General features: G+C 70.0%; 44 protein-coding genes, 1 pseudogene and 1 riboswitch. Of the genes and pseudogenes, 30 read left to right on the forward strand and 15 right to left on the reverse strand.

From position 1 onward, the window contains the following. Positions 1-144: 144 nt before the first annotated feature. The 10 genes from clsA to IEY79_RS35410 all read left to right on the forward strand — a co-directional run bounded on the left by clsA (position 145) and on the right by IEY79_RS35410 (position 10,039). The gene (clsA, locus tag IEY79_RS35365) at positions 145-753 is read left to right on the forward strand and encodes a cardiolipin synthase ClsA (protein ID WP_189111764.1); all 609 of its coding nucleotides are present in this window, start codon (positions 145-147) and stop codon (positions 751-753) included. Positions 754-864: 111 nt separating this feature from the next. Next, positions 865-3,360, forward strand: a complete 2,496-nt coding sequence (locus tag IEY79_RS35370; RefSeq protein ID WP_189111765.1) for a mannose-1-phosphate guanyltransferase — start codon at positions 865-867, stop codon at positions 3,358-3,360. A 97-nt stretch (positions 3,361-3,457) separates the two neighbouring features. Next, entirely contained in the window at positions 3,458-4,387 is a 930-nt protein-coding gene (locus tag IEY79_RS35375; RefSeq protein WP_189111766.1) for a DUF881 domain-containing protein, read from the forward strand. Further along, a complete protein-coding gene (locus tag IEY79_RS35380) occupies positions 4,384-4,716 on the forward strand; it encodes a small basic family protein (protein WP_023543062.1) in 333 nt (110 codons plus the stop codon). The genes IEY79_RS35375 and IEY79_RS35380 overlap by 4 nt, the downstream gene beginning before the upstream one ends. Before the next feature lie 5 nt (positions 4,717-4,721). Next, positions 4,722-5,528 (forward strand): DUF881 domain-containing protein, encoded by an 807-nt coding sequence (locus tag IEY79_RS35385; protein WP_189111767.1) that lies wholly within the window; start codon positions 4,722-4,724, stop codon positions 5,526-5,528. A gap of 85 nt (positions 5,529-5,613) precedes the next feature. After that, positions 5,614-6,528, forward strand: coding sequence for an FHA domain-containing protein (locus IEY79_RS35390; protein WP_189111799.1), 915 nt, complete (start codon positions 5,614-5,616; stop codon positions 6,526-6,528). A gap of 17 nt (positions 6,529-6,545) precedes the next feature. Beyond that, positions 6,546-7,298, forward strand: coding sequence for a transcriptional regulator FtsR (ftsR, locus tag IEY79_RS35395; protein ID WP_189111768.1), 753 nt, complete (start codon positions 6,546-6,548; stop codon positions 7,296-7,298). A gap of 53 nt (positions 7,299-7,351) precedes the next feature. Further along, complete coding sequence (locus tag IEY79_RS35400; protein WP_031232239.1) at positions 7,352-7,825, forward strand: bifunctional nuclease family protein; 474 nt, start codon at positions 7,352-7,354, stop codon at positions 7,823-7,825. A 185-nt stretch (positions 7,826-8,010) separates the two neighbouring features. Further along, positions 8,011-8,577: a MerR family transcriptional regulator gene (locus tag IEY79_RS35405; protein ID WP_189111769.1), complete on the forward strand. Its 567-nt coding sequence runs from the start codon at positions 8,011-8,013 to the stop codon at positions 8,575-8,577. A 58-nt stretch (positions 8,578-8,635) separates the two neighbouring features. Beyond that, a complete protein-coding gene (locus tag IEY79_RS35410) occupies positions 8,636-10,039 on the forward strand; it encodes a DNA polymerase IV (protein WP_189111770.1) in 1,404 nt (467 codons plus the stop codon). A gap of 103 nt (positions 10,040-10,142) precedes the next feature. Here the strand turns inward: IEY79_RS35410 and IEY79_RS35415 are convergent, their stop codons facing one another. Continuing rightward, complete coding sequence (locus IEY79_RS35415) at positions 10,143-10,574, reverse strand: PRC-barrel domain-containing protein (protein ID WP_189111771.1); 432 nt, start codon at positions 10,572-10,574, stop codon at positions 10,143-10,145. A 91-nt stretch (positions 10,575-10,665) separates the two neighbouring features. Beyond that, positions 10,666-10,763: riboswitch (glycine riboswitch) on the forward strand. 178 nt (positions 10,764-10,941) lie between these two features. On the opposite strand from IEY79_RS35415, the gene gcvP reads away from it, so the two are divergent. Continuing rightward, positions 10,942-13,827, forward strand: coding sequence for an aminomethyl-transferring glycine dehydrogenase (gene gcvP / locus IEY79_RS35420; RefSeq protein WP_189111772.1), 2,886 nt, complete (start codon positions 10,942-10,944; stop codon positions 13,825-13,827). A 139-nt stretch (positions 13,828-13,966) separates the two neighbouring features. Here gcvP and IEY79_RS35425 read toward each other — a convergent pair whose 3' ends face one another. Beyond that, positions 13,967-14,173 carry a DUF5999 family protein gene (locus IEY79_RS35425; RefSeq protein WP_189111773.1) on the reverse strand — a complete coding sequence of 69 codons (207 nt, stop codon included), beginning with the start codon at positions 14,171-14,173 and terminating at the stop codon, positions 13,967-13,969. A gap of 366 nt (positions 14,174-14,539) precedes the next feature. Continuing rightward, positions 14,540-15,166: a hypothetical protein gene (locus IEY79_RS35430; protein WP_189111774.1), complete on the reverse strand. Its 627-nt coding sequence runs from the start codon at positions 15,164-15,166 to the stop codon at positions 14,540-14,542. A 503-nt stretch (positions 15,167-15,669) separates the two neighbouring features. On the opposite strand from IEY79_RS35430, the gene IEY79_RS35435 reads away from it, so the two are divergent. Beyond that, positions 15,670-17,202 carry a glutamate-cysteine ligase family protein gene (locus IEY79_RS35435; RefSeq protein WP_189111775.1) on the forward strand — a complete coding sequence of 511 codons (1,533 nt, stop codon included), beginning with the start codon at positions 15,670-15,672 and terminating at the stop codon, positions 17,200-17,202. A gap of 38 nt (positions 17,203-17,240) precedes the next feature. On the opposite strand, the gene IEY79_RS35440 is transcribed toward IEY79_RS35435, so the two are convergent. Continuing rightward, the gene (locus tag IEY79_RS35440; RefSeq protein WP_189111776.1) at positions 17,241-19,001 is read right to left on the reverse strand and encodes a substrate-binding domain-containing protein; all 1,761 of its coding nucleotides are present in this window, start codon (positions 18,999-19,001) and stop codon (positions 17,241-17,243) included. Positions 19,002-19,163: 162 nt separating this feature from the next. Between IEY79_RS35440 and IEY79_RS35445 the strand changes: the two genes are divergently transcribed. After that, positions 19,164-19,964, forward strand: coding sequence for a CPBP family intramembrane glutamic endopeptidase (locus tag IEY79_RS35445; protein WP_444544908.1), 801 nt, complete (start codon positions 19,164-19,166; stop codon positions 19,962-19,964). A 25-nt stretch (positions 19,965-19,989) separates the two neighbouring features. Here IEY79_RS35445 and IEY79_RS35450 read toward each other — a convergent pair whose 3' ends face one another. Beyond that, on the reverse strand, positions 19,990-20,811 hold the full coding sequence (locus IEY79_RS35450; RefSeq protein WP_189111777.1) for a PhzF family phenazine biosynthesis protein: 822 nt from the start codon (positions 20,809-20,811) through the stop codon (positions 19,990-19,992). 236 nt (positions 20,812-21,047) lie between these two features. Between IEY79_RS35450 and IEY79_RS35455 the strand changes: the two genes are divergently transcribed. From IEY79_RS35455 to IEY79_RS35465, 3 genes are read left to right on the forward strand one after another with little or no spacing between them, the layout of a single operon-like run. Further along, complete coding sequence (locus IEY79_RS35455; RefSeq protein WP_373292694.1) at positions 21,048-21,746, forward strand: TnsA-like heteromeric transposase endonuclease subunit; 699 nt, start codon at positions 21,048-21,050, stop codon at positions 21,744-21,746. Further along, positions 21,665-23,818, forward strand: a complete 2,154-nt coding sequence (locus tag IEY79_RS35460; RefSeq protein WP_506360961.1) for a transposase — start codon at positions 21,665-21,667, stop codon at positions 23,816-23,818. Before IEY79_RS35455 ends, IEY79_RS35460 begins: the two co-directional genes overlap by 82 nt. Further along, positions 23,815-24,834 carry an ATP-binding protein gene (locus IEY79_RS35465; RefSeq protein WP_189111778.1) on the forward strand — a complete coding sequence of 340 codons (1,020 nt, stop codon included), beginning with the start codon at positions 23,815-23,817 and terminating at the stop codon, positions 24,832-24,834. Before IEY79_RS35460 ends, IEY79_RS35465 begins: the two co-directional genes overlap by 4 nt. A gap of 1,364 nt (positions 24,835-26,198) precedes the next feature. On the opposite strand, the gene IEY79_RS35470 is transcribed toward IEY79_RS35465, so the two are convergent. After that, the gene (locus tag IEY79_RS35470; protein WP_229701405.1) at positions 26,199-26,582 is read right to left on the reverse strand and encodes a hypothetical protein; all 384 of its coding nucleotides are present in this window, start codon (positions 26,580-26,582) and stop codon (positions 26,199-26,201) included. A 278-nt stretch (positions 26,583-26,860) separates the two neighbouring features. Here IEY79_RS35470 and IEY79_RS35475 point away from each other — a divergent pair, with 278 nt between their 5' ends. The 4 genes from IEY79_RS35475 to IEY79_RS35490 all read left to right on the forward strand — a co-directional run bounded on the left by IEY79_RS35475 (position 26,861) and on the right by IEY79_RS35490 (position 30,679). Beyond that, entirely contained in the window at positions 26,861-27,481 is a 621-nt protein-coding gene (locus tag IEY79_RS35475) for a PadR family transcriptional regulator (protein ID WP_189111779.1), read from the forward strand. A 346-nt stretch (positions 27,482-27,827) separates the two neighbouring features. Next, positions 27,828-28,379, forward strand: coding sequence for a Clp protease N-terminal domain-containing protein (locus IEY79_RS35480; protein ID WP_373292693.1), 552 nt, complete (start codon positions 27,828-27,830; stop codon positions 28,377-28,379). An 84-nt stretch (positions 28,380-28,463) separates the two neighbouring features. After that, entirely contained in the window at positions 28,464-29,492 is a 1,029-nt protein-coding gene (locus IEY79_RS35485; protein WP_189111780.1) for an EamA family transporter, read from the forward strand. Positions 29,493-29,659: 167 nt separating this feature from the next. After that, positions 29,660-30,679, forward strand: coding sequence for a DMT family transporter (locus tag IEY79_RS35490; protein WP_189111805.1), 1,020 nt, complete (start codon positions 29,660-29,662; stop codon positions 30,677-30,679). Between the two features lie 49 nt (positions 30,680-30,728). Here IEY79_RS35490 and IEY79_RS35495 read toward each other — a convergent pair whose 3' ends face one another. Further along, positions 30,729-31,409: a pyridoxamine 5'-phosphate oxidase family protein gene (locus IEY79_RS35495; protein ID WP_189111781.1), complete on the reverse strand. Its 681-nt coding sequence runs from the start codon at positions 31,407-31,409 to the stop codon at positions 30,729-30,731. 35 nt (positions 31,410-31,444) lie between these two features. On the opposite strand from IEY79_RS35495, the gene IEY79_RS35500 reads away from it, so the two are divergent. Further along, a complete protein-coding gene (locus tag IEY79_RS35500; RefSeq protein WP_189111782.1) occupies positions 31,445-32,776 on the forward strand; it encodes an aminotransferase class I/II-fold pyridoxal phosphate-dependent enzyme in 1,332 nt (443 codons plus the stop codon). Here the strand turns inward: IEY79_RS35500 and IEY79_RS35505 are convergent. After that, the gene (locus IEY79_RS35505; protein WP_189111783.1) at positions 32,767-33,855 is read right to left on the reverse strand and encodes a DMT family transporter; all 1,089 of its coding nucleotides are present in this window, start codon (positions 33,853-33,855) and stop codon (positions 32,767-32,769) included. The two genes, IEY79_RS35500 and IEY79_RS35505, sit on opposite strands and share 10 nt — an antisense overlap. Positions 33,856-33,928: 73 nt before the next feature. Here IEY79_RS35505 and IEY79_RS35510 point away from each other — a divergent pair, with 73 nt between their 5' ends. Further along, the gene (locus IEY79_RS35510) at positions 33,929-34,858 is read left to right on the forward strand and encodes a LysR family transcriptional regulator (RefSeq protein WP_189111784.1); all 930 of its coding nucleotides are present in this window, start codon (positions 33,929-33,931) and stop codon (positions 34,856-34,858) included. Between the two features lie 16 nt (positions 34,859-34,874). Here IEY79_RS35510 and IEY79_RS35515 read toward each other — a convergent pair whose 3' ends face one another. After that, on the reverse strand, positions 34,875-35,372 hold the full coding sequence (locus IEY79_RS35515; RefSeq protein WP_189111785.1) for a Rieske (2Fe-2S) protein: 498 nt from the start codon (positions 35,370-35,372) through the stop codon (positions 34,875-34,877). 239 nt (positions 35,373-35,611) lie between these two features. On the opposite strand from IEY79_RS35515, the gene IEY79_RS35520 reads away from it, so the two are divergent. Together IEY79_RS35520 and IEY79_RS35525 are read left to right on the forward strand one after the other, a co-directional pair. Beyond that, positions 35,612-36,217, forward strand: coding sequence for an RNA polymerase sigma factor (locus IEY79_RS35520; RefSeq protein ID WP_189111806.1), 606 nt, complete (start codon positions 35,612-35,614; stop codon positions 36,215-36,217). Continuing rightward, positions 36,214-37,302, forward strand: coding sequence for a CU044_5270 family protein (locus tag IEY79_RS35525; RefSeq protein ID WP_189111786.1), 1,089 nt, complete (start codon positions 36,214-36,216; stop codon positions 37,300-37,302). Before IEY79_RS35520 ends, IEY79_RS35525 begins: the two co-directional genes overlap by 4 nt. 57 nt (positions 37,303-37,359) lie before the next feature. On the opposite strand, the gene IEY79_RS35530 is transcribed toward IEY79_RS35525, so the two are convergent. The 4 genes from IEY79_RS35530 to IEY79_RS35545 all read right to left on the reverse strand — a co-directional run bounded on the left by IEY79_RS35530 (position 37,360) and on the right by IEY79_RS35545 (position 41,143). After that, positions 37,360-38,418: an endonuclease/exonuclease/phosphatase family protein gene (locus tag IEY79_RS35530; RefSeq protein ID WP_189111787.1), complete on the reverse strand. Its 1,059-nt coding sequence runs from the start codon at positions 38,416-38,418 to the stop codon at positions 37,360-37,362. A 57-nt stretch (positions 38,419-38,475) separates the two neighbouring features. Further along, positions 38,476-39,672: an oxygenase MpaB family protein gene (locus IEY79_RS35535; RefSeq protein ID WP_189111788.1), complete on the reverse strand. Its 1,197-nt coding sequence runs from the start codon at positions 39,670-39,672 to the stop codon at positions 38,476-38,478. Between the two features lie 81 nt (positions 39,673-39,753). Further along, complete coding sequence (locus IEY79_RS35540; RefSeq protein ID WP_189111789.1) at positions 39,754-40,806, reverse strand: polyprenyl synthetase family protein; 1,053 nt, start codon at positions 40,804-40,806, stop codon at positions 39,754-39,756. Further along, positions 40,799-41,143, reverse strand: coding sequence for a hypothetical protein (locus IEY79_RS35545; RefSeq protein ID WP_189111790.1), 345 nt, complete (start codon positions 41,141-41,143; stop codon positions 40,799-40,801). The genes IEY79_RS35540 and IEY79_RS35545 overlap by 8 nt, the downstream gene beginning before the upstream one ends. Before the next feature lie 270 nt (positions 41,144-41,413). Here IEY79_RS35545 and IEY79_RS35550 point away from each other — a divergent pair, with 270 nt between their 5' ends. Beyond that, positions 41,414-42,082, forward strand: a complete 669-nt coding sequence (locus IEY79_RS35550) for an O-methyltransferase (protein WP_189111791.1) — start codon at positions 41,414-41,416, stop codon at positions 42,080-42,082. Positions 42,083-42,250: 168 nt separating this feature from the next. On the opposite strand, the gene IEY79_RS35555 is transcribed toward IEY79_RS35550, so the two are convergent. Then, on the reverse strand, positions 42,251-44,620 hold the full coding sequence (locus IEY79_RS35555; protein ID WP_189111792.1) for a glycosyl hydrolase family 95 catalytic domain-containing protein: 2,370 nt from the start codon (positions 44,618-44,620) through the stop codon (positions 42,251-42,253). A gap of 366 nt (positions 44,621-44,986) precedes the next feature. Between IEY79_RS35555 and IEY79_RS35560 the strand changes: the two genes are divergently transcribed. The 3 genes from IEY79_RS35560 to IEY79_RS35570 all read left to right on the forward strand — a co-directional run bounded on the left by IEY79_RS35560 (position 44,987) and on the right by IEY79_RS35570 (position 49,291). Next, positions 44,987-45,433, forward strand: a complete 447-nt coding sequence (locus tag IEY79_RS35560; RefSeq protein ID WP_189111793.1) for a VOC family protein — start codon at positions 44,987-44,989, stop codon at positions 45,431-45,433. Positions 45,434-45,480: 47 nt separating this feature from the next. Then, positions 45,481-46,920 carry a dihydrolipoyl dehydrogenase family protein gene (locus IEY79_RS35565; protein WP_189111794.1) on the forward strand — a complete coding sequence of 480 codons (1,440 nt, stop codon included), beginning with the start codon at positions 45,481-45,483 and terminating at the stop codon, positions 46,918-46,920. Between the two features lie 160 nt (positions 46,921-47,080). Then, positions 47,081-49,291: a SpoIIE family protein phosphatase gene (locus IEY79_RS35570; protein ID WP_229701406.1), complete on the forward strand. Its 2,211-nt coding sequence runs from the start codon at positions 47,081-47,083 to the stop codon at positions 49,289-49,291. A gap of 51 nt (positions 49,292-49,342) precedes the next feature. Here the strand turns inward: IEY79_RS35570 and IEY79_RS35575 are convergent, their stop codons facing one another. Then, positions 49,343-50,857 carry an FAD-binding oxidoreductase gene (locus IEY79_RS35575; protein WP_189111796.1) on the reverse strand — a complete coding sequence of 505 codons (1,515 nt, stop codon included), beginning with the start codon at positions 50,855-50,857 and terminating at the stop codon, positions 49,343-49,345. Between the two features lie 268 nt (positions 50,858-51,125). On the opposite strand from IEY79_RS35575, the gene IEY79_RS35580 reads away from it, so the two are divergent. Both IEY79_RS35580 and IEY79_RS37790 read left to right on the forward strand, forming a co-directional pair. Beyond that, complete coding sequence (locus tag IEY79_RS35580; protein WP_189111797.1) at positions 51,126-51,308, forward strand: hypothetical protein; 183 nt, start codon at positions 51,126-51,128, stop codon at positions 51,306-51,308. Positions 51,309-51,931: 623 nt separating this feature from the next. Next, a pseudogene (locus tag IEY79_RS37790) lies at positions 51,932-52,134 on the forward strand (hypothetical protein); the annotation flags it as partial.

Consider the following 52,134-nt stretch of genomic DNA (forward strand, 5'->3'; position numbering starts at 1 on the left):
CGCCGAACAATCTTTGTGGGAGTGCCCCGCACCGTTTATGGTGCGGGGCATTTCTGCGTTCAAGACCCCGTGGCGCCCGCCGGCCGACCGTCCGGGTAGGGTCAGGGGGCATCATCGGTACATCCCCGCACAGGAGGCCCCCGGGTGGAGGTTCAGGAGACCCGCGTCCAGACGGACCGGGTGTTCACCATCCCCAACATCCTGAGCATGGCTCGCCTACTCGGTGTGCCGCTCTTCCTGTGGCTCATCCTCCGTCCGGAGTTCGGCGGGCCGAACAGCGACGGCTGGGCATTGCTCGTCCTGGCGCTCAGCGGGGTCACCGACTATCTCGACGGCATGCTCGCCCGTCGCTGGAACCAGATCAGCAACCTGGGGCGCCTTCTGGACCCCGCGGCAGACCGTCTGTACATCCTTTCCACCCTTGTCGGCCTGACCTGGCGCGAGATCCTGCCCCTCTGGCTCACCGTGGCGCTGCTGGCCCGCGAGCTGATGCTGCTGGTGATGGTGGGAATCCTCCGCAGGCACGGCTACCCGCCTCCCCAGGTGAACTTCTTGGGAAAGGCAGCTACCTTCAACTTGATGTATGCCTTCCCGTTGCTGCTGCTCAGTGACGGGAGCGGATGGCTCGCATCACTTGCCGAAGTTTTCGGATGGGCGTTCGCTGGATGGGGTACAACTCTCTATTGGTGGGCAGGGATCCTCTACGTGGTCCAGGTCCGCCGGCTCGTCAGAGCGGACAGAGTGGCCGATTAGAGCTCGTCGATGTGGCGCCGTGCAGAGTCGCCGGCCCGCACCTGATGCCTTACGGCCTGTCCAGATGGGTGACGTCGGCGAGACCGTCTCTTCAAGGAGGACGCTTCCGACATGAAGGCCGTCGTGATGGCTGGCGGCGAAGGCACACGCCTTCGTCCCATGACCTCAAGCATGCCCAAGCCGTTGTTGCCGGTGGCAAATCGGCCAATCATGGAGCATGTGCTGCGTTTGCTCAAGCGGCACGGACTCAGTGAAACCGTGGTCACCGTTCAGTTCCTCGCCTCGCTCGTGAAGAACTATTTCGGTGACGGCGAAGAGCTTGGAATGGAGCTCACCTATGCCAATGAGGAGAAGCCGCTCGGCACTGCGGGGAGTGTGAAGAACGCCGAAGAGGCGCTCAAGGACGATGCTTTTCTCGTCATTTCCGGTGACGCTCTCACCGACTTCGACCTGACGGACCTCATTCGCTTCCACAAGGAGAAGGGCGCGCTGGTCACGGTGTGTCTGACCCGGGTGCCGAACCCGCTGGAGTTCGGTATCACGATCGTGGACGACGAGGGAAAGGTGGAGCGCTTCCTGGAGAAGCCCACCTGGGGCCAGGTGTTCTCGGACACGGTCAACACGGGCATCTACGTGATGGAGCCCGAGGTGTTCGACTACGTCGAGGCCGACACCTCGGTCGACTGGTCGGGCGAGGTCTTCCCGCAGCTCATGAAAGAGGGCAAGCGCGTCTACGGCTATATCGCCGAGGGCTACTGGGAGGACGTCGGGACGCACGAGAGTTATGTGAAAGCCCAGGCGGATGTCCTGGAGGGCAAGGTCGACGTCGATCTCGACGGGTTCGAGATCTCGCCCGGCGTGTGGGTCGCCGAAGGCGCCGAGGTTCATCCCGACGCCGTTCTGCGCGGTCCGCTCTACATCGGTGACTACGCCAAGGTCGAAGCCGGCGCCGAGATCCGCGAGCACACCGTCATCGGGTCCAACGTCGTCGTCAAGACCGGGGCCTTTCTCCATCGGGCCGTGGTGCACGACAACGTGTACATCGGTCAGCACAGCAATCTGCGCGGCTGTGTGATCGGCAAGAACACCGACATCATGCGTGCCGCCCGGATCGAGGACGGCGCGGTCATCGGTGACGAGTGTCTTGTCGGTGAAGAATCGATCATTCAGGGCAATGTCCGGGTGTATCCGTTCAAGACCATCGAGGCCGGCGCGTTCGTCAACACCTCGGTGATCTGGGAGTCCAGAGGACAGGCGCATCTCTTCGGAGCGCGTGGCGTCTCCGGGATCCTCAACGTCGAGATCACGCCCGAGCTGGCCGTCCGGCTGGCGGGGGCGTACGCGACGACGCTCAAGAAGGGTTCCACGGTCACTACGGCGCGTGACCACTCGCGTGGTGCGCGCGCGCTCAAGCGGGCGGTGATCTCCGCGCTGCAGGCCAGCGCCATCGACGTACGGGACCTGGAGAACGTCCCACTGCCTGTCGCCCGGCAGCAGACCGGCCGCGGGAGCGCCGGCGGCATCATGATCCGTACGACGCCGGGTGTGCCCGACTCCGTCGACATCATGTTCTTCGACGAACGGGGCGCGGACCTCTCGCAGGCCGGGCAGCGCAAGCTGGACCGGGTCTACGCGAGGCAGGAGTACCGCAGGGCGTTCCCGGGCGAGATCGGGGACCTGCACTTCCCCGCGAGCGTCTTCGACTCGTACACCGGCTCACTGCTCCGCAATGTCGACACGTCGGGGATCGCCGAGGCCGAGCTCAAGGTCGTCGTCGACGCGTCCAACGGTAGTGCCGGGCTCGTTCTGCCCAGTCTCCTCGGGCGGCTCGGGGTCGACGCGCTGACCATCAATCCCGGCCTCGACGAGGCACGGCCGACCGAGACCGTCGAGTCGCGCAGGTCCGGCCTTGTCAGACTGGGCGAGATCGTGGCGTCGGCGCGGGCGTCGTTCGGGGTGCGCTTCGACCCCGTGGGTGAGCGGCTGTCGCTCGTCGACGAGCGCGGACGGATCATCGAGGACGACCGTGCCCTGCTGGTGCTGCTCGACCTGGTCGCGGCCGAGCGGCGCAGCGGGCGGGTGGCGCTGCCCGTCACGACCACCAGGATCGCCGAGCAGGTCGCCGCGTACCACGGGACTCAGGTGGAGTGGACGACCACGTCGCCAGACGACCTCACCAGGGTCGGCCGGGAGGATTCCACGATCTTCGGCGGCGACGGGCGCGGTGCGTTCATCGTTCCGGAGTTCAGCAGCCTCCTGGACGGCACGGCGGCCTTCGTACGGCTGCTGGGACTGGTCGCCCGTACGCAGCTCACGCTCAGCCAGATCGACGCCCGTATCCCCCGGGCGCACGTGCTGCGCAGGGATCTGGCGACCCCCTGGGCCGTCAAGGGTCTTGTCATGCGGCGGGTGGTGGAGGCGGCCGGTGAGCGGGACGTCGACACGACCGACGGCATCCGGGTCGTGGAGGCCGACGGGAGGTGGGTGATGGTGCTTCCGGCGCCCGCCGAGGCCGTCACCCATCTGTGGGCCGAGGGACCGGACGACGCCTCCGCCCAGGCACTGCTTGACGAGTGGTCGGCCGTCGTGGACAGCGCAGGTCAGTGACCTGATCGTGGTGTGCCGGAGGGCGGCGGCCCGCCGCCTCCGGCACACCGGTGGGGCCATTCGGCGGTAGCGACCGCGCCGTGCGACGATGTGCGGCATGCCGCAGCACCCCCCCGTTCGGACTACACCTTCGCCACCCCCGCGCCCTGACGCGTCCATGTCGCTGCTGAACAATGTGATGGACCACAGCCTGGACGACGGTTACGCCGAGGCAGCCGCTCGCAGGGACGCCGAGGACGGGGGAATGCCCCGTACGCTCCGGGCGAAGCTCGGTCTGGCGGCGGGGCTCGTACTGGCCGCGCTGGTCGTCACCGTCGGCGCGGCCGAGGCGCGGATCGACGCTCCTGTCGTCGCCAAGGAGCGCGAGGAGCTCATCGAGCGGATCGACGCCGAGACGTCCTCCGCGGACAGCCTCGAACGCACGGTGGACAAGCTCCGTGACGAGGTGGGTGTCCAGCAGCGCGAGGCGCTGCGTGACCACGGCGGCGAACAGGGCGAACTCGTTGCCCTGTTGTCGGGCTCCACCGAGGTCGAGGGACCGGGTGTGAAGCTTGTCGTCGACGACGCCAAGGCCGCCGGCGAGACCGCCGACGGGCCCCGGGAGAGCAGCAACTTCTCGGACACGGGGCGGGTCAGGGACCGGGACATGCAGCAGATCGTCAACGGCCTCTGGGAGTCCGGGGCGGAGGCCGTGTCCATCAACGGCCAGCGTCTGACGGCCCTTTCGGCGATCAGGGCCGCCGGTGAGGCCATACTGGTCGACAACAAGCCGCTGGTGCCGCCGTACACGGTGCTGGCCGTGGGGGACGGGAAGAACCTGAGTACAGCGTTCCAGGACAGTGCCGACGGCCAGTACCTGCACTCGTTGCAGGAGAACTTCGGTGTCCGCACCAGCATTTCCGCTCAGGAGACGGTACGTCTTCCTGCCGCGCCGAGCCTGATCGTACGCACAGCAGAGCCGAAGGCCGCCGACCCGGGGAAGGGCGACGGAGGGGCCACGGCAGAAACAGGGAAGGGCACATCGTGATCGCGGTACTTGGCCTCGTCGTGGGAGTCGTGGTCGGACTGTTGGTTCGACCCGAAGTGCCGGCGGTGGTCGAGCCCTATCTGCCGATCGCCGTCGTCGCCGCTCTCGACGCGGTCTTCGGGGGGCTGCGGGCCATGCTCGACGGGATCTTCGTCGACAAGGTGTTCGTGGTGTCGTTCCTGTCGAACGTGGTGGTGGCCGCGCTCATCGTGTTCCTCGGTGACAAGCTCGGTGTGGGCGCGCAGTTGTCGACCGGTGTGGTCGTCGTGTTCGGTATCCGGATCTTCTCCAACGCTGCCGCGATCCGCCGGCACGTGTTCCGGGCGTGAGGCCGATGAACAGCGAAGAGCCCCCGCCGAACCCAGGTGCCCCGCAGACTCCGCCGGGCTCGCAGCCCCCCGGGCCGCCCGATCCGCGCCGGCAGATGACGGGCCGTCAGCGGCTCGCCGCCGGGCTCTGGCCGCCGCGGGTCACCCGGGCCCAACTCGTCGTCGCCCTACTGCTGTTCGTGCTGGGGCTGGGACTGGCCATCCAGGTCCGGTCGACCAACGACGACAGTGCCCTGCGCGGCGCCCGCCAGGAGGACCTCGTACGGATCCTGGACGAGCTCGACGGCCGCACCGAGCGGCTGGAGGACGAGAAGCAGCGGCTGGACGATCAGCAGACGGAGCTGGAGACCAGCTCGGACCAGGCGGAGGAGGCGCGCAAGCAGACGCGGGAGAAGGAGCAGCAGCTCGGCATCCTCGCCGGTACGGTCGCCGCCCGGGGCCCCGGGATCACGCTGACGGTCCAGGACGCCGGCGGCACCGTCGATTCCGACATGCTGCTCGACGCGATCCAGGAGCTGCGGGCGGCCGGCGCCGAGGCCATCCAGGTGAACGGGGTCCGGGTCGTCGCCGCGACCTATTTCTCCGGTAGTGACGGTGACATCGAGGTGGACGGGAAGCGGATCCGTGCGCCGTACCGTTTCAAGGTGATCGGCAAACCGCAGGATCTGGAGCCCGCGCTCAACATCCCCGGAGGTGTGGTGCAGACATTGGAAAGAGAGCAGGCCACGGCCACAGTGGCGGCGTCGGAGGAGATCGTCGTGGACGCCTTGCGACCGGCGCAGCGGCCTGACTACGCTCGGTCGTCGTCGTAGTGGGGCGGGGGCGCATGCGTACCCGGGGACCAGGGCAGAAGGTTCCGGGGGGTCGGCGCACATTCCGCATGGTGCGTGGTGGAAACTGTCTGATGGTTACGGACGTTGTGAAGATGTCCGAGTCGGCAGGTGTGTTCATTCAGGGTTCGTCCTGCCCCACGGGCGGGTCTGTTCAGGTCAAGGGGAATCGCCCGTGAAGTTGTTTGGGAAGTTGTTCGGCAGGAGTGCACGCGAGGACGGCGGTAACGCCCGCCATCGCGCACCGCGCCATGGCCAGGAAGAGGAGCAGGGCGGCGAGCGCCCGCTCTTCCGCGACGAGGTCGGCGGCCCCGGAGGGGACAATCGGGGCGGTCACGGCGCGTCGTCTGTTGACCCCGCGAGTTCTGGCGGCATAGGTTTCGGTGGACCATCAACCTCAAGTACGGGTGGAGGGTTTCCCCCCGCTCAGGAGGGTCCGTCCATGTCGGCCTTGCCGGTTTGTACGAGGTGCGGGCACCGCAACACCCAGGACAGTCGGTTCTGCTCCAACTGCGGTGCGCCGTTGAGGGCGGGGGCTCCCGCGGAGCGCCCCTCGGAGACGACCTCCACGATCTCCATCTCGGGTCTTGAGGCGTACGAGGCGGAGGCGACCGGTCAGACGGCCGTTCCCTCGCTCTCGCCGGAGGCGCAGGCCGCGGTGGACGCGCTGCCTCTCGGGTCGGCGCTGCTGGTCGTACGCCGTGGTCCGAACTCGGGCAGCCGCTTCCTGCTGGACGGCGACCTGACGACGGCCGGAAGGCACCCGCAGAGCGACATCTTCCTCGACGACGTCACCGTGTCCCGGCGGCACGTCGAGTTCCGCAGGAGCCCGGAAGGCCACTTCACGGTCTCCGACGTCGGCAGTCTCAACGGCACGTACGTCAACCGGGAGCGCATCGACTCCGTCGCGGTGTCGAACGGGGACGAGGTCCAGATCGGCAAGTACCGGCTGGTCTTCTACGCGAGCCAGCGGGGCGTGTGACCCCTCAGGGAAGGTCCATGCTGCGACCACCGACGGGCGGTGCCGGCCACGGCACCGCCCCCACGGGTGAACCACTGGTCAGCATCGGCATGGTGCTGAACCAGCTCAGGGACGAGTTCCCCGAGGTGACCATCTCCAAGATCCGCTTCCTGGAGTCCGAGGGTCTCGTCGAGCCCCGGCGGACCCCCTCCGGGTATCGGAAGTTCAGTCCTGAGGACGTCGAGCGCCTCGCCCAGGTCCTGCGTATGCAGCGGGACCACTATCTGCCCCTCAAGGTCATCAGGGAGCATCTCGACGCCGTCGCGCGAGGTGAACGGCTCCCGCTGCCCGCACAGGCGTCCCAGGGGCCTCAGCGGGAGCTCGTCGGCTCCGCGTGGGACGCGGAGCCCGCGCCGCCCACCGCCCCGAAGATCGGCCGTGCCGAGCTGCTGGCGGCCACCGAGGCGGCCGAGAGCGAGCTGGACGAGTGGGAGGCGTACGGCCTCGTCGCCCCGATGGCGGACGGCGGCTACGACTCCGAGGCGGTGACCGTGGCGAAACTTGTCGCGGAACTCGGAAGATTCGGTCTGGAACCACGGCATCTTCGAGCCGTGAAGGCCGCCGCCGACCGGGAGGCCGGGCTGGTCGAGCAGGTCGTCTCGCCCCTGCGCCGGCACCGCAATCCGCAGACCAGGGCCCATGCCGAGGCCGCTACGAGGGAGCTGGCGGCGCTCTCCGTACGGCTGCACGCGGCACTGGTACAGACGGCTCTCGGAGTCCGGCTTACCTGATCTTGGGGGAGTCCGACTACCCAAACCGACCGGGCACGTCCTAGGGTTGCTGTGTGAACGAGCTCGACGTCGTGGGTGTCCGGGTGGAAATGCCCTCCAACCAACCGATCGTGCTCCTGCGTGAAGTGGGAGGCGACCGGTACCTTCCCATCTGGATCGGGCCTGGGGAAGCTACCGCTATTGCCTTCGCCCAACAGGGCATGGCACCGGCCCGACCACTGACCCATGACCTCTTCAAGGATGTCCTGGAGGCAGTGGGCCAGGAACTCACGCAGGTGCGCATCACCGACCTGCGCGAAGGGGTCTTCTACGCGGAGCTGGTCTTCGCGAGCGGTGTCGAGGTGAGTGCCAGGCCGTCGGACGCCATAGCTCTCGCCCTGCGCACCGGCACGCCCATCTACGGCAGTGACGGGGTGCTGGACGACGCGGGCATCGCGATCCCCGACGAGCAGGAGGACGAGGTCGAGAAGTTCCGCGAATTCCTCGACCAGATCTCTCCGGAGGATTTCGGGACCAACAGCCAGTGAGCGGTGAACGGTCGACGACCGTCATACCGGACTCCGTCCGAGCATTCGGCCAGCCTTTCCCGGTGACGGGACACGGCAAACCACTCTCAGGGTGATTATCACTCGGCGTGCCCAGCGTGGCGATCGTTGACGCACCCGGGGGCACTGCCTACCGTCGACGGGGCAGGTCAAGGACGGAGGTCGGTGTGAGCAGCAGCGGCGACGGTACGGCGAACGGCCCGTACCCGCTTCACGGCAGTGCGTCCGACCCCACGACCGACACGGTCGGCTACCGGGGACCGACCGCGTGCGCGGCGGCGGGCATCACCTACCGCCAGTTGGACTACTGGGCGCGCACCGGGCTGGTCGAGCCGAGTGTGCGCCCCGCCAGGGGATCGGGCACCCAGCGGCTCTACAGCCTGCGCGACGTCGTCTTCCTGAAGATCGTCAAGCGCTTCCTGGACACCGGTGTCGCCCTCCAGAACATCCGGACGGCCGTCCAGCATCTGCGCGGGCGGCCGGCGGGGGACCTGGAGCGCATGACGCTCATGAGCGACGGCGCGACGGTCTACGAGTGCTCGTCGCCGGACGAGGTCGTGGACCTTCTCCAGGGCGGCCAGGGCATCTTCGGGATCGCCGTCGGAGTGGTCTGGCGGGACGTCGAGGCGGCGCTGTCGCAGCTGCACGGGGAGCGCGTCGACACCGGCGAGACCCTGATCGGCCACAACCCCGCCGACGAACTCGCCCGCCGGCGCCGCGACCGGGCCGTCTGAGCCCCGGAGCCCCGTGGGTCCCGGGCGATTGTCAGTGGCGTAGGGGAGCATCGGTCGGGTGAGACCCGCACCGACCATCCTGCATCTGGACATGGATGCCTTCTTCGCCGCCGCCGAGCAGGCGGCGAAGCCGAGCCTGCGCGGAAAGCCGGTGGTCGTCGGAGGTCTCGGTCCGCGCGGGGTCGTCTCCACGGCGTCGTACGAGGCGAGGCGGTTCGGGATCCACTCGGCCATGCCGATGGCCCAGGCGAGACGGCTCGCGCCGAACGCCGCGTATCTGGTGCCGCGCTTCGCCCTCTACCGCACCGTCAGCGAGCAGGTCATGGAGCTGCTCGGCCGGCTGTCACCGCTCGTGGAGCCGCTGAGCCTGGACGAGGCGTTCGTCGACCTGGAGGCGGGTGGCTCGGCGTCCGACTCGGTGTCGGCGCGTGCGACGGGCGAGCGGCTGCGGCGGGACATCAGGGACGTGACCGGGCTGACGGGCTCGGTCGGGCTCGCCGGGTCCAAGATGCTGGCGAAGATCGCCTCCGAGCAGGCCAAACCCGACGGTCTGGTGCTCATCGAGCCGGGCACGGAGCGCGACCTGCTGGGGCCGATGACCGTACGGACGCTGCCCGGGGTCGGGCCGGCCACCGGTGAGCATCTGCGCAGGGCCGGGATGATGACCATCGCCGATCTGGCGGAGGCCGGGGAGGACGAGCTCGTACGGCTGGTGGGGAAGGCGCACGGCGCGTCGCTGTACCGGATGGCGTCGGGGCACGATGACCGGCCGGTGGTGGCCGAGCGTGAGACCAAGTCCGTCTCCGTCGAGGACACCTTCGATGTCGATCTGCACGACCGGGTGCGGGTCAGGACCGAGGTGGACCGGCTGGCGGAGCGATGTGTGCGGCGGCTGCGGGAGTCCGGGCACTCGGGCCGGACGATCGTCCTCAAGGTGCGGCGGTACGACTTCTCGACGCTCACCCGCTCCGAGACGCTCCGCGGGCCCACCGACGACCCTGTGGTGGTACGAGAGGCCGCGGGGAGACTGCTGGAGTCCCTGGACACCACCGGAGGCGTGCGGCTGCTGGGGGTGGGGGTGACCGGGCTGACCGACTACACGCAGGAGGACCTGTTCGCCCAGGCGGCGGCGGAGGCGGCGAGTGCCGCCGGACCCGCGCACGAGCCGGACACCGGGGCGACGCCGGACGAGCCCGAGCCGCCGTCGCCGGGTCCCGGGGCGGACGCGGACGCGGCCGCGGAGGCCGTCACCGCGCGGCACTGGCCGGCGGGGCACGACGTGCGGCATGCCGAGTTCGGCGCGGGGTGGGTGCAGGGGAGCGGGGTGGGGCGGGTCACCGTACGGTTCGAGGAGCCCACGTCGGCCGTGCCGGGGCGGGTGCGCACGTTCCGTACGGACGATCCCGACCTGGAACTCTCGGAGCCGCTGCCCCTGGTCGCGACACCGCCCGACAGAGCCTGAGGGCTGTCCCGCAATCCCCGGCGGGCGCACGGCGACAGCTACGGCACCTCGCCGCCCTTGACGGATTCGCCCGAATGAACCCCGTATGAGGACGCCACGGCTCTCAGGGCTTGTCCCTGTCGCCGGGGCGGTTGTGGGCGTTGTCGCGGCCGGCCACGCGGCCGAAGTCGCGGTCGGCCGGGCGTTCCGGGGCCGCGGGCTCCGGCAGGGCCAGTTGGTAGTGGTGGTAGAGCTGGATCTCCTGGTCGGGGGAGAGATGGCGGCCGACCCCGAAGTCCGGGGCGTCCTTGATCAGGCCGCGCTCGTACGGGATGTGCAGGGACTCGTCGCGGTAGGTGCTGGGGGCCAGGGGCACGAACGCGTCCCGGCTGAACAGCCCGGTCCGTACCGCCGCCCACTCCGGCACACCGGTGGCATCGTCCAGATACACCTCGTCGACGGTGCCGATCTTGCGCCCGTCGCGGTCGTACGCCTTGCGGCCGATCAGGCTGCGCGGATCGATGTCGGTCTGCACGGTCCCTCCAACTGGTCGCATATGCTCCCTCACTCTACGAAAGGACACATTTGGGGTATTGGCCACTCGAAAACCCTGGCGGGAACGCGCTGGTAGGCTGGTCAGTGGCTGTTGACCCCATGCGGGAGAGCCGTCCGGTGAGACTGCCGGAGGCGCCGAAGGAGCAAATCCTCCCCGGAAACTCTCAGGCCCCCGTACCGCATGGACGAGGTCACTCTGGAAAGCAGAGCAGGTGTCGGACGGCATCCGCTCTCACCGACGGTGAAAATCGGCCCGCCTCGTGGCGGACCGGTGAAACTCTCAGGTTGATGTGACAGAGGGGGAGGCCGTCCGGGCACCTGTGTATCGGTGCCCCTCGCAGGTCGCGCCAGACCAGGAGGCCTCCCGTATGACAGCCCACCGCACACCGCTCTCGCAGCTGGAGCGAGGAATCCCCTTCGAGCAGCGCCATGTCGGCCCCGACACCGCCGCGCAGGCCAAGATGCTCGCGCAGGTCGGCTACGGCTCGCTCGACGAGCTGACCGCGGCCGCGGTCCCCGACGTGATCAAGAGCGCCGAGGCCCTGCGGCTGCCCGCCGCGCGTACCGAGGCCGAGGTGCTCGCCGAGCTGCGGTCCCTCGCGGAGCGCAACCAGGTCCTCGCGCCGATGATCGGCCTCGGCTACTACGGCACGTTCACACCGCCGGTGATCCTCCGCAACGTGATGGAGAATCCGGCCTGGTACACCGCGTACACGCCGTACCAGCCCGAGATCTCCCAGGGCCGTCTGGAGGCGCTGCTCAACTTCCAGACCGTGGTGGCCGATCTGACCGGCCTGCCCACCTCGGGAGCCTCCCTGCTGGACGAGGGCACGGCCGCCGCCGAGGCCATGGCCCTCGCCCGGCGCGTCGGCAAGGTCAAGGACGGCGTCTTCCTGGTCGACGCCGACGCCCTGCCGCAGACCGTCGCCGTGATCCGTACCCGGGCCGAACCGGCCGGCGTCGACGTCCTCGTCGCGGACCTGGCCGACGGGATCCCGGCCGAGGCCGCCGAGCGCGGTGTGTTCGGCGTGCTCGTGCAGTACCCGGGCGCGTCCGGCGCCGTACGGGACATCAAGCCCGTCATCGAGCAGGCGCACGAACTCGGCGCCGTCGTCACCGTCGCCGCCGACCTGCTGGCCCTCACACTGCTCACCTCACCCGGTGAGCTCGGCGCGGACATCGCCGTCGGCACCACCCAGCGGTTCGGCGTCCCCATGGGCTTCGGCGGACCGCACGCCGGATACATGGCCGTACGCGAGAAGTTCGCCCGCAGCCTGCCCGGACGGCTCGTCGGGGTCTCCGTGGACGCCGACGGGAACAAGGCGTACCGGCTGGCGCTCCAGACCCGTGAGCAGCACATCCGGCGCGAGAAGGCCACCAGCAACATCTGCACCGCGCAGGTGCTGCTCGCCGTGATGGCCGGGATGTACGCCGTCTACCACGGCCCCGACGGGCTGCGCGCCATCGCCGAACGCACCCACCGCTACGCGACCGTCCTCGCCGAGGGCCTGCGCGCGGGCGGCGTCGAGATCGTGCACGAGGCGTACTTCGACACGCTGACCGTACGGGTCACCGGCCGGGCCGCCGAGGTCGTGGCCGCCGCCCGCGAGGGCGGGGTCAACCTCCGTCTCGTCGACCCCGACCATGTCTCGCTCGCCTGCGACGAGACGACCGGACGCGCCCAACTGACCGCCGTATGGACCGCCTTCGGCGTCACCGGCGACATCGAGGCGCTGGACACCACGTCCGGCGACGCGCTGCCGGAGACCCTGCTGCGTAACGACGAGTACCTCACGCACCCGGTCTTCCACCAGCACCGCTCCGAGACCGCCATGCTGCGCTACCTGCGCAGGCTCGCGGACCGTGACTACGCGCTGGACCGCGGCATGATCCCCCTCGGCTCCTGCACCATGAAGCTCAACGCCACCACCGAGATGGAGCCGGTGACCTGGCCGGAGTTCGCGGCGCTGCACCCCTTCGCGCCGGCCGACCAGGCCCAGGGCTATCTCACGCTCATCCGCGAGCTGGAGGAGCGGCTGGCGGAGGTCACCGGCTACGACGCGGTCTCTCTCCAGCCCAACGCCGGCTCCCAGGGCGAACTCGCCGGGCTGCTGGCCGTACGGGCGTACCACCGCGCCAACGGCGACACGGGCCGCACCGTCTGCCTCATCCCGTCCTCCGCGCACGGCACGAACGCCGCGAGCGCGGTCATGGCCGGCATGAAGGTCGTCGTCGTGAAGACCCGCGAGGACGGTGACGTCGACGTCGACGACCTGCACGCCAAGATCGAGCGGCACGGCGACGAACTGGCCGTCCTGATGGTCACCTACCCGTCCACGCACGGCGTGTTCGAGGAGCACATCAGCGACATCTGCGCGGCGGTGCACGACGCGGGCGGTCAGGTGTACGTCGACGGAGCGAACCTCAACGCGCTGGTGGGGCTGGCGAAGCCGGGCCGGTTCGGCTCGGACGTGTCGCATCTGAACCTGCACAAGACCTTCTGCATCCCGCACGGCGGCGGCGGCCCCGGTGTCGGCCCGGTCGGCGTGCGCGCCCACCTCGCCCCGTACCTGCCCAACCACCCGCTCCAGCCCGCCGCGGGTCCCGAGACCGGCGTCGGACCGATCTCCGCGGCCCCCTGGGGCTCCGCGGGGATACTGCCGATCTCCTGGGCCTATGTCCGGCTGATGGGCGGTGAGGGCCTCAAGCGCGCCACACAGGTCGCCGTACTGGCCGCGAACTACATCGCCAAGCGGCTGGAGCCGCACTTCCCGGTCCTGTACACGGGTCCGCACGGGCTGGTGGCGCACGAGTGCATCGTGGACCTCCGTCCGCTGTCGAAGTCGACCGGCGTCAGCGTCGACGACATCGCCAAGCGGCTCATCGACTACGGGTTCCACGCGCCGACCATGTCGTTCCCGGTGGCCGGCACGCTGATGATCGAGCCCACCGAGAGCGAGGACCTCGCCGAACTCGACCGGTTCTGCGAGACGATGATCGCGATCCGCGCCGAGATCGAGAAGGTCGCCTCAGGCCACTGGCCGGCGGACGACAATCCGCTGCGCAACGCCCCGCACACGGCCGCCGCGCTGGGCGGGGAGTGGGAGCACGCGTACAGCCGTCAGGAGGCGGTCTTCCCGGCCGGGGTCTCGGCGGCGGACAAGTACTGGCCGCCGGTCCGCCGGATCGACGGTGCGTTCGGCGACCGCAATCTCGTGTGCTCGTGCCCGCCTCTGGACGAGTACGACAACTGACGGACGGCACGCGGCCGTCGGGCCGTGCGGTGCGCGGACGGACGGCGTACGCGGGTCGCTCGCGGCACCTGGGCGACGCACATGCGTCGGGGCCGGTTCGGAGTGAATTCTCCGGGCCGGCCCCCCTTTACGGACGGCTTCAGGCTGCCGTCATCACCTGCTCGCTCCCGGACGGCCGGTGCGGAGCGATGATCTGGCCGTCGGGCAGCAGCTCCCCGGTGTCCTCGAAGATCAGGACGCCGTTGCACAGCAGGCTCCAGCCCTGTTCCGGGTGGTGCGCCGCGTGACGGGCGGCTTCCCGGTCGGCGGAGTCGGCTGTCGGACAGGCTGGCTGGTGCTGGCACATGGATGGTTTCTTTCGCTGCGTCGTGGCGTGTGTCCCGCGGCTCGATGTGGTCATGGCCGCCCCCCGGTTTCTCTCGTCCGTACCCCAGTGTTGCCCCGCGGACGTCGATCCGCAGGGATTTCGCGGCAGCGCTTGTCTCTGCTTAAGGACGTGTCACCCGCCCGGACGGTTCAGCCCAACTCGGCTGTCTTTTCGGGTGGTTCGGGGTGACCCGTCCGGACTAGTCCGGACGGGCGCGGCACAGTGCCCCGCAACCAGCACAGAGCCCCGTGACCGTTGAGGGGTCACGGGGCAGTGTAGGGCGCGTGGGACGGTTGGGAGACGGTCGGGACGCGAGGCCGTCCGAAGGCGGTCGGCCGGTACGGCTCAGCCGGTGGTCAGCAGGGGCGCGGACGCGGCGGCGGACGCCGTCGCGGAGGCCGCCGAGAGCCCCGAGGTGAGGCGCAGACCCATCATCGGAAGCAGGTCGGCGACACGGTGGGGCCGGTGGGCCACGATGCCGGGCGGGGCGGGAGCGAGCGGGATCAGCAGGTCGGCCGGGGCGGGAGCACCGACCGACGCGTCGGCCTCGACGTCCTGGTGGAGCCAGAGGGTGAGCATGTACAGGCCGGGCACCGAGAGCAGCCGCGGTTGGTACGGCGCCTTCACCGTCTCGGCCTGGCGCAGGGCGCGTTCGGTGGCGGAGATGTAGGGGCCCTCGAAGAAGCGCGAGAACGCCCAGCCGTCGGGGGTGAGCATCGTGTCCGCGGCCGCGACGGCACGCTCGCCGCTGCGGATCAGGAAGCGCCAGCCGGCCAGTCTGGTCTGCGGCGCGTCGCTGCTCGGGGTGATCTGTTCCAGTACGTGTACCGGAAGGGGCAGTTCGGGGCTCAGCGGTCCCTGGACGGACCGGAGAGCGGGTGTACGGGCCTCGCGCACGGCGGTGGGAGAACCGAGTGCCGCGAGGACGCTGCGCAGGGCGGGCGCTGGAGCCGGGGAGACATGCAGCGGCATAGTGGGTTGCCTCTCGCTCAGTAGGCACAGTGAAGCGTCGAAGGTGCGGGGTGCGGACGTCGCTGTCGGCGCACGTGGTCAGAGGATGGCCCCAGGCCGTGGCCGGGCCTCAACTCTCTGCCTCGTTCGGACAGAGTTTATACGATGCGTGTTCACAGAATGTTTCTTCTGTCTGTCGCCCTTATTGCGTCAAGGCGATATCCGGTCCATCTGGTACGTAATCGCCTTCGACGAACCGTCACATGGACCGTGAACCGAGGCGTGTGGCCTGGGGTTATTCGGCCGGAGCGGTAGGCCGAAACTCGTCGGCGTTTTCGTTGGCCGGGCGGAGAGTGAAATTGCTCACTGCGCCATGCCGAAGGAATGTGCCGCGAGGCCGTTCTGACCACTCTACCCGGCGCTCCACGGAAACGGGGCGTTATGGATCACTCAGTCTGGGCACTATCGATCGTGAAGCGATGCCCGGCGCCGCCGGGAAGCCGACGCGAAGGAGGGACCCTCCGATGGGGGAGAAGGTCGAATCGGACGGTACCGGCGTGTCCGATCGACAGGAATACCGCAGGAAGCTCCAGCAGTGCCTGGCGGTGCTGGGGCGGCTTCTGGGGGAGAAGCGGTTCGACCGGCCCAGGAATCTGATGGGTCTGGAGATCGAGCTGAATCTCGCCGGATCCGACGGGATGCCCAGGATGATGAATGCGGAAGTTCTTGAACGGATCGCGAGTCGTGATTTCCAGACCGAACTCGGAATGTTCAACCTGGAAGTGAATATCGCCCCGCACCGGCTCGACGGACGCGTTCTCGACCAGCTCGCCGAAGAACTGCGCACGGGTCTTGGATATGCCCACCGCAAAGCGAATGAGGTCGACGCCGGCATCGTGATGATCGGCATTCTGCCGACGCTCTCCCTCGACGACGTGGTCTCCACGAACCTCTCGGACGCGGACCGCTACACACTTCTCAACGACCGGATGGTGGCGGCGCGGGGCGAGGATTTCGTTCTCGACATCGACGGGGTCGAACGTCTCACCTGCAGTTCACCCTCGATCGCACCCGAAGCGGCCTGCACCTCCGTGCAGTTGCATCTCCAGGTCACACCCGACCGCTTCGCGGACGTGTGGAACGCCGCGCAGTGCGTCGCCGCCGTGCAGATCGCCATCGGCGCCAACGCGCCTTTCCTCTTCGGAAAGGAGTTGTGGCGCGAGTCCCGGCCCCCGCTCTTCCTTCAGGCGACCGACACCCGGCCCCCCGAGCTCCAGGCGCAGGGCGTACGGCCCCGGACCTGGTTCGGCGAGCGCTGGATCGACTCCGTGTACGACCTTTTCGAGGAGAATCTGCGCTATTTCCCGCCGCTTCTCCAGATGAGTGACGACCAGGATCCGCACCAGGTCCTGGACGAGGGCGGTACGCCGCGCCTCGCGGAGCTGGTGCTCCACAACGGCACCGTCTACCGCTGGAACAGGCCCGTGTACGACGTCGCCGACGGACAGCCCCATCTGCGGGTCGAGAACCGCGTGCTGCCCGCCGGGCCGACCGTCACCGACGTCGTCGCCAACGCCGCCTTCTACTACGGGCTGGTGCGCGCCCTCGCCGAGGACTCCCGACCCGTCTGGACCCGGCTGCCGTTCGACGCCGCCGCGCGGAACTTCGAGACCGCGTGCCGTGACGGCATCGAGGCCCGGCTCCGCTGGCCGCGCAACGGCCGGGCGAGCAGCGGCGTCACCGAGGTGTCGGCGGTCCGGCTGGTGCGCGACGAACTGCTGCCGCTCGCGGCCGCCGGGCTCGACGCGTGGAACGTGGAGCCGGCCGACCGCGACTTCTACCTCGGGGTGATCGAGGGGCGCTGCGAGCGCCGGGTGAACGGGGCCTCGTGGCAGGTCGACACCTTCCACCGGGCGCGGGAGGCGGGGCTCCGCCGGGAGGCGGCCCTCGCCGCCACGACCCGGCGGTACGCCGAACTGATGCACCAGGGGGAGCCGGTGCACACCTGGCCGGTGGGCTTCCCCGCCCCGTCGCGGATGCCGGACCTCTCCGGCTGACGCGGGGCGGCGGGCGCCGCGGCCGTCGCGAGGGCCGGCTACCGCCTTGCCCCCACCGACAGGATCGCCTCGGTCATCACCGACCGGATGTCCGCCGGGTCACTCACCTCGTAACCCGCGCCGCCCGTGATCCGCGCGACCTCGTCCATCGCCGCGGGGTCCGCGTCCGGGCCCACCGCGATCGTGATCAGCGGGACCGGGCGCCTGGGGTCGGCGAGCTTCCTCAGCTCGTCCATCAGGGCCGTGCGCGCCGCGCCGTCCGGGTCCACTCCACCGGTGAGGACGACGACCGCGTTGCACTTGCCGCTCACGTACGACGACTGGGCCTCCTTGAAGGCGGCCAGCGTCGTGTCGTACATCCCGGTCGCACCCGATCCCGTCCCCACCGGCGCCAGTGCGGTGACGGCGGCCGAGAGGTCCTCGCGGTGGGTGCCGCCGGCCTCGGCCCGTTCGCCGAGCGGCGCGGTCTCGGCGAGTCTGCGGAAGTCCTCGTCGCCGTCGAGACCGGCGGCGAAGTCCCAGAGGCCGACCTCGTCGTCGGGAGTGAACCCGTCGAGTGTCTGGAGCACCGAGGCCTTCGTGACCTCCAGCCGGGAGTCGCCGCCGCTGCCCGGTACGGGCTGTGCCATCGAGGCCGAGGTGTCGACGACGACGGTCAGCCGGGCGTGCTGGAGGATCACCGTCCACATGCCGAGCGTCTCCTCGACCATGTCGGTGGTCGGCGGCTGGGCCTTCGTCAGGGCGTACGGCTGGGGCGCGCGGCCGCCCGCGGCCCGGACCAGGTCGTCCCCCACGGTGGAGTGGGCCGTACGGAACCCGTGCTCCGCCATGGCGCGCTGGGCCTCCTCCTCGTTGAGGAGGGACATGAACCGGGTCACGGCGCGGCTCTCGTCCGTGGTCAGCTCCGGCTCGTTGACGAGGTTCAGGGGGTAGTCCAGGGCCGGGGCCGCGTCCGTCGGATAGAACAGCTGGAGATCGGTGGCGCCGCCGTCGGTGGAGTTGTGGGTGAACGCCGCCTGTTCGGTGAGGAAGACCGCCTCGTTGGCCTTGGCACCGTCCGTCTCGCTCCGAGCCAGGGACGGGATCACCTGGCTGTCGGAGTCCGACACACGCGTGGCCAGCGCCTCCGCGGTCGCGGCGATCAGGGTGCCGCTGTCCGCGTCCGTCTTCCGCGCGGAGGTGACGACGCTGCTGAACGCGAGCAGTCCGGTGGCGCTGCGAGCCGGGTCGGCCCCGCCGAGCCGCACCGCGCCCTTGCCGGTGGCGGCCTTCGTCAGCCCGGCCCAGGTGTACGTCTTCCGGGGCCAGCCGAGTCTCGTGCCGGCCGAGGGGACCACGGCCAGGGCCACCGGCGTGGTCGCCGCGTTGCCCGCGGGTGTCAGCGCGATGCCGGTGTCGGCGGTCAGCGCGCGCTCGACCCAGACGTCGGAGTCCGGCAGCCACGCCTCGTAGTCGTCCGCGGCCGTGCCGGTGGCGAGGTCGTCGGCGATCTCGTGGTTCTCGCGGGCGTCGACCCGGACGTCGATGCAGCGACCGTCGGAGGTGATGTCGTCGCGCCGGGCGCTGTCGGCGACGGCCGTCACGGCGGGGGCGATGTCCGGCGAGGCGGCCAGATCGATCTGTACGGCGGAGCCCGCGCAGCCGTCGGCGAAGGACAGCATCCCGCTCGCCGCCGCGATGCCGGTCCCCGCGGCCAGACTCAGCAGGACCGCCGTGGCGATCAGGACGTTCCGACGGCGTGGGAGACGGCCCCTGGTGCTGTCCGTCGTTTCGTCGTCGGGCAAGCTGTGACGTTCCATGGCGGTGGTGCCCCTCCTTGACCTGAACAAGGAAAATGGGGGGCTCGGTCCGCTGAATGACGCCAGCCCCCCGGCCTGTCGCGCGCGATCTTCGTACCCGTATTCGAGACCCTAGCGGGACGGGAAGGGGGTTGAGGCACGATTGGTCAACTGGAGGCAACTGTGCAGACGGAGGCGGGCCGCGTGGCCGATTCCCTTCCCCAAGAAGGCCTGTCGCGCAGGATGCTGCGGTCCGAGGTACTGATCGTCCTGGCGCTCTCGCTGGGGGCGAGCGGCGTGTCGGCGCTGATCAGCTTTGTCGGGTCGGTCACCAGGCCCGGTGGGCTCAGCGATCAGGCGGCCACGCTCAACGGTTCGCAGGCACCGGGGCGCCCGTGGCTGGATCTCGCCTGGCAACTGTTCGGCATCGCCAGCTCGCTGGTGCCTGTGGTACTGGTGGCGCACCTGTTGCTCCGTGAGGGCAGCGGACTGCGCGATCTGGGGTTCGACCGGCGTCGGCCGTGGCCGGATCTCGGCCGCGGCACGCTGATCGCCGCCGGCATCGGCAGCGCGGGCCTCGCCTTCTACATCGGCTCGCGCGCGGCCGGGTTCAACCTGACCGTCGTACCGGAATCGCTGCCCGACGTGTGGTGGAAGTTCCCGGTGCTGATCCTGTCCGCGGTGCAGAACTCCGTACTCGAAGAGGTCATCGTCGTCGGGTATCTGCTGCGCAGACTGGGGCAGTTGGGGTGGACACCGATGGCCGCCCTGGTGGCCAGTTCGGTGCTGCGCGGGTCGTACCACCTGTACCAGGGCATCGGCGGCTTCATCGGGAACATGGTGATGGGCGTGGTGTTCGTGCTGGCCTACCGCCGCTGGGGGCGGGTCGGGCCGCTGGTGGTGGCACACGCGCTGCTCGACATCGTGGCGTTCGTCGGGTATGCGCTGCTCGCCGGGCATGTGAGCTGGCTGCCGACCCCGTAACGGATCGGTACCGGGCGCGGGGCGGTCAGGGGGCCACGAGGAGTTCGCCGTCGATCACGGTGACCGCGTGGCCCGTGAGCAGTGTCCGCCCGCCCCGCAGTGACGTGGCGACGAGACCGGTACGGGCGGAGCCCTGGAGGCCCCTCAGCTCGGTGCGGCCGAGCCGCGCCGACCAGAACGGGGCGAGCGCCGTGTGCGCGCTGCCCGTGACGGGGTCCTCGTCGATGCCGACGCCCGGGAAGAAGCCGCGCGACACGAAGTCGTAGCCGCTGTCTGGGTCCTCGGCCGCCGCGGTGACGATGATGCCGCGCCGCGAGAGGGCGGCGAGCGATCGGATGTCCGGGGTCAGTTCCCGTACGGTCCGCTCGTCCGCCAGCTCCACCAGCAGATCCCCGATGTGCTCCGCGGTGTCGTGCACCGAGACCGGGACCGCGCCCAGGGCCGCCTCGACGCCGTCCGGCAGCGCGAGCGGGGTCAGCGACGATGTCGGGAAGTCGAGCGTCAGGGCGCCGTCGTCGTGCGCCGTCGCTCCGAGGATGCCGCAGCGAGCCGCGAAGCGGATCGGGCCGGTCGCGAGGCCGTCGGTGCGCAGGACATGGGCGGTGGCGAGTGTGGCGTGCCCGCACATGTCGACCTCGGCCGCCGGGGTGAACCAGCGCAGCGCCCAGTCCGCCTCGCCGCCGGGCGGCAGGGGATGGGCGAAGGCCGTCTCCGACAGGTTCACCTCCCTGGCGACCCGCTGGAGCCAGGTGTCGTCGGGGAACGGGCCGGACTCAAGGATCAGCACCCCCGCGGGATTCCCGGCGAAGGGGTGGTCGGTGAAGGCGTCGACGATTCGGATTCGCATGCCCTGACGGTAGGAGAGGACGGAAGCCGGGGGCCAAGGCCAATTCGGTGCGGCTGGCCCCGGAGGCCCGCGTGGGCCGTTGACCTGTGACAGCAAAGATGGGCCGTTTGCCACTGAAGTTGGGCCAACGCTAGTTTGTGACAGCGAAGTTGGGTCGCTTGAGGATTGGGCGGACGGGGGATGCGGTGGGGGCGTTAGCCCGAGCAGTCGATCAGTCTGCGCTCACAGCCTTTGAGCTGGACTTCTCTCTCGAGGGGGTTCGTAAGCGCCGCCTGTTGCAGACGAGCTGGGACGTGCGGTTCGAGACAGTGGAGCCGGTCCGCAGTTTCTCCTGGCGCAAGTACGGCCGGGGCTTCGCAGGCTGGTACTACTCGGTGACCGTACGAGATCACGTTGGCTACGAATCATGGCTGGAGAGAGACCGGCTGGTCCTGCTCGACCGGGACCCGCAGGTCACAGCTATCGCCTCTCAGCCCTTCTGGCTGCACTGGCACGACGGGGTGCGAAAGCGCAGACACGCTCCCGACTACTTTGTCCGGCTCGCCGACGGACACGCCCGTGTCGTCGATGTCCGTGCTGAGGACGACCTGGACGACGACACCCGGGAGTCGTTCACCGCGACCGAGCATGCTTGCCGGGCAGTCGGCTGGGAGTTCGACTGGGTGGGGCGACCCGATCCGGTGTTCATGGCGAACATCCGTTGGCTTGCCCGCTACCGGCGCACGCGTTGCGGCCGGCCTCAAGCGGTGGCCGACCGGTTGCTCGAGGTGTTCCGTGAGCCCAAGGGGCTGTGGGAGGGCGCCGTTTCGGTCGGGGACCGGTTGCAGGTCCTGCCGGTGCTGTTCCATCTGCTGTGGTCCGGCGCCTTGGAAACAGACCTGGTGGGCAGCTTGATGCAGACCGACAGCCTGGTCTGGACGAAGGGAAGCCGTTGAGCCTGCTGAGGCGGCCGCCGGTGTTGGCGGTCGGTCACAAGATCCGCTTCGAGGGCCAGGTCCGGGGGGTTCTCGAAGTCACCGCCCAGGCTGCGGTGGTGGAGGACGCCGAGGCTGAGCACCGGGTGGTCGCTTTGATCGACCTGTTCGAAGCGGCGGATTTCGAGGTCTTGTTCCAGCCTGAGCGGATGCCGCTGCCGACGGTCGGACTGCTGGAAGCATTCCCGCCCGAAGTCGTGAAACAGGCTCTGTGGTGGGAGGGGCACATCTTGGAGGTCATCCACGGGCTTGCTCCGGACGCTGAGCCGGGTTCGCGTCCGCGGCCGGGCTACGGGCCGGGTTCGTCGGTGACGTCGCGGCAGCGGACGAAGGCAGCGGAGCTGACGGCTGCCGGCCACGATGTCGCGGCCAAGACGATCGGCAACCGGCGTCGCCGCTACCAGGAAATGGGCTTGGTTGGGCTGGCCGACCACCGGCCGGTCCGCAAGCGCTCCGAGTTCGGCTCGGTGCCCGAACCGGTCGTCGAAGCGATGCGGAAGGCGATCAAGGAAGGTGTCGACACTTCGACCCGCAACGGGGCCTACCTGATCTGGCGGACGGGGGAGATCCTGCGGGAATCGGACGATGAGCTCATCGAGCTGCCGACCGAGCGGACGCTCTACCGGCTGCTTGCGAAGTTGACGAAGGGCACCCACGCGACCGGTTCGGCGGTCACACGCCGTTCGAAGGCCCACGGGGCGGCGGCCCCGTTCGGAGAGCTGACGGTGTCGGCTCCCGGCGAGGTCATGCAGATGGACTCCACCCCGATGGATGTGCTGGTCCGTCTCGACAACGGGGTGGTCGGCAAGGTCGAGCTCACGGGCATGATCGACGTCGGGACCAGGACGTTGTCGGCGGCGGTTCTGCGGCCGACGACGAAGTCGGTGGACGCGAGCCTACTGCTGGCCCGCACGGTCACACCCGAGCTGATGCGGCCGGGTTGGGTCGACGCGCTGAAGATGTCCCGGTCGGTGCTGCCGCATCGCAGGCTGCTGTCCCTGGATGAACGCCTTGAGCATGCGGCGGCCAAGCCGGTCATCGTCCCGGAGACGATTGTCTGCGACCACGGCAAGGTGTTCATCTCCCGCAACTTCCGGTCGTCCTGCCGGTTCCTGGAGATCGACTTCCAGCCCACTTGGAAGGGCTCGCCCTTCCAGAAGGGGCACATTGAGAAGATGCTGGGCTCGGTGGCCACGATGTTCGCCCAGTTCCTGACGGGATACACCGGCCGCAACACCGACCACCGCGGACGCCACCCCGAGCGCGAGAACCTGTGGTCGCTGCCCGAATTGCAGGACCTGCTGGACGAATGGGTCGTCGCCAAGTGGCAGAACCGCCCCCACGATGGCCTTCGTGACCCCGACCATCCTGGACGGCTGTTCACCCCGAACCAGAAGTACGCCGCGCTGGTCGAGGCATGCGGCTACGTTCCGGTCGCGCTCAGCGGGCAGGACTACGTGGAACTGCTGCCCGCGGCCTGGCGCGTCGTTAATCCTTATGGAATCCGGATCAACAACCGGACCTACGACAGCCCCGACCTGGGGCCGATGCGCCTGCGGGACTCCGGCGTCACCGCGAAGCGGGGGCTCTGGGAGGTCCACCGCGACCCCTACGACGTCTCCTATGTCTGGGTACGCGACCACCGCGGCGACGGCAGCTGGGTCCAGGCGACCTGGAAGTACCTGAAGCGGGCCCCGGTCCCGTTCGGCGATCTGGCCTGGGACCACGTCAGACATCAACTGCCCAAGGCCACCGAGGAAGAACTCGCCCAGGCAGTCGCCGACCTGCTGACCCGCGCGCATGCCGGCCCCGACAGGTCGGCAGCGAAGAGAAAACCCCGGTCGGCGAAAGCAGCCAAGGCCGAGCGGCAGGTCGCCGCCCGCACGAAGGCTGCCCCGCCCACTGTCCCCTCCCCGCCACCAGAGCCGCCGCGGGAACCTGAGGTTGAAGCGCCCGCCGAGGACGACGATCTCGCCGAGGTGATCCCGCTGGGACTGTTCGATCCGCTCGAAGACCCTTGGAGGCGGCCGTGACCGCGCTGCTTGCCGACGGTCCGGACGCGGACTTCGGACGGCAGCTGACCACACTGCCTGGCTGGCGCCAGTTCGTCGGCGCCTCCCTGAGCAAGCCCATGGCCGTGCTGGCGAAGGCCGAGTACGACGCGCTGGAGGCGGAAGCCCAGGACGCATACGACGACGATCGGCTTGATCACCATGCCCGCCTCCAGGTGGTCGCTACCTCCACGGTCCGCTCCACCGTCACCTGCGGGCGCCGCCTGATCATCCTCAACCGCGGGGCGATCAGCGCTCGCCGCGGCCTGATCGTCTCCGGGCCCGCCAACACCGGCAAGACCATTGCTCTCACCCAGCTCGGGCTGGCCCACGAGTTACAGGACCGCCGCCGGCACGCAGGGCAGGACGATCGCATCCCGGTCATCTACATCACCGTTCCGCCGGCCGCGACACCCCGCATGATCGCCGCCGAGTTCGCCCGCTTCCTGGGCCTGCCAGTCCTGCGGCGCTCGAACATCACCGACCTCACCGAGGCGGTCGTCGGCGTCTGCACCAAGGCCAGGACCGGTCTGATTCTGGTGGACGAGATCCACAACATCTCCTTGACGACCCGCCACGGAGCCGAGGCATCGGACACGCTGAAGTACTTCTCCGAACGCATCCCGGCGACCTTCGCCTACGCGGGCATCGACATCGAGGACGGCAGCCTGCTGTCCGGCACCCGGGGAGACCAGATCGCCGCCCGTTTCACCCCAATGGCCACCCACCCCTTCCCCTACAACACCGAGTGGAAGGCGCTGGTCGCTCAGATGGAAGCCAATCTCGTGCTGCACGAGCACAAACCCGGGACCCTGAGCCGCCTGGACCGCTTCATCCACACCCGCACCGGCGGCATGATCGGCACCCTCTCCCACCAGATCCGCGGAGCCGCAGTCGACGCCATCCTCGGCCACAGCGAAAAGATCAACAAAGCCGGGCTGCTGGCCGTCGACCTGGACATCGCCTCTCGCCGCAAGCGCCCGGGCACAGACCGATGACGTCTCCGCCCGGACACCCCGTCGCCCGGCTGCCGTTCCAGGTCCGGCCGAAAAGCGGTGAAGGAGCCAGCACGTTCATCACCCGACTCGCCCAGGCGAACTGCCTCCCGCCCGCTTACCTGCGAAAGTACCTCGCCGAGCCGCCCATGCACCGCGGTATTCCGCGCTGGGACCGCATCGCCGCAGCCGCTGGACGCGATCCGGTCGAACTGCGGCAGATCCTCGAGACCATCGAGTGCGAGGAATGCGGCGCGCCAATGCGGCCGATGACGAGCTTCGGCGCCAAGCCGCGAACCTGCTCCAGATCCTGTCGGCAGAAGCGATACCGCCGGCGCATCCCAGCGGAGGAGTGGACGAAAGTCCCCTGCCGAGTTTGCGGGCGAGCGATGAGGTTCCGGCTCGGACAACGTCGCTACATGTGCTCATCACACTGCCGCCGAGTCGCCTTCCAGTTCCGCCAGCGAGGCGAACCACTGCCACGCCCACCGAACTTCCAAGCCGCCAGCGGGTCCGTTGACGAGGACGAACTTACCGCCCTTTGCCCGGTCTGCGAAGGACCGATAACCAATGCCACCAGGCGAAAAGCGTGCTCAAGAAGCTGCGGCGGCAGGATGGCCCACTGGACCCGCAATCCGCTGCCACCACCCGTGACCTGCCGCCACTGTCATCAGCCACTCCTCCCCAGAACCGACGGCCGACCCCGTGACTGGTGCTCGAACGACTGCAGAACCCAAGAACTACGCCGACAGTTGATTGCGGCCGCCATCTCGTCCCAGGCAGGGGAAGCGCAACCCCGCCCGATAGGACCCGAGCCCCCCAGCCTCTATGACACGAGGACCTGTCGGGGCTGCGAGCAGCACTACCGGCCACTCAGGATTAACCCGTGGTGCTCTCGCCGCTGTCTAGAACAAGAGCTGCTGAAACGTGCTGAACAGCAGAAATGCGGTGGCTGCGGGTCCTCGATGGCCCACCGCAAACCCGTCACCGGCCGCATCTGGTGCTCAAGGCCATGCCGCCAGCGAGCCAACCGATGGAACCAGGAATTTCGGGACAGAGTGCAGCTGATGATCAGCGTCGGCGGACGCCCGGCAGAGCCGCAGCAGCCCAGCACGCCGACCTGTCGGGGCTGCAACCGAAGCCACCAGCCTCTCAGGCCCAACCCCTGGTGCTCGGACCAGTGCCTGGACCAGGAGATCCTCCGACGATCTCACCAACAGGAATGCGCTGCCTGCGGCACCTCCATGGCTCACCGAAAGCCGGTCCCCAACCGCAAGTGGTGCTCGGGCACCTGCCAGCAGAGAGGGTTCCGTTGGCGAGCGGAACTCCGTGACCGGGCCGCACAATCCGACGACTGACCGACGGCCTCACCACAGGTGAAGGAAACTCCGGATGTCGTCAAAGCCGTCGACGGCCCGGCCATCCACGTCTGTCGGATCCGCCTCCGCACGCGCCGCCAGCGACTCCGCCAGGGCGAGGGCCGCATCGCTGAGACATCCGAAGCGTCGAGCCGCATGTCCCAGGCACAGGCCAGCCAGCCCGAGCAGGGGGCTGCCTGACACGGCCCGCGTTCCGACCTGGACACACCAGTGCTCGACGAACTCCCGATCGTCGTCGTTCAGCGCACTTCCGACCAGTACAACCGCCGCCTCACCCTCCAGTGATGGGTCACGCAGAGCCCGTTCCAGGAACTCGGCCACCTCCTCATGGGGCAGAGCCGGAGGGTTCTCGAAGCGCAGATGGGAGTGCATCCGGCGAGACTACGCGCCCACGAAAACGGCGATCTGCCCAGTCCGCACCACCTCGACACGTAACACGTCGGTCCAACTTCGCTGTCAGAAGCTGGACAGTGGCCCATCTTCGGTGTCACAAACAGCAATCCACCCAACTTCGGTGACACGCGTCCCGAATTCGGTGTCACGGGTCACATGGGCCGTCCTCGGAAGTTGTTGCCAAGCGAACTGTTCCGATATATCGTTGAGGCATCGCGATAGATTCGCGACTGATCATCGATGGAAGGAGCGTAGCGATGCGTTCACATGGACACGAGCAGGAACAGGGACATGGGCAGTGCGGGCCCGGCCATCGAGGCCGGGGCGAGTCTGCGGGGCGGCGCGGGGCCTTCGGGCCGTTCGGGCCGAACTTCGGACCGCCGTTCGGCGGGCCCTTCGGAGGCGGCGGCCGAGGCCGCGGCGGAGGCAGGGGCAGGGCGCGGCGCGGCGATGTACGCGCGTCGATCCTGGCGCTGCTGAAGGACCGGCCGATGCACGGCTACGAGATGATCCAGGAGATCGGCGAGCGCAGCGGAGGCGCCTGGCGCCCCAGCCCCGGTTCGGTCTACCCGACCCTCCAGCTCCTGGAGGACGAGGGTCTCATCGAGAGCCGGAGCGAGGGTGGCAAGAACCTCTTCACCCTGACCGAGGCCGGTCGCACCGAGGCCGAATCCGGGCCCGAAGCGCCCTGGGAAGAGGCCGGGCGCGGTGTCGACTGGGAGACGATGAACGAGATCCGGCAGGCCGGCTTCGGCCTGATGGAGGCGTTCGGGCAGGTCTGGAAGACCGGCTCCGCCGACCAGCGTCAGAAGGCCCTCGCCGTCATCAACGACGCCCGCAAGAAGCTTTATCTGATCCTCGCCAACGACGACGACTGAGCGACGGCTGCAGAGCGACGACGGCCGAGTGGCGAGGACCGGGCGGCGGCGACCCGTAACGAATCCTGTCAACGTGGGCCCCGTGACGATCGGCGAGATCGTCGCGGGGCCCTCTCCCCTGTCCGGGCCGCCCGCAGCGGCTACCGGAACTCCGCCGCGTTGAAAGTCCGGCATGACGGTCGCGGACGAGGCGGGTGGCAAGACGGCGCGCGCCCCAGGGGTCTGTCGACGCCCGATCTCATTCGTAAGGAGGAGAGGTCGCACTCCCGTCCCCAACTTCGGTGGGATGCTCGAATGCTCCCCGCCGGGGATGTCTTACCGGCCGGTCGCCTGATGAGGTGGGAGAGTGCAGAGTCCTACCCCGTGGTTGCCCGAACAGTCCGATTCGACCGTCGTCTCCGCCGTATCGATCCGCGCGGACATCGACGCCGGACTCTCCGCCGAGCTCGCGGCCGTCGTGTCGGGAGCCCGCAGGAGGGCGCACCGCGACGGAGACCGGCACATCGACACCGCCCACCTCCTCCACTCGCTCCTGGAGTCGGACTCCGAGGTCCGCGCGGCGTTCGACGGCGGGCCGCAGGTCGCCCGCGTCCTCGGCTATCTCGTCCAGCGGAGCATCGGCTACGGGCTGCGCTGGCAGGGGATGGTGGAGGACTCCGGCGCGGTCCCCGTCGTGTCGACGCCCGCGGTCCCCGGCTGGTCGCCGTCGGCCGTCACCGTCATGGAGAGCACTGTCGAACGGGCCCGACGGCGGGGCGAGCGACAGGCGGGCGGTCTCGATCTGCTCACCGAGCTCGCGTCCGACCCCGCCTCCCGCGCGGTCGAGGTGCTGGAGCGGGCCGGAGTGGACGCGCGGGCCCTCACCGGCCGTATCGCCGAGGCGTCCTACGGAGTGTGACCGCCTGGTCAATGGAGAGTGACGGCCTGTCTCGACAGGCGTGAAAGCGCCGATGCTCCTGACGCCGACTGACATGATGTGTCCATGCACGCGTCTCAGGGGAGAAGCGTCGGCCTGGGACTCGCGCTCCTGTCGGCCTTCGCGTTCGGTGGATCAGGTGTCGCGGCCAAGCCGCTGATCGAGGCGGGGCTCGATCCGCTCCATGTGGTCTGGCTCCGGGTCGCCGGGGCCGCACTCGTGATGCTGCCCCTCGCCTGGCGCCACCGCGATCTGGTCCGCCGCAGGCCCGCGCTGCTCGCGGGCTACGGCATGTTCGCCGTCGCCGGCGTGCAGGCGTTCTACTTCGCCTCGCTCTCCCGGATACCCGTCGGGGTCGCGCTGCTCGTCGAGTATCTGGCGCCCGCGCTGGTGCTGCTCTGGGTGCGCTTCGTCCGCCGCACGCCCGTCACCCGCGCCGCCGCCGTCGGCGTCGTCCTGGCCGTGGGCGGACTCGCCTGCGTCGTCGAGGTGTGGGCCGGGCTCTCCTTCGAAGTGATCGGGCTGCTGCTCGCGCTCGGCGCGGCCTGCTGCCAGGTCGGCTACTTCCTCCTCTCCGACCAGGGCGGCGACCCGGCGGCGGACCCGTCCGACGCCGTCGACCCGCTGGGCGTCATCGCGTACGGGCTGCTCATCGGCACAGTCGTCCTCACCGTCATCGCCCGGCCCTGGGGCATGGAGTGGTCGCTGCTGGCCGGCAGCGCCGACATGGACGGGACACCGGTCGCCGCGCCGCTGCTGCTCGGGTGGATCGTGCTCGTGGCGACCGTGCTCGCCTACGGCACCGGCGTGATCAGCGTACGAAGGCTCTCGCCTCAGGTGGCGGGGGTCGTCGCCTGTCTGGAGGCGGTCATCGCGACCGTGCTGGCCTGGGTCCTGCTGGGCGAACACCTGTCGGCGCCGCAGATCCTGGGCGGCCTCGTCGTGCTTGTCGGTGCGTTCATCGCTCAGACCTCGACGCCCGCGGCGCGGGCCGGAGGAGGGGGCGAGGGGTCCATGGTGGCCGCCGAAGCACCCGAAGCACCCGAAGTGGTCGGTGAGGAGGACGGGTTGTCCGCCGACCGGGCCGCGACATAGGCTGCCGATCATGCCGCAGACCGTACTTCCGCCTCCCGCCGCCTGAGCGCGGGCGGCCATCCGTTGACGTAGACCGGGCTCGGGCAGTCCCCGAGCGGTTCGTCGCTGCCCGCGAGACGGAGTGAGCGACCACCAACCCGTTCCGCACACGGAGAAGTCACGTGTCGATTTCCGCATCGTCCGCTGCCACAACTGCCGCTTCCGCAGCGTCCGCCGCCCCCGGCCCGTCGGTCGGGCGCAGCCTGTTCTATCTCGTCGTCGCCGGGGTCGCCTGGGGGACCGCCGGCGCCGCCGCGTCGCTGGTCTACCGCATCAGCGACGTCGGTCCGCTCTCCCTCTCCTTCTGGCGCTGCGTCGGCGGCCTCGTTCTGCTGCTCGGCGCGCTGGCGCTGCGCCGCGGGCGCGTGGCGAGGGCTCTCCCGTCGGTGACCGCGACCGCGACCGCGACCGAGCCGCGCCGCCGCCGGCTGATCCGGATCCTCGCAACAGGCATCGGCCTCGCGGTCTTCCAGAGCGCGTACTTCGCCGCCGTCGAGGAGACCGGACTCGCCGTCGGCACCGTGGTCACCCTCGGCGCCGGGCCCGTCCTCATCGCCCTCGGCGCACGGCTGACGATGGGCGAACGGCTCGGCGGCGGCGGCCTGCTCGCCGTCGTCGGCGCTCTCGCCGGCCTCGCCGTCCTGGTGCTCGGCGGTGACGGGGCGACGGTGCGTCCGGTGGGGATCGCGTACGCCCTGCTGTCGGCGACCGGTTACGCCGCGATCACCCTGCTCACGCGCCGGCTCGGCCGCGACGGCGGCAAGGCCGGCTCGCTCGCCACCACCGCATGGGCCTTCGCCGTCGCGGCACTGTGCGTCCTGCCGATCGCCGCGGGCGAGGGACTGCTGCCGCACACGGCCGAACCGGCCCAGGTGCTCTGGCTGTTCCTGTACGTCGCCGCCGTACCGACCGCTCTCGCCTACGCCCTGTACTTCGCGGGCGCGGCGGTCGTACGCGCCGCCACCGTCTCCGTGATCATGCTGCTGGAGCCGGTGAGCGCGGCGGTCATCGCGGTCGGTCTGCTGGGGGAGCGGCTCACCGCCGCGACCGTGGTGGGGACGCTGCTGCTGCTCGCCGCCGTGGTGGGTCTCGCCGCCGCCGAGGCGCGCCTCGCGTCGGACCGCCGGAAGACGGCCGATCTCGTGTAAGCCCTCGCGTGCCGCCTCGCGCGGCCCCGGCGTACAGCGTCCGCCGGGGTCAGAGCACGGTGAGGTAGTCGGGCAGGCCGACGGCCGGGTCCAGGTCGTCGGCCGGGACCGGTGTGCCGTATCCGCGTACGACGGGCACCACACCGGTCCAGTGGGGGAGCGACAGGTCCTCGGGCTCGTCGTTCGGGCCGCCGGTACGGACCTTGGCGGACACCTCGTCGAGATCGAGGCTCAGTACGGCGGTCGCGGCCAGTTCCTTCGCGTTGGCCGGCCGTGAGTCGTAGGAGCGGCCGGGCACGACATGGTCGACCACGGCGTCGAGCGCGGCGCGCCGTTCGCCGGGGTCGGTCACCTGGTACGCGGTGCCGTGCACCACGACGGAGCGGTAGTTGATCGAGTGGTGGAAGGCCGACCGCGCCAGCACCAGACCGTCGACATGGGTGACCGTGAGACAGACCGCGAGCCCCGGGTCCGCCGTGTCGCCCGCCGTCCGCAGGGGGCGGGAGCCGGTCGACCCGTGGACGTAGAGCCGCTCGCCGACCCGGGCGTAAAGGGTGGGGAGGACCACGGGCGCGCCGTCGCGGACGAAGCCGAGATGGCACAGATAGGTCTCGTCGAGTATCCCGTGGACCAACTCGCGGTCGTACGAGGCGCGGTCGGCGGACCGGGTGGGGACGGTGCGGTCGGTGGGGCGGTAGGCGTCGGCGGGCGAGGAGGGAGGCTTGGGCATTGCACTCTCCTATGTACTAGTGCATAGTCTTCTTTGTGCTAGGAGAGTATCGGATCGAAGGGCGGCGCGCCGCCGAGATTGCCGCGAGCGTGGAGCGGGGGATCGGCGCGGGAGAACTGGCGCCCGGCCAACCGCTGCCTCCGCTGCGGGAGTTGGCACTGGAGCTGGGCGTCAACCCGAACACGGTGGCCGCCGCGTACCGCACGCTGCGCGACCGGGGTGTCATCGAGACGGCGGGCCGGAGGGGCAGCCGGGTGCGGGCGCGCCCGTCGAGCACGTCGCGCGGCTCGATCCGGGTCGACGTGCCCGCCGGCGTACGGGAGGTGTCCGACGGCAATCCGGATCCCGCCCTGCTGCCGCCGCTGCACGACGCGTTCGCGGCGGCGGCGCGGGAGCAGGCGGAGCGTCCGGGGCGGTACGGCGACGCGGCCGTCCTCCCCGAGTTCGCGCGGCTCGCCCGTGCCGGGCTGGACGAGGACGGGGTGCCCGACGGGCCGGTCGCCGTCACCTCGGGCTCGCTGGACGCGATCGAGCGTGTGCTGGCCGCGCATCTGCGGCCGGGGGACGCCGTCGCCGTCGAGGACCCCGGCTGGGGCAGCCTCCTCGATCTGGTGCCCGCTCTGGGGCTGCGGCCCCTGCCGGTGGCGCTGGACGACGACGGGCCGCTGCCGGGGGAGCTGGAGCGGGCACTGCGGGCCGGGGCGCGGGCGGTCGTCGTCACCGACCGTGCGCAGAATCCGACGGGCGCCGTGGTGGGCGCGGCCCGCGCGCGGGAGCTGCGTACGGTGCTGGCGGCCCATCCCCACGTACTGCTCATCGAGGACGACCACGGGCACCGGATCGTCGACGTGCCGCTTCATCCGCTGGCCGGAGTCACCGACAGCTGGGCGCTCGTGCGGTCGACGGCCAAGGCGTACGGCCCCGATCTGCGGCTCGCCGTGCTGACGGGGGACGCCGTCACCGTCGACCGGGTGACGGGCCGTCAGCGACTGGGCCCCGGCTGGGTGAGCAGACTGCTGCAACGGGCGGTCGTGGAGCTGTGGGCGACGGACGCGGTGGACCCCCGTGCGGTGGCGCGCGCGTACGGCGAGCGGCGTGACGCCCTGGTCCGGGCGCTCGCGGAACGGGGCGTCGAGGCGCACGGGCGGAGCGGGATGAACGTGTGGGTGCCGGTGGCCGAGGAGACCGGTGCGGTGGCGCGGCTGCTGCACGCGGGCTGGGCGGTCGCGCCCGGGGCGCGCTTCCGGTTGACCGCCGGGCCCGGCGTCCGGCTGACGGTGTCGGGCCTGACGGGAAAGGACATCGAGGCGGTCGCGGACGCGGTGGCCGACGCGGCGGGGGCCGCGCCGGCGCGCAGTTACGGCTGATCGACGGGGATCGGGGCGGGGGCCGCGGGTGCGGGTGCTCGCGCGGGCGCCGGAGTCGGAGAGGGCGCCGACGTCTGCTCGGGCTTCGGGTGGGACTTTCGCGCGGTGCGCGAACCGCCGGCCCGCTGCTGGGTCAGTGCGGCGCCGACGAGCACGACCACCGCGCCGACCGGGGTGTTCCAGTGCAGCGGCTCGTCGAGGACCGCGACACCGGCGGCGGTCGCGATGACGGGGACGAAGTACGTGACCATCTGACCGGTCGTCGGGCCGACTTCGGCGACGAGACCGTACTGGATCAGCAGGGCAAGCCCCGTACCCAGACTGCCGAGCGCGACCACGGCGAGCAGCGGCACCACCGGGAAGGACGTCGGAAGATCGGTGAACAGCGGGGTCACCACGGCCAGTTGGAGGGTCGCCATGAACAACTGGGCACCGATGAGCGAGAGATGCGAGCCGCTGCTGCCGGCCAGTGTGCGGCGTACGTAGATCCAGCCGACGGCGTAGCTGAGCGAGGCCAGCAGCGCCATGGCCGTACCGGTGAAGTCCAGCCCGGAGAAACCCTGCCAGGCGCCGAGCGCGGTCAGTACGCCGATGAAGCCGAGGCCCAGGCCGCCGACCCGGCGCCGGGTGGGACGGTCCTCGGAGAGCGCCACGAGCGACAGCAGCATGCCCCACAGCGGTGAGGTGGCGTTGCAGATGCCGGCCAGGGTCGAGGGGATCGTCAGCTCGGCGTAGGAGAAGAGCGAGAAGGGCACGGCGTTGAGGATGAGCGCCGCGACGGTGAGATGGCCCCAGGTGCGCAGCCCCCGGGGAAGCCGCTCGCGCCGTACCGCGATCGCGACGGCCAGGACCGCCGTACCGAAGAACAGCCGGCCGAACGTCACCTGGAACGGCGCGTAGCCGTCGGTGCCCACCTTGATGAGCAGAAAGCTGAAGCCCCAGATCAGCGAGAGCACGCCGAACCGGATGCGCCAGTCGATCGCGTTGCGGCGGGGCGAAGCGGCCGAAGCGGACGAAATGGTCGAGGTCGTCGAAGCGGATCCGGTGGGCCCGCCGCGGGGCGGGGTCGCTGTGCTCATACGGCAACGATGAGGGCCCCAACCCCTTAGAACAAGCGAGAATATCTCCACCCGTCTGCGTAGTATCGCTTACATGTTGAACCTGGAGAGGCTGCGGATCCTTGACGCGCTCGCCCGGCACGGCTCCGTGAGCGGCGCCGCCGACGGTCTCCATGTGACCACGTCGGCCGTCTCGCAGCAGATGGCCAAGCTGGAGCGGGAGGTCGGCCAGCAACTGCTGACCAAGCACGGGCGCGGCGTACGGCTCACCGACGCGGGGCGGCTGCTCGCCGACCACGCCGCGCGGATCATCTCCCAGGTGGAGCTCGCCCAGTCGGACATCGAGGCGCGCCGGGGCGAGGTGGTCGGCGAGGTGCGGCTGTCGGCGTTCCCCACGGCGGCCCGTGGTCTGTTCCCCGTCGCGCTCGCCTCACTGCGCAAGGCGCACCCCGATCTGCGGGTGCGCTCGATGGAGTTGGAGCCGGACGGCGCTCTCCGCCAGGTCCTGCGGGGCGATCTCGATCTCGCCGTCGTACTGGACTGGAACAACAAGCGGCTGCCGGTGCCGGGCGGGCTGGCCACGGCCTCCCTCCTGGAGGACGCGGCCGATGTGGCGATGCCGGCCGATCATCCGCTGGCGGGCCGGCGGGAAGTCGAACTGGAGGAGTTCGCCGACGACTCGTGGGTGTCCTGGCCGACCGGCGAGTTCTGCCACGAGTGGCTCGTGTTCACGCTGCGCTCGAAGGGGATCGAGCCGCGCATCGAGCACATGGCCGGTGAGCAGCACACCCAACTGGAGCTGGTCGGCGGGGGGTTGGGGGTCTGTGTCGCGCCGCGGATGGGGCGCGGGCGGCTGCCCGACGGTGTGGTGGCCGTCCCCGTACGGCAGAAGATGTTCCGGCACGTGTACGCGGTGTGGCGCGCCGACGCCGACCGCCGCCCGTCGATCCGGGCGGCGGTCGAGGCGCTGGACGAAGCGGCGCGGGTGGTGAAGGCCGTGGAGACGGCGGATGTCAGGGACTGACCATGCCGACCGCCCCTCAGGCGAGGGTGATCGAGTCCCCCTCGACGGTGATCGAGGCGGCGCCCAGCGGCTTGTTCGCGGGGCCCTTCTTCACGCTGCCGTTCGCCGCGTCGAACTGACTGCCGTGGCAGGGGCAGGTGATGGTGCCGTTGGAGATGTCGCCCACGGTGCATCCCGAGTGGGTGCACACGGAGGAGAAGGCCTTGAACTCACCGGCCGTCGGCTGGGTGACCACGACGCCCTTGTCCTCGAAGACCTTGCCGCCGCCCTCCGGGATGTCGGAGGTCTTGGCGAGCACCTCTCCCTTGCCCGCGGCCCCGCTGTCCCCGTTGGCGCCGTCGTCCGCCCCGCCGTCGCCCGCCGGCGTCTCAGCGGCGGCGTCCGACGCGTCGTCGTCCGAGCCGCAGGCGACGAGTGCCGCGCCGAGGCCGACGGCGCCCGCCGCCGCCACGACCGTACGGCGCGCCACCGTCCGACCCGTGGCCGTCCGCGCGGTGCCCTGCGTTCCCGTCATGTCTGCTCCCTGTCCGTGCCCGGCTCCGGCGGCCGGTTCTCAAGGGGGTACGCACCAGTGCGGCGCGGTGTTCAAGCCCCGGACGACTTTCTCAAAGTTTCAAGGACTCCCGGGGGACATCCGAGCGGCGTCGCCCCGGGAACCTGTGCGCGGTACTGCTGCCGCGCACATGACGCAGGTCACAGGAACCCCACAGGGGCCGCGGAGAGACAACAGGTGTGAGGGAACCAGAAGATGACCTGCGCGGGCGCCTGCGCGCGGGGGAACGCGAAGCGTTCGCCGAGTTGTACGAGCAGTGCGCCCGAATCGTCTACCGGCACGCGCTGAGACTCACCGGGGACTGGTCGACGGCCGAAGAGGTCATGTCGGACACCTTCCTGGCCGCCTGGCGAGGGCGGGAGCGCCTGTCGGAGGGGGAGGGCTCGCCGCTGCCCTGGCTGCTGGGGATCGCCACCCACAAGTGCGAGAACGCCCGACGCGGGCTGCGCCGGCGGCTTGCCTTCCTGGCCCGCCAGCCACGCCCCCCGGTCGTGGCCGACTTCGCGCCCGAGACCGCCGGACGCATCGACGACGCACGGCGCCTGGCCGTCGTCCAGGACGCCCTGGGCCATCTGCGACGTCAGGAGCGCGAAGTGCTGTCCCTGTGCGTGTGGTCCGGGCTCGACTACCAGCAGACCGCCGAGGCCCTGGGCGTACCCGTCGGGACGGTGCGCTCCCGGCTCTCGCGCGCCCGCAAGAAGCTCGCCCGGCTCGTCGAAGAGAAAGCGGAACCGCGCGCCGGTCGCGGAGAGGTGACAAGTACGGCCGCACTCGCGGCCCTGCCCGTGCGGGAGGAAACCACATGAACCGCGAAGACGTCCCGTCCCGGGACCGGCAGGACGACGCCCGGCGGATCGCCCGGCTGCTGCCCGCCCCGGCCACCGCGGACCTGCCGCGCGAGCAGTACCTCCACCACAAGGAACGACTGATGGACCGCATCGACCGTGACAGCGAGCGCCACCGTGAGCCCGCGGCCTCCGGGGCAGCCACGACCCGGCCCGCCCGGCGCCTCCTCCGCCCCGCCCTCCTCATTCCCGTGACGGCGCTGGCAGGGGCCGGGGCGCTCACCGCGGGCATCGCGCTGAGCGCCGACGACCACCGGCCCGACGCGGCGGTGTCCCAGGCCCCGACGACCGACACCGCGCCGCCGGCCGCCGCCCTGCTGCACCAGATCTCCGACGTCGCCCTCAAGAACGACGCACCCACCGTGCGGGACGACCAGTTCCTCTACACCCGGTCCAAGGTCCGCGACGCCGACGTGACCAGCGGCAGGGCGGTCGTCGGCCCGCTGTCGGACCGCGAGACCTGGACGGCGCAGGAGCAGGGCCCCCTCCGGAAGCTCGGACTCCTCCGGGTCGACGGCGAAACCCTCCCGATCAACGCCGAGTTGGGGGACGAGGGCGGCACCCCGGCCGGGCTGAGCAGGCCCACGTACCGCTGGCTCGCCGCACTCCCCACCGACCCCGACCGCCTGCTGAACCACCTGTACGCCCACACGCCCGAGGTCCCGGGCCAGGAACGCGCGCAGACCGTGTTCGACCAGATCGGCGCGCTGCTCGGCGGCGTGATGCCGCCGCGTACCGCCTCGGCCCTCTACCGGGCCGCGGCCACCATGCCCGGTGTCACCGAGGCGCCGGAGGCCCACGACGCGATCGGCCGGCGGGGCGTCGGCATCGCCCGCGACGACACCCGGTTCGGCACCCGTACCGAATGGGTCTTCGACACGGAGGATCTCACCTTCCTCGGTTCCCGCAGCTATCTGATCAGGGACACCGCGTACGGGAAGTCCGGCACCCTCCTGTCGAGCAGGGCCGAGATCGCGCGCGGCGTCGTCGACAGGGCGGGCACCACACCGGCCCGTGAGCCCGCGGGAAGCGTCCGGGAGAGCTAGGGTCTGTCGTTTGGGTCCTGCCGGGCTCGCGGCCCCTGGCACGTGCGCCCGCCGGGATTACTGGGCAGCCCTCAGCCCGGTGATTCCGGCGGTGACCGGCAAGTGGTCGCTGCCGGTCGCGGGCAGGGTGCGGATATGGGCGACCGTCGCCGAGCGGGTCATGACCTGGTCGATCCGGGCCAGCGGGAAGGCGGTGGGGAAGCTGAGGGCGAAGCCCCGTTCGGCCACATTCATCCGTGAGGTCAGCGGGGTCAGCCCCCGGTCCTCCACCGTGCCGTTGAGGTCGCCCAGCAGAATGACCCGCTCCACACTCTCGGCGGCGAGCGCCTCGCCCAGCAGCCCGGCGCTCTCGTCGCGCGAGGACGACGTGAGGCCGCTCGCCCCGAAGCGGACCGACGGCAGGTGGGCGACGTACGCCGCGATCTCGCCGTGCGGGGTGCTGACCACGGTGCGCAGCCCGCGATTCCACCCTTCCGGGATCCCCCGGGGCTTGATGTCCAGCAGCCGGCTGCCGGTCAGCGGATGCTTCGACCAGAGCCCGACGGTGCCCCGGACCGCGTGGTACGGGTAGCCGGGGGCGAGCGTCTTCTCGTACGTCGTGAGCGCCGGGGGCACCAGCTCCTGGAGCGCGATGAGGTCGGGTCCCGCGTCCGCCAGCGCGCGGGCGGTGCCCGCCGGGTCGGTGTTGGTGTCACTGACGTTGTGCTGCACCACGACCAGGTCGTACGTATCGGCCCGCGCGTCGGCCGGCAGGAGCAGCCCGCCGAAGAGATACGTCCAGGCCGCCACCGGCAGCAGCAGGGCCACCAGCGCGACGACCGAACGGCGCAGCAGCGCCAGGACGAACACCACCACGACCATCAGGCCCAGCCACGGCAGGAACGCCTCCAGTGAACTGCCCAGGCGGCCAGGGAAGTTGGGCACGGCCCGGTGGAAGGCCAGCAGCGCCGCCGTCAGCACCGCGAGCGCGGCGAGCACCCGGCCCCGGCGCCAGGCCGACCGCTCCCGGGTCCAGGCGACCCGCTCCCGGATCCATGCGGACCGCCCCCCGGCCGACCGGCCCCGCGCCTCCGCCGAGTCCGCCGGCTCCACGTCCTGCCGCACCTGCTCCACCATGGCTTCCCATCCCCTTGACCGTGCTCATCAAGACGAATGATCAGGTGGATCGGTTTCTCAGGAACCGGCGGCGTCCGCAGTCTCCCCCTTCCGCGCGGAGAGGACGGGGCCCGGGGGAGTCCAGCGGCGGTTGCGCGGGACGTCGGAGGAGAGGCCGTACTCCTTCTTCAGCTGCTCCGGGATGGCGTAGTGCATGACGCGGCCCCGCGTGAGCGAGGACAGTTCGAGCACGGTGGTGAGATGGCCGAGGCGGTCCAGGGCCCAGGCGCCGAACGGTGAGTGGTCCTCGACGGTTTCCAGCACGTTCAGCAGTACGGGCACGGCCTTGACGAGGGTGTCCCAGTGGGTGCGCGGCACCTCCAGCCAATCGGCGCTGGTGTCGCCGATCAGATGGCGGATGAGCGCGGACACGACGGGGTCGAGAAGGGTGCCCGGCACCACCTCCTCGTACAGATCGATCAACTGCCGTGTGAGATCTGCGCCTTCGGGGCTCGGACCCATATGGCGCGACATGTACAGGTCCGAGAAGTGGCGCGCCTCGTCCAGGTCCGCGGGCGCGTGCTGCTGGTCGATGCCGAGCATGGCGCCCACCACCCGCCAGGCGTAGAAGTACGACTCCGCCCCGTCCACGCTCATATGGATGCCGAGGCGGTGCAGGGCGTCCAGGACCTGGATCGAGAACATCATCTGGCCGCCGATCATGTCCTCCTGACAGATCGGCGTCCCCAGCCGCTCCACGTCCCAGCGCCCCTCGCGCGCGAGATGGTGGCGGATGGACGCGTGCAGGAGCCGGACCTTCTGGGCGGCGGGGATGAACCGGCTGCCCGCCTCGAAGGCGTTCGGCTGCATGAGATAGACGGTGAACTGCCCGGTCTCGGCCATCCGCTTGGAGGGGTACTTGAGCGAGTGGGTCGCCGACAGCAGCTTCGCGATGTGCGGGACGACATAACACGCGGGCATGGAGGCGAAGGACAGCGCGGTGGAGATGTGCACGTTGTTGTCGATGAAGAACATCCGCGCCTTCTCCATCTCGTCCCAGTCCACCCAGGCCGGCGGCCCGGCGGTCTGGGCGAGATACTCACGGGCCACCTCCGGCAGACCGTCGGGGAGTTCCTGCCCGACGGTGGAGACGTACCGCATCAGGGAGTTGAACTTGCCGACCTCGCCGCGCTCGAAGAGCGTCGCGACGGTGGCGTCGGCCAGCTCGTCGCCCGACAGGCGCAGGGAGTTGAGGGAGTCTTCGGTGTAGGCCACGGACGAACCTTTCGAGAGGTGGGGGCTCCGGAACCGGTGGTGGACGGTGTCGATCGATCTCGCCCGGCCTTGTCCGTCCGGTCAGTCCGGCCGGCTGGTGGCCGCGGTGGCCAGCTGGGTCAGGGACCGGTGGGCGATCCGCGGAAGCCCGGCGCCGCCCAGCGCGCCGACCGCCGCTCCGACCCTTTCGGTGATCATCTCCTCGACGCGTTGGCGCGCGCCGGTGCGCTCCACGACCGCGCGTACCCGCTCCAACTGCTCGGCGGTGAGGGTGCGGCGACCGAGGAGTTTCTTCAGCTCGCGCCGCTCGGCGGGTGTGGCCGACTGCTTGGTGAGGGCGATGAGCGCGGTGGGACGGGCGGCGGAGACGTCGTCGGTGTTCGACTTGCCCGTGGTCGCGGGGTCGCCGAACAGACCGATGAGATCGTCCCGCAGCTGGAACGCCTCACCCAGCGGGAGGCCGTAGTCGGTGAACATCTCCAGGAGGGCGGGTTCGGCGCCGGCGACCGCGGCACCGATGTGCAGGGGGTGCTCGACGGTGTACTTGGCCGTCTTGTAACGGATCACCTTCAGCGATCGCCGTACGTCGGAATCGCCCTCGGTGTGCAGCAGCTCCAGCGCCTCCCCGGCGATCAACTCACGTGCCAGCACTGCCCAGAGGCCACGGGCCTGGGCCAGATAGGCCGCGGGCAGCCCGCAGCCGGTGAACATCTGCCCGGCCCACGACATCAGCAGGTCTCCGGCCAGCATCGCCATCGACCGGGCCCGCTCCTTGCGGCGCGGGCCGTCCGTGAACGCGTCCCGCAGGGCCACATGGGCGGTCGGCAGGCCGTGCCGCAGGGCGCTGTCGTCGATGATGTCGTCATGGACCACGGCGGCGGCGTGGACGAGTTCCATGCTCGCCGCCGCCCGCACCATCGCGTCGCTGTCCGGTTGTCCCGCCGCGCGCCAGCCCCAGTAGCAGAAGGCCGACCGCAGGCGTTTCCCGCGGGCGGTCACCGATGTCAGGACATCGACGAGGGGCGCGAGTTCGGCGTCCAGCGCGAGGAGAGCGTCCGCCTCCGTCGCCACGAACTCTTCGAGCTCCCGGTCGACGCGGGACTTGAGCGCCGTCCGCTCGGAGGGCTCAGCCACCGGTGCCGCCGGCGGCGGCCGCGCGAAGCTGTGCGTGCCGCGCGAGGACTTCCATGTGCGCCTCGCCCCCGGTGCCGAAGAGGCCGCGGCCCGACAACTCGGGGCCGGTGCCCGTTCCGTTGGCGCCGAGGCGGTCGAGGGCCAGTCGGCCGCGTGCCTGGAGGTCCCGCCGGCCCTGCGCCGCGAGCGAGCCGACGTCCGAGCGGCCCGCGAGAGCGCGTACGGCCTTCAGAGCCGACCCGCAGGTGCTCAGCGCCAGATCCGCCAGACCGGCCAGCAGGAGAACAGGACGGCCGCCGCCGTCACCTTCTTGATGGACGTCCTTCGGTACGTGCACGGTCCCCACCCCTCTGCCCGACGGCAGGTCACGTATGTGCCCGCCCCTGACAGCAGAGTGCCTGGCGACCGCCGCCGACACGCGCCGGATACCCCATCAAGTGATCATTCGTTCAGGCGTACGGCGGGCCGGTGCCCGGCCCGTTCCCGCCGATGTCCTTGCGGCAGCCGGACACGGGCTGTACGACGGCTTCACGCACGACCGTCTCGGCCCTCCTCGCCTCCCGGCACAGCGGGCGCCGACTCCACTCCTCCCGAAGGAACCCATCACATGAGCAGCCACCCGGACCGGATCAAGTCGGTTCCCCTCACCCCGGACCTGTACGACTACATCGTGGCCCAGGCGGAACCGCCCACCCCCGTCCAGCGAGAGCTGATCACCCGCACCCGGGCGCTCGGCGGGCCCGCCGGAATGCAGGTCCCGCACGAACAGGGCGTCCTGCTCACCCTGCTGGCCCGGCTCACCGACGCCCGCCGCATCGTCGAGGTGGGCACCTTCACCGGTTACTCGACCCTCGCCCTGGCGGCAGGACTGGCCCCCGGGGGCCATGTCCTCACCTGCGACATCTCCACGGACTGGACCGCCATCGCCCAGGAGGCATGGAAGAAGGCGGGCCTCCAGGACCGGATCGAGCTCCGCATCGCCCCGGCCCTCGACACCCTGGGCTCCCTGCCGGCGAAGCCGCTCATCGACCTCGTCTTCCTCGACGCGGACAAGCCGGGCTACCGCGCCTACTGGGACGAACTCGTACCGCGCGTACGTCCGGGCGGCCTCCTCCTCGCCGACAACGTGCTGTACGGCGGGGCGGCGGCCAGCGCCGACGCGGAGGGCAACGCACTGGCGATCCGGGAGTTCAACGCGTACGTCCGGGCCGACGACCGCGTCGAGTCGCTTCTCCTGCCGATCGCGGACGGCCTGACCATCGCCCGCAAACGCTGAGGGGCCCGCGGGCGGCCAAAGGCCCACCGAACGGGGCGGTCCGCCGCTGACCGTCCACACCGGCCGGCCGCCGACGACGCGGCGATCACGGAGAAGACCGCGCACATCCCCGGCGCCGACCGGTGATCGGACGTCACTTCGAACCGCCACCCGTCTTGGACGACAAGCTCAGCGGATACGCACCGTGGTGGACTCGCCGGGCTTCAGGGTGATCCGCTTGCGGAAGTCCCCGGCGCGCAGCTCGGTCGTTCGCCCGCCGACGCTGCGGACGGTTGCCGTGGTCGCCCTGCCGTCGCGCCAGGACAGATCCACCTCGAAGCCGCCGCGAGCGCCGACGCCGCTCACCGAGCCCTTGTCGGCCCACGCGCCGGGGAGGGCCGGCAGCAACTCGATCACGCCTGGGCGGGAGTAGAGGATCATCTCCAGGGCGGCGGCGCCGCCGCCCAGGTTCGCGTCGATCTGGAAGATCGTGTAACTGCCCTGGCTGTACATGTCGAACCAGTTGGCCGAGGTGCCGTTCCCGTTGTTCATCGAGGGGCGCAGAATCGTCAGATAGAGCTGGTACGCCTTCTCCGCGTCCTTCAGGCGCGACCAGCACAACGACCGCCATGCGCAGGCCCAGCCGTAGCTGTCCATCCCCCGCGCGACGAGCAGTTCGCGGACACCGTCGAGGAGCGGCTCCGGGCTCGTGTCGGCGGCGATCCTGTCGCCGGGGTAGAAACCGATCAGCGGGGAGAGGTGACGGTGCGTGGTCTCACCGAGGTTGTCCGGAGTCATCCACTCCTCGAGCCAGCCGGTCTTCGGGCTGACCCGCGGCAGATAGAGCCTGGCCTGCATCGCGGCCAGCTCGGCCGCCAGCTTCTCGTCCCGGCCAAGCACCGCGGCCGCCGTCCCGAACTCCTCGAAGAGCTCCCACACCAGTTCCTGGCCGTACGTGTTGCCCTTGCGGTCCGGGCCGTGCTCCGGTGACCAGGAGCTGTCGTCGATCAGCACCTCACGCGACGTCCCGTCCGGATCGGTGACCGTCTCGGTGATCAGCCGGGCCTGCCAGAACTCCGCCGCGCCCTTGAGAACGGGGTAGATCAGCTCCAGGTAGTCCCGGTCCTGGCTGTACTCGTAGTGGCGCCAGAGCGAATTGCAGAGCCAGGCGTTGCCCGACGGATGCCAGACCCAGCCGCTGCCGCCGTGGATGTTGGTGGAGAACGCCACCGCCCAGCCGGCGATGTCCCCGGTGCTGTTACGGAATCTGTTCTTCTCGTTGTTGTAGAGCCGCTTGGTCACATCGGTCCACACCGGCAGCTGGGACACGCAGTACTTGGCGAACGCGAGGGAGTTCTCGCCCAGTCCGGCGGGGTCGGCCAGCCAGTAGTTCATCTGGACGTTGATGTCGGTGTGGTAATCGGCGTACCAGTCGGGTTTGTTGTTGTGCACCCAGATGCCCTGGAGGTTCATCGGGAGCCAGTCGCGGGATCCGGTGATCGTGAGGTAGCGGCCGTACTGGACGTACGTGGCCTCCAGTTCGGGGTCCGGCTTCGACCGGTCGGTGTGCCGTACCGCGAGGCGCGACCAGGAGTCCAGCGAGCGCTGGACCGGCGACGAGTCGCCCAGGTCGATGCTGAACCGGTTGTAGAGGCGCTGATAGTCGGCGACGTGGGTGTTCAACAACGTGTCACCGGAGACCTTCGCCGCGGCCGCCACCTTGGCGCGGGCGACGGCGAGGGGGGCGTTGGCCGTGTCGCGGAAGTTCTTCGCGGCATCGGGGGAGTAGTCGGTGCCCGCGCAGACCACGATCAGCAGTTCACGGCAGCCGGCGAAGGTGATCTCGTCATCCTCCACGCGGACCCGGCCGGTGGCACTGACCGCGGTCACGGCCGCGGCGTACCGCAGGTCGTTGCCCAGCTTCCCGGTGAACGACAACTGTCCCTTCTCGCCGGACGTGGTCTCGTCGTGCGTGCCGGACAGGGAGATCGTGCCGGTGTGCGGGCCGTCACCGGTGAGGCGGACGACGATCACGTCGTCGGGGTGGCTGGCGTAGATCTCGCGGCGATACCGGACGCCGCGGTGTCGATACCGCGCCGACACCACACCATTGCTCAGGTCGAGTTGGCGGCGGTAGTCGCTCACCGCGTCACCCGAGTGGCCGGGCAGCTTGACGCGGAGCTTGGCCAGCAGACCGAAGCTGCCGAAGTCGTCGGCGCCGTAGGGAAGTTGGCCGTCGTCGGTCAGTATGTCGTTACGGCCGCCGGTCCAGAAGGCGCCGTCGGTGAGGTACAGGTAGTCATCCACCGGGTCGCACCCGGACAGCGCGCCGAGCCGGCCATTGCCGACCGGCAGGGCCTCTTGCATGATGCTCGCCTCAACAGCGGGCGTGGTGTACCAGATTGCCGTGGCCCTGTTCTCCGGTACGAGATCCACGCCGGAGGGGCGGACGGGGGCGGCATGCGCGGCGAACGGGCGGAGGCCACCGGCGAGGGCGAGGCCGCCACCCGCGGCTGTTCCGGTGATGCGGAGAAAATCGCGACGAGAGGAGGCGGGCACAGTTGGGGTCCCTTCCAACGGGCTTCACGCAGAGTGTCGTCGGCAACTATTCATAAAATACGAGGAACGAGTCAAGGGTTTGCGCACGCAGGCATCCGATCTCTGCGAGCCGCTCGATCGCTTTGAGCCCCATTTGCCAGTCTCTGTGGCACTCGATCGTCAATGGCGCACTCGTGACAGCTCATGAGATCGGATGAATCCCCCGGCGGGGCGGCTGAGTAGATCCGCACCGTACGGAGCGGCGCACGGCGTCTCGTTCCGGCGTGCCGAGGGTGTGCGACCTGCGCGCCTGCACCTTTTCTGACGATATGACCGCCAGAATGCGACCGGGGTTGATTCGTCGATTGTTGAGGATTGGACAGCGCCATGGATATGAGGCTCGAAGTCGTACTGCTCCCGGTCGCCGACGTCGACCGCGCGAAGCAGTTCTACGCCCAGCGGATGGGGTTCCGCCTCGATGTCGACAAGCCCGTCAAGGACGACTACCGCGTGGTGCACCTGACGCCCCCCGGGTCCGGATGTTCCATCGCCTTCGGCGTCGGAGTGACCACCGCGGAGCCCGGCTCCGTCCAGGGGCTGCAACTCGTGGTGACCGACATCGAACGGGCGCGCGACCAACTGATCGAGGGCGGTGTCGATGTGAGCGAGATCTTCCACGACGCCACCGGCCTCTTCCACCACGCGGGTGAGGTGGACCGCGTACCAGGACTGGCGGCCGGGCGGGCGAGCTACGGCTCCTTCGCCTCCTTCGCCGACCCCGACGGCAACGGCTGGCTCCTCCAGGAGATCACCGAACGGCTTCCGGGCCGCTGATCCGTCATGTCCGACGCCGGACCGAACAGGCAGGATGAGGACGCGTGATGAAGGAATCCGGGCGCACCTACGACGTGGTGGTGATCGGCGCCGGACCTGTCGGCGAGAACGTGGCCGACCGTACCCGCGCCGCCGGGCTGAGCACGGTCGTCGTGGAGAACGAGCTGATCGGCGGCGAGTGCTCGTTCTGGGCCTGCGAGCCGAGCAAGGGGCTGCTGAGACCGGTGCTCACCCGCGCCGACGCGACCCGGATGCCCGGACTCGACCCGGCGGTGGCGCGCCCCCTGGACGCTGCCGCCGTGTTCGCCCACCGCGACGAGATGGCCGCCCACTGGAAGGACGACGACCAGGTGGAATGGCTGGCCGGGGCCGGCGTCGACCTCGTACGTGGCCAGGGGCGCCTGGACGGGCCCCGCCGGGTGACGGTGACATCCGCCGAGGGCGCGAGGACCGTGCTGGAGGCCCGCCACGCCGTGGCGGTCTGCACCGGTACCCGTCCCGCCCTGCCGGACCTTCCGGATCTGGCGGCGGCACGCCCCTGGACCAACCGCGAGGCGACCAGCGCCCGTCAGGTGCCCGGACGGCTCGCGGTGGTGGGAGGAGGTCCCGTCGCCGTCGAGATGTCGACCGCGTTCAGGGCCCTCGGAGCGCAGGTGACCATGCTGGTCCGCGGCGCGCGGCTGCTGCCGCGCATGGAACCCTTCGCCGGCGAACTGGTCGCGACGGGGCTGCGCGAAGCCGGTGTCGACATCCGGTTCGGACGCGTCGTCACCTCGGCGGAACGCCGGGGAGGGCCGGACGACGAGGTGCGTCTCACGCTCGACGACGGCGACGTCCTGGCGGTGGACGAGGTTCTCTTCGCCACCGGCCGGGCACCGCGGACCGACGACATCGGCCTGGAGACCGTCGGGCTGACCCCGGGGGACTGGCTCGGCGTGGACGACAGCTGCACCGTGACAGCCGTCTCCGAGGGCTGGCTGTACGGGGTGGGAGACGTCAACCACCGCGCCCTGCTGACGCATCAGGGCAAGTACCAGGCCCGCATCGCGGGCGCCGTCATCGGCGCCCGTGCCGACGGCCGCACTCTGGACGCACGCCCGTGGGGCCCTCACACGGCCAGGGCTGACACGGTCGCGGTACCCCAGGTGGTCTTCACCGACCCCGAGGTCGCCACCGTGGGACTGACGACGATCGACGCCGAGCGCGCGGGACGCGAGGTCAAGGTGGTCGACTACGACATCGCAAACGTCGCGGGGGCCACCCAGTACGGGGAGGGCTACCGGGGCCGGGCCCGCATGCTGGTGGACCGCGATCGCGACATCGTCGTGGGCGTCACCTTCGTCGGGCCGGGCGTCGCGGAACTTCTCCACTCCGCGACGGTCGTCGTCGCGGGTGAGACGCACGTGGAGAGACTCTGGCACGCCGTGCCGGCCTTCCCCACCATCAGTGAGGTCTGGCTTCGTCTTCTGGAGACCTACCGAGGCTGAGCCACCGGCGGCGGTGATCACGCCGGTCGGGGTGCGCCGGCTTCCGCGACGCCCTCCGGCAGGTGCCCGGGCCGCCCCTGATGTCACCGCTCTCGTTAGGTAGCTATTATCCACATATGAGTACTTTCGTATGTGAATGGCTTCACGGGTTGGCCTGAGCGTGGCTGAGGACAGAACCGACGCCTCGGCGCAGATCGAACAAGCCCTGGCGGACATCGTGAAAACCACCGGGGCGCATCTCGGGGCCGTCTATCTGAAAGTGCCCGAAGACCAGCTCCTGCGCATGGTCCGGGTGATCGGTGTGTCCCTGAGGGTGGCCAGGCCGTGGTCGATGGTGGCGCTCGCGGCGCCGGTCCCGGTGGCGGAGGCGGCGCGTGAGGGCCATCCGGTGTGGGTGGGTTCCCATGTGGAACTGGCCCGCCGCTTCCCCCGTACAGCACTCGCCCTGCCTTACGACGTCGCCATGCTCGTCGTGCCCCTGTCCACCGGAGACACCTGCTGGGGCGCGCTGCTGCAGCTCTGGCCCGGCACCCGCGACCCTGATCCCTCCCGTCAGGAAGAGGAAGCGACCGACACGGGTGCCCGCCTGATCGGTGAGCTCCTGCGGCAGGCCGCGGAGGAGGGGAATCCGCTGCCACCCGGAGAGCTGCGCGTCGTGGAGCCGCCCCCCGCGCGGTACGAGGAGCCCGGCGCCGAAATCACCGAGCGTCTCCCCGAAGGCATGTGCGCCCTGGACCTCGAAGGCCGTATCACCTTCTACAACAGGAGGGCCACCGAGCTGCTGGGCGTCGACGAGAGCGAACTCCTGGGCGCCCGGCTCTGGGAGATCCTGCCCTGGCTGCTCGACCCGGTGTACGAGAACGCCTACCTGGCGGCCCTCTTCAGCCGCCTGCCCAGGTCCTTCACGGCCTTGCGGCCCCCCGACCGCCTGCTGGCCTTCTACCTCTACCCCGACGCCACCGGCATCAGCGTCCGTATCGTGCCCACCGAGGAGGCGGCTGTGCCCGACGAGGAGCCGGCTCCGGCCCCCGAGGGGTCCGCCGTGCCCGCCGAGGAGCCACCCGCGTTGTCCTTCGAGGGGCCCGCATCGCCGGGCCTGGCCGCGGAGAGCGGCGATGATCCGGTCGCGGCCCCGACCGTCACCGAACGGACCCGGCCGGGCGCCCTCTACCAGCTGCTGCACCTGTCCTCGGCCCTCACCGAGTCGGTCGGGGTCCAGGACGTGACCGACGCGGTCACCAACCAGATCCTGCCCGTCATCGACGTACAGAGCCTGGCCATGGTCACCGTCGACGGGGGGCGACTCCAGGTCGTCGGCTCGCGCGGCTTTCCGCAGGAGATCGTGGACGGTCTCCAGGACCGCTCGCTGAGCGCGGACTCCCCGGAGGTCCGGGCCATCATGACCGGCATCCCCACGTTCCACCCGCATATCGAGGACCTCCGGCGCATCTACCCGAACATCGCGGTGAGCCCGGACACGGCCGCGTGCGCACATCTGCCGATGTTCGCTTCCGGCCGGACGATCGGCGCGGTCGTACTGGGCTACAACCGTCCGCACTTCTTCCCGCCGGACGAACGCGCCGGTCTCACCTCACTGGCCGGAGTGATCGCACAGGCTCTCGAACGGGCCCGGCTCTACGACACCAAGAACCAGGTCGCACTGGGTCTCCAGGCCGCGCTGCTCCCCGGCGTCCTGCCGGACGTCCCGGGTATCGAGGTCGCCGCCCGCTACATTCCGGCGACCACCGGCATGGACATCGGAGGCGACTTCTACGACCTCATCCGCCTGGACGACACCTCGGTCGCCGCCGTCATCGGTGATGTGCAGGGCCACAACGTGAACGCCGCCGCCCTGATGGGACAGGTCCGCACCGCCGTCCACACCCACGCCAGCGCCGGAGCCATTCCGGGTGAGATTCTGGCGCGCACCAACCGGCTGCTGGTCGACCTGCGCTCGAACCTGTTCACGAGCTGCCTGTACGCCCACCTCGACCTGAGGAACCACCGGGCCCATCTGGCGACGGCCGGCCACCTGCCACCCGTACTGCTCCATCCCGACGGCCGTACGGAGATCATCGACGGACCGTCCGGAATCCTCCTGGGAATCGAGCCGGAGGCCCAGTACCGGACCTTCGACGTGCCCCTTCCACCGGGCGCGATCCTCGCCCTCTTCACCGACGGCCTGGTCGAAGTGCCCGGCACCGATCTTGACGAGTCCATCGCGGAATTCGCCGGTCACCTGGCGGAGGCGGACTCGCAGTCCCTGGAAGAGCTCACGGAGACACTTGTCCGGCGTGCCGCACAGGCCGGGCGGCGCTCCTGGGGCAACGACGACATCGCCCTGCTGCTCATCAAAGTGGCGGCCGTCTGAAGCCGGCCTCCCCCGGTGCCGGGGGACAGGCGCTCCACCGGGCAGAACCTCTCATGCGTCGCCGCCGGGCGGAATGTTCTGGTTGAGGCGGAACACGTTTCCGGGGTCGTAAACGGATTTCGCCGCGCGCAGCCGTGTGTAGGTCTCGGGCGAGTACGCCTGCCGCACCCGTGCCGGAGTGGGATCGGACGAGGTGAAGTTCAGATAGGTGTGTCCGGTGCTCCATGGCTGGACTCTCTCCAACACCCGCTGCGCGTAGGCCTGTTGCGGGTCGCCCTCGGTGGGTGGACCGAGGTTCATGAGCCAGACGGCGAAGGTGGCATCACGGTTGCCCACCGCGCTCGGCGGGCCCGTCCGACGCCCCAGGGCGCCCCCGAGATGGCGCACCTCGACGTACTCCACCGGCTGATCGGCCCGCGGTCCGGCGAGTTCGACGATCGCGTCGACCGTCTCGGGGGAGAACTGGTCCAGCATCGTCGTCCACTCGCGGAACAGCATCGGGTCGGCCGGGTCCTGGTGGATCGAGGCGAAGTCCGTCAGTGGCATGTCGCCGACCGTGTCGAGCAGCACGGGAGCGGCCTGCCTGAGCGGCGCGAGCAGACGTTCCCCCTCCGCCGTGGTTCCGAGGTAGGCGATCCGTACGTGGAGGGTGAACGTACCGCGCAGCAGCTTCGGGACGGACGGAGCGTCCGCCAGGCGCAGCAGGGCGATCGAGGAGGTGAGCTCCTCGGGTACGGAAGCGGTGAAACGCTGGTAGGCGTGCATCACCGAGGCGGTGTCCTCGCCCGAGAAGAACAGCCCGCCTCCGTACAGCCGTGTCACATCGTGCAGGTCCAACTCCAGCGCGGTCACCACACCCATGTTGCTTCTGCTGCCGCGCAGGGCCCAGAACAGCTCCGGCTCCTCCTGCGCGGTGGCACGCCTCAGCAGCCCGTCGGCGGTGACCACTTCGATCGCGTGCACATAGTCGGCGGCCCAGCCGAACGGTCTGCCGAATGTGGGGCTGAGACCTCCGCCGAGGGTGAATCCCACGACGCCGACCGACGGTGAGGAGCCGACGATCGGCGCCAGACCGAACGGCTCAGCCGCGTCGACCACTTGCTGGGCGGTCGCCCCTGCCTGCACGACGGCCCGGTGACTGGCCTCGTCAACGGTGATGCCCGACATCCGACGTGTGGTGATCAGTACCGCCCCGTCGGCCGGGACAATGGCCTGGTGGCCCGTGGCGAGCACGGCGACAGCGAGGCCGTGGGCGGTCGCGAACCGGACGGCGGCCTGCACATCGGCCGGCTCGGCCGCGCCCACCACAACGGCCGGCTTGTGCGTGATCGCCAGGTTGAAGGTGGCGCACTCGGCGGCGTAACCGCCGTCGCCGGGCCGGAGAACCTCTCCCGTCACGCCGGCCGCGAGAGCGGCGATGTCCTCGGCGGAGACGCCCTGGGGCGGACCTTCGTCGGAAGCGGGGACAGCCAACTGGATCGCGCCTTTCGAAGTGGTGGTCGCCCTGCGCGGACCCGTATGGGCGTCGAAGTCCGCATCAGTGATGCTTTGTTCCTTCCCGCTCATGAAACAACAGGTGCGACCGCCCCGCATCAGATGCGGGGCCACTCCGAACAGCCCCGCCTCACGGCCGTGAAGGGCGGGCGCGGGCCGCGCCCGCCCCGGCGTTCAGCCCCTGCCGAAGTGCACCGAAGGGAAGGCGCCCGCTGCACGGTCCGCACCGCTATTTCACCGTGGTGCACGCCCTCGACGTCGCTTCCGGGCGATCAGTGACGGATGAGCGGATCCGGCGTTGATCATCGCGATCCACTTCGCCCCCTGAAAGGAGCCGGTGATGCGTCATGGCTTCGCCGCACTCGTACTCGCGACGGTCGCTCTGACGGCCGCGTACACCGCCCCGGCCCAGGCAGCGGCCAATCCCTCCCCGGTGCCTCCCGCCGCTGAGTCCCTCCTGAAGGACGGGCTCACGATCGAGGGCCCTCTGATCAACAACCTCGACCTGCAGCATCTGCTGTAGCGCCCGACAGGGACGGTCAGGGTGCCGCGCCGCCGGGCGGGGAGCCGGAGGCGGGCGGGAGCGAGCGCGAAAGGCCCGGCTGGGGCATCCCCAGCCGGGCCTCGTGTTCGCGAGGGCTCAGAAGGTGAGGCCGCCACCGAGGTCGATCCCGATCGCCGAAGCGGGAGCGGCAAGGGCGGTGACGAGGGCGAAGGCCCCGAGCAGGACAGTGGCGATCTGACGACGCATGGCAGTTGCCTTTCTCAGATGAACTTCTCAGATGAGTCGGACTGAGCTGCTGCCAGTCTGAAGATCATAAACGCCGAATTCCAGGAGAGCCACGCCGGATACACCTGAATGCACGCGCTCTCCAGTGCGGTGAGCCCCGATTCGTGCGAGGCCGGGAGAACGGCGCGGGGCGACGGCGCGTGAGGCCAGCGCCGGGACGGCGAGCGCCCATGTGTCTGGGGCGGCTGGTGTGAACATTCACGCGTTTACAGGCCGGGCTCCGCTTCATCTCGGCGATCCGCTGGGTCAGATGTGAGCCACGGCCGATAACTGCCTGTGTCCGTCTGCTGTGTCTGCGTAGTGTCCTGCGTTCGTACGCGTGTCGCATTTCTCTGCAGGGAAGGACACACGCTTTCGTGTCTTCACACAGACATCAAGCGCCACGGCGCCGGGCGCGTTTCGCGGCCGGGGCCGCGCTGCTCCTGGTCGCCGAGGCGGCGCTCATAGCCGGGGCCTCGATGCCGGCCGGCGCGGCGCCCGCGCCGGAGCCTGGCGCGGCGAAGGTGGTCCAGCCGTCGAAGGCCGACATCCTCACATCGGATATCGCGTGGGCGGCCGA

Source organism: Streptomyces camponoticapitis (genome assembly GCF_014646115.1).
In the GTDB taxonomy this organism is placed as follows: domain Bacteria; phylum Actinomycetota; class Actinomycetes; order Streptomycetales; family Streptomycetaceae; genus Streptomyces; species Streptomyces camponoticapitis.

Bases quoted from the DNA above. Each gene is read 5' to 3' on its own strand.
- IEY79_RS35370 (WP_189111765.1), top strand. From the start codon at position 865: ATGAAGGCCGTCGTGATGGCTGGCGGCGAAGGCACACGCCTTCGTCCC.
- IEY79_RS35375 (WP_189111766.1), top strand. From the start codon at position 3,458: ATGCCGCAGCACCCCCCCGTTCGGACTACACCTTCGCCACCCCCGCGC.
- IEY79_RS35385 (WP_189111767.1), top strand. From the start codon at position 4,722: ATGAACAGCGAAGAGCCCCCGCCGAACCCAGGTGCCCCGCAGACTCCG.
- ftsR (WP_189111768.1), top strand. From the start codon at position 6,546: ATGCTGCGACCACCGACGGGCGGTGCCGGCCACGGCACCGCCCCCACG.
- IEY79_RS35415 (WP_189111771.1), bottom strand. From the start codon at position 10,574: ATGCGACCAGTTGGAGGGACCGTGCAGACCGACATCGATCCGCGCAGC.
- gcvP (WP_189111772.1), top strand. From the start codon at position 10,942: ATGACAGCCCACCGCACACCGCTCTCGCAGCTGGAGCGAGGAATCCCC.
- IEY79_RS35425 (WP_189111773.1), bottom strand. From the start codon at position 14,173: ATGTGCCAGCACCAGCCAGCCTGTCCGACAGCCGACTCCGCCGACCGG.
- IEY79_RS35430 (WP_189111774.1), bottom strand. From the start codon at position 15,166: ATGCCGCTGCATGTCTCCCCGGCTCCAGCGCCCGCCCTGCGCAGCGTC.
- IEY79_RS35435 (WP_189111775.1), top strand. From the start codon at position 15,670: ATGGGGGAGAAGGTCGAATCGGACGGTACCGGCGTGTCCGATCGACAG.
- IEY79_RS35440 (WP_189111776.1), bottom strand. From the start codon at position 19,001: ATGGAACGTCACAGCTTGCCCGACGACGAAACGACGGACAGCACCAGG.
- IEY79_RS35450 (WP_189111777.1), bottom strand. From the start codon at position 20,811: ATGCGAATCCGAATCGTCGACGCCTTCACCGACCACCCCTTCGCCGGG.
- IEY79_RS35470 (WP_229701405.1), bottom strand. From the start codon at position 26,582: ATGCACTCCCATCTGCGCTTCGAGAACCCTCCGGCTCTGCCCCATGAG.
- IEY79_RS35475 (WP_189111779.1), top strand. From the start codon at position 26,861: ATGCGTTCACATGGACACGAGCAGGAACAGGGACATGGGCAGTGCGGG.
- IEY79_RS35485 (WP_189111780.1), top strand. From the start codon at position 28,464: ATGCACGCGTCTCAGGGGAGAAGCGTCGGCCTGGGACTCGCGCTCCTG.
- IEY79_RS35495 (WP_189111781.1), bottom strand. From the start codon at position 31,409: ATGCCCAAGCCTCCCTCCTCGCCCGCCGACGCCTACCGCCCCACCGAC.
- IEY79_RS35505 (WP_189111783.1), bottom strand. From the start codon at position 33,855: ATGAGCACAGCGACCCCGCCCCGCGGCGGGCCCACCGGATCCGCTTCG.
- IEY79_RS35510 (WP_189111784.1), top strand. From the start codon at position 33,929: ATGTTGAACCTGGAGAGGCTGCGGATCCTTGACGCGCTCGCCCGGCAC.
- IEY79_RS35515 (WP_189111785.1), bottom strand. From the start codon at position 35,372: ATGACGGGAACGCAGGGCACCGCGCGGACGGCCACGGGTCGGACGGTG.
- IEY79_RS35525 (WP_189111786.1), top strand. From the start codon at position 36,214: ATGAACCGCGAAGACGTCCCGTCCCGGGACCGGCAGGACGACGCCCGG.
- IEY79_RS35530 (WP_189111787.1), bottom strand. From the start codon at position 38,418: ATGGTGGAGCAGGTGCGGCAGGACGTGGAGCCGGCGGACTCGGCGGAG.
- IEY79_RS35550 (WP_189111791.1), top strand. From the start codon at position 41,414: ATGAGCAGCCACCCGGACCGGATCAAGTCGGTTCCCCTCACCCCGGAC.
- IEY79_RS35560 (WP_189111793.1), top strand. From the start codon at position 44,987: ATGGATATGAGGCTCGAAGTCGTACTGCTCCCGGTCGCCGACGTCGAC.
- IEY79_RS35565 (WP_189111794.1), top strand. From the start codon at position 45,481: ATGAAGGAATCCGGGCGCACCTACGACGTGGTGGTGATCGGCGCCGGA.
- IEY79_RS35575 (WP_189111796.1), bottom strand. From the start codon at position 50,857: ATGAGCGGGAAGGAACAAAGCATCACTGATGCGGACTTCGACGCCCAT.
- IEY79_RS35580 (WP_189111797.1), top strand. From the start codon at position 51,126: ATGCGTCATGGCTTCGCCGCACTCGTACTCGCGACGGTCGCTCTGACG.